This is a genomic window from Geodermatophilus obscurus, assembly GCF_900143215.1.
GTDB classification, from domain to species: domain Bacteria; phylum Actinomycetota; class Actinomycetes; order Mycobacteriales; family Geodermatophilaceae; genus Geodermatophilus; species Geodermatophilus obscurus_A.
Genome location: NZ_FRDM01000005.1, coordinates 1 through 56,769 on the forward strand (window position 1 = coordinate 1; position 56,769 = coordinate 56,769).

Genomic DNA, 56,769 nt, shown 5'->3' on the forward strand with positions numbered 1-56,769 from the left:
ATCCCGCCGTGGCGCAGCAGATCCAGGTCACTGATCGAGTCCGCGCCGGCGACCATCCCGGCGACCAGCGCCGGCACCTTGACCGCGGCGTTCGCTCCGGCCGAGCCCGGCACCGTGACGTGCTCGGCGACCAACTCCTGCAGTCCGGCCCGTTCGGCCAGCGCCATCACCGGCGCCAGACCGGCGACCGAGATCAGGTTCGGGTCATCGAAAACCGCGCTGAGCTTGTGGAAGACTCGCATTTACCGGATGCCCCTGCCTGCCAGCCGATGGAACCGTCGCAAGTCCCATCCTCCCTGGCGACAGGGGCATTCGTCTCTACTCGATGATCAATTGGCCAAGATCATCGGCGGATCGAGGCTGAGTCAGGGCCAGATCACTAACTGTATGGCGAGCCCTACGGACGCGGCAGGGCCTTGGTAGGGGCTGCCTGTAGGTCAACCCCGTTCAAGGGACTTCAGCAGTCGCTCATAAGCTCCAGGAAGGAAGAGATCTGCCCATTGTAGGCGTTTCAGCCGATCTGGTACCTCGCACGTCTCGAGACGGACTGGGATGAGGAAAATGGAGCCCTCGGGCTGTTCATCCGCAAGGTCAAGTGCTCGCTTCAGCTCCTTCTGTACGTAGCCGGCCTTGGTGAGGGAAGCGTTCGACAGGCAGGCGAGAACGTAACGGCAATCAGCGAGTGCCTTCGTGATCTCGCGTTCCCAATCTTGGCCCGGCAGAAGGTCCTCCTCGTCGAACCAGCATGGGACGCCATCTTGTGTCAGTCGATGATATAGGTCTCGGACCTGTTCCTTATCCCCGGACGAATGGCAGAGAAAGACTCTGTGGTGTCCTGGGCTTGTTGTGACTAGTTGCCGCTTGTCGCGTGAATCACGACTGCGACCCGCCAGTTCGAGTCTCCGCACGCTTGGCTTATAGGCTGGTTCGCCTCTCCCACTGGCGTCATTCAGCTCCCTAAAGAAGTGTTCCGTGCTGCCCCAGTACAGGGACACGTCGGCGTTGCGGAAGTAGCTCTCCAGGTACTGGCGTGCGCGTCCGGCGTCGATCGTGGCGTCGTCCTCCTCGGGGTCGTTCTGTACGGCGACGTGCGTGTACTCGATGTGCCGCCGCCCGCCCTCGGACCTCATCAGGTTGCGGTAGAGAGCGCGGAAGTCCCACTGGTCGAGGCGAAAACCCACGAACATGAGCGCCGAGTCCGACAGCCGCCGGCGCACCACCTTAGGGACGACGTCTTGGTTGCGGGTTACGCTGCTAAGGAAGTCGAAGTAGTCGTCCTCGGTCAGCACGAGGGACTGGGGCTCGTCGAAGGTTCCGTGCAAGTGGTAGATCAGCGGGCGCTCGGGCGTGGGCCGGTAGCCCGGCTCGCGGTCGAACACCGACTCGGGCCAGTCGGCGTCCTCGTGCCAGCGGCAGAGCTCCACCTCCGGCCTCCGCCCAGCATCGGTCAGGGCCCGAGCCAGCAGGCGGGTGTACACGGTCGTGATGTAGACCGGCGCCGACAGCTGGGCCAGCACCGAGAAGGGATCGACCTCCTCGCGCCGGTGCCGCGCTGACCACGCCCCCGCGATGAGGTCCTCGAGTGACGCGTCCTCGCGCGGTAGGTCCGCGGGCAGGTCGTCGCGGTAGCGCTCCATCAGGGTGCGGCGCAGGTCGCTGGCTAGCTGCAGGCGCGGGTAGCTCCGGTTCTGGTTGACCGACAGGTACTGCGCTACCTCGGGCAGGCTCTCCCGGTTGTGCGGCGCCATGGGGAACCGGTAGCTCTGCGCCCATTCCCTGGCCATCTCCTGGCGGGTGCCCAGCAGCGTGTCGGTGATGCCTGGCCCGATCACCGGGGTGCACATCCCGACCTTGAAGTCGGTGACCAACGACGGCCACTTGTCGAACCGCTCCCCGCCGGGAGTGGTTCCGGGTTGGTACCAGAGCCGTCCGCTCTTCAGCCGCATGAACAGCGCCGGCACCCACCAGTCCGGCCGGTCCCGCACGGCCGCCCGGGCGACCGCGGTCGCGCGGTCCACGAGCCCGTCCGCGTCGAGGCTGTCGAAGAAGGCCTTGGTGAAGGCGGCGGACGTGGCCATGGTGATGTTGCCCTGCATCGCCACGACCGCGGGGACGCCCGCCTCGGCCAGCCGGGGCCCGAGCGCGGCCAGCACGCCGGCGTCCTCGCTGCGCCGGTCGGCGCCCGCGCCCGCGCTCTGGCACGATGCCAGGAACACCAGCCGGGGCAGCCGGGGAAGGTCCCGCAGCTGGCTGATCAGCTCGCTGGCCAGCAGCGGTGCGGCGTGGCCGTCCTCGTCCACCAACAGGAGCACCGGCTCGTCGCGGGCGACGTAGCCGTGGCAGACCAGGTAGAGCACGTCGACCCCACGGTGCACCCGGTCGAGCAGGGTCGCCGCGGTCGGGGCGGCGGACCCGGGCAGCGTGGTCAGCAACAGGGAGCTCAGCCCCTCACGGGCACGGGCCAGCTCCTCGTCGACGCGCACGGGGGCCAGCGGGCGTCCGGCGTCGATCGAGTCGAGGTCCGAGGGCCCGGCCACCACCGCGAGCGCCCTCAGGTCCCCGCGGGGCCGGACCCCCACCGGGCGCCAGTCCTGGCTGCTCAGGTACCGGGAGAACAGCACGTTCTCGTTCGTCAGCAGCCTGGAGCGGTCCGTGGGGTTGCGCAGCGTCTCCCACCTCAGCCCGTGCAGCGCGGCGGCGCCGCTGCCCATCACCAGGCGCACGCGCAGCCGCACGCCCTGGCTCTGCGAGGTCGCGACCGCCGTCTGAAACGCGGCGCCCAGTCCATGGCCGAACAGGCCCGAGCCCAACGTCAGGCCGTACTCCTCCTCGTCGTCGATGGCGTCGAGCTCACGCGGATCGATGTGGGCCAGCAGCGGTCCGGAGACGTCCAGCTGCGTCTCGAAGTCGGTGCGGGGCAAGAAGAAGCGGAGCTCCACGGTCCAGGTGACGGCGTCGCGCCGGTGGAGGCCGATCTCGAGGTCGGCGTACTCGTCCACCGCGCTGCGCGGACCCGTGAGGACGGTCATGCACGCCTGGCGAGATGCCGTGGACACATCAGCGATCGTGTCGAGCATGCTCCTCGGACCACCGCCGCGGAACCGGCCGTGGTTGGTGACAGCGGACAGCAGCCGACCCGACGCGTCGGTGACCCGTGTCGGAGAGCGGGAACCGCGATCGCGCCAACTCCCTCGCCGAGTCGCACGAGTCCTTGCACGGCCGGCTGAACCCGAGCGACGGCCTGCTCGAAGCTCTCCCGTGCCTGCTCGACCACGCGCCGGTCCCGGTCGGCCCAGCCGCGAGTGACCTCAGCGTCCCCACCGTGCCCGTCCTCGACCTGGATGAGCACGCTGCCGCCAGCCTCCAGCGGATACTCCAAGAGTCGAACCATCCTCGTACCCCCACATCCAGCAGCCGAGGACGTCGCTGTCGCGACGCTACTGCGGAGTCCGCACGAAGTCAGCCAGATACGCGCAGGCTCCGAGGGTCTTGCCAGACATCGAGTCGAAGGGAGGCGGCGCCGACGGTCCAGTCACCTGAGAGGTGGCAACGGGTCGCTGGCGCGGCCACAGGGCTACGGTTGCAAGCGCCCCCAGGCGGCCGAAGACAGCTCGAACAGTGACCGCTCAACTTTGCCCCCGATGCTCAGCGCAGTGCAGCAAAGATGCAGGTCAGCACAGCGTTCGCGGGTTCCCTGCTTACAAGCGAGCGGTCGCCGGTTCGATCCCGGCCGCGCCCACTTCCCTCCGGGGGACCTGCGGGTCTGCTTGTGTCCCGGCACGGCGGCACTGCTCGCGGGTGGTACCCACTGCACGACTTCCGTCCCGTGCCGACCCGCTGGGAGCACCTCCGCCGCGACTACGCCACGGGTCCTCGGGCCGAGGGCAGGAGCGATAACCCGTCCGCCTGTGCCGGGGCGCGGTCGACAGGTTGCACGCCTGGTGCCTGGTCCCCGGCGGTCCGACCCGACCGAGATCGCCCGCGTCCTCTCGTCTGCGTCCATGGCGTCGCCGACGAAGCCCTGGCTCCAGGAGTCAGCTGGTCCGGCGCGGAGGCGCTTGGTCAGTCGGACGCCGACCTGCGCGACTGCACGTGGTCATCCCGGGATCACCAGCCAGCACACGGAAGAACTCGAAGGAGGTTCTCGAGGCGTTGCGGTGACGAGACGGTGACGGCGGTGTGACGGGGGCACACCTAGTGTCCGGGACAGCGCCCGCGATGTCCGGGCGATGATGCCGAGTGGTGACGGTCCATGGCGTTGATCCGCCCGCTGAAGCCGAGTGTGGCTTGGGTGGCCGCTGCCCTCTTCGGAGCGGTCGGCGTGTTCGCCACCTGGGTGGGCACGCTGGACTTCCTGTCCGCCGCCAATCTGCAGTACAAGTTGATCGGGCTCGCCTTCACGATGGCCGGGCTGGTGCTGCTCGCGGGCAGCGCGGTAATCGCGCGGGAGCCGTGGCGGCGGAAGCGCGGTCGGATCGCGGCGGTAGCCGCAGGCGTCGCCGGGGTGTTCGTCGGCGGCTACCTGCTCCTGCTGCAGTACCGCGCGCCTGACCTCTCCCCCCGTCGCCTGCCGCCGTTCCCGGCGTGGGTGCCGTGGGCCGCCATCGTGGTGGCCTCGCTGGCGGCGGCCGTCCTCGGCTGGCGGAGCACCAAGGACCACGCCGCCGAACAGATGACGTGGACCGCGTTGGGAAAACCGCTGTTCGCCGGCGGGCTGTCCGTCACCGTGCTCTTCGGCGGAGTGCAGTGGTGGTACACGCAGCAGTACCAGCCGAACGCGATCGCGGCGGCCCTGACCGTCACGACCGAGTTGCGGCCGGCCCCGCCGACGGCGGGGGAGAACGCCGACGAGATGTCGGACCCGCACATGTTCGAGGGCACGATCACCGTGAAGAACGTCAGTTCCACCAAGGTCCAGATCGTCGCCTCCCTCTACCAGGTCAGGACGGTCACCAATCGCCTACGAGACCAGGTGGAAGGCATCAACGAGGTCGACCGGGAACGGCAGCAGGTGGCGTGCTTCCTCGAGGAGCTCGCGCCCGTGACCGACCCGGAGTGCGACCAGCCCCACATCTACCGGTACGGCCAGCTGAGCGCCGGGGACCCGAGGGCCGAGGACGAGTACCCCATCTCCCGCACCAGCCAGCCGATCGCAGTCCAGACGCTCCAGCTGGGACACATCGTCCGGGACAATTCCTGGCTGGAGCCCGAGGAAGCGTTCGAGCACAACCTCGTGGTCCACGTCCCGGGGCAGGGGGAACCGAGCGGGTCTCCCAGCCTGGAGGAACTGCAACTGTCGGCTTGGCTCGCCGTCGCCCAGGGGTCGCGACTCGTTCTCGAACGGATCCCGAGTCACGGACCGGAGATGGTGCCCCAGGCCCTCATGAGCCACGAGGAGTACCGCGACTACGCGCAGGCGGAGCAGGACGTCCAGAGTTCCGACGGCGGAGCGGCTGACAGCGCCGACAGCACCGGGGACGGAACCCACGTCACCGTGGAAGTGGATGCCGAAGACCGAGAGGACCGCCTGCAGGAGCTCGCCATGTCGAGGCCGCTGGACCAGGCCTCTCTCGCGGTCTCGGAGCCGCAGACGACGCCGCGCTTCTACCCGCACCGTTACACCGTGGCCGAGTGGCCGATCGAGGACTTGAGCACCCTCCATCGACTCGTCTGGGGTTCTCACGTCATCAACACGGTGCAGGTGCTGAGCATGCGGACCTACGACCCGATCGCTCGGAGCGAAGCTCTGGAGGACCCGGACCTGTCAGCCCTGATGGAGTACGAGTACGGCGGCATGGTCACGTGCGTCGGTCCTGCCGGCACTCTGGGGGGCGCGGCCGACGGATCGGACATCAGGAGGGACCCGACCGCCGTGTGCCCCGGGGCGTGGTACTCCCTCGCCGACGAGGAGGGCCGCGTGGCGAACTCCTACGAGCGCCTGTACCAGGGGAAGACCAAGTACGGGGAGGACATGGCGGGCTTCTACGGGCTCGTCCAGACCGGGTCGCTGGACGTGGTGTCGCTGACGACCGAGGCCGAGGCAGCGGCCGCCGCGACCACGATGCCCCCCTCGACGGATTTCCACCCCCTTCCCAGCGATGTCTTCCAGCAGTGCGAACCAGCGCTCCAGGACGCGAAAACGCTCACGGACTTCTACGGGACCTACATCCAGAGCGCCTTCGACCGGCGTGTCGCCGAGCTGCGTGGGGCCTCTCCCGACGGGACGAGTGGAGCGCCGACGCTCCAGCAGGGTGCCGACTCGGCTGAGATCCTCGACGGGTACCTCGAGAGAGCGAAAGGTGCACTCCTGGCCTGCAGTGGTACCGAGGCACCGGAGGACACCCCTGCGGCCTCGTGCCCCCAGGCCGCGGCCGCCAAGATCGATGCCCTGCGGTACGCCCAGGACGTCGGTCGTGCGCTGCGGGAGGCCGAGCCGACAGATGCCTGGGTCCAGCGCGGGACGCAGGCCGTGCAGGCCTACCAACGCGCCGAGGGGGTGGTCGACGAGTGGCTCGTGACATGCCGTTGAGAGCGGGACACCGTTCGGGGGCGGACGGCACACTGCCCGGCCACCGGGCGAGGTCGCACGACATCCGGGCTCGATGCAGGTCGTACCGACACGCCGCGGGCGCGTGGTGCACGCACGTGCGGATCCGCTCGCGGCTCCGGTGCTCGCTAGGGCCCGGGATCCGCCTCCTCCGAACCTGCGGTCACCGGACGGGGTGGCCGCTCCGACGAAGCACGGACCCTTGGGGGTCAGCGATGTGGAGAGCGCTCATCCGCCGCCTCGGCTCCGCCGCCTTGGTTCTCCTTGCGTTCGTCGCCCTGATACCGACGGCTCAAGCTGCTCCGGCCGGCGGCCAGCCGGCCACGGTGGACCCCGAGCTGGTGGGCACGCAGGCCGCGCTCGTGCGCATCAATGTGATCGCGGACGTGACCATCGCCCACGTCAACCACTCCACCGGCGCCGTGGTCATCCACCAAGGGACCTACGAGGTGCCCCAAGCTGAGGCGTCCGGGGTGCTGGTGACCGGGGACGGCGTCGTCGCGACGTTGTACCGGCTGCTCCGGGAGGACCTGGACACGGTGACCGTCCCGGCCGCCAACCGCCTCTTCGTGGAGCAGATCGGCGCGCAGTTGGTGGACGGGAACGACACGACCGATCCCACCCACGCGACGGATCCCGCGATCGACGAGCATCTCCAGCACTGCTACCGACGGGTCGAGCACTGCATCGTCGTCCCCCACGAACGCTACGAGGTCGTGCTGCTCAGCGCGGGTGGGGAGGAGTCCGTGCCGGCCACGCTCGTCAACCAGCCCTCAGGCCCGACCGACGTGGCGCTCCTGCGCATCGGCGCCGGAGGCCTGCCGACCGCCAGCCTGTCCCCGACCCAGGAGCCCGTCGACGATGCGATGGTCGCCGGACTCGAGTGGGAGGTGTCGCAGTCAGCTCCGTCCACGCGCAGCCTGCAGCCCGCAGACGAACCCGTGCGGCTGGACGGCAGCAGGCTGACGGGGGGTCAGACACTGACGAGCTCGCTGGCCGGTGGACTCAACGGTGGACCCGTCATCGACCGGGCCACCGGCGGCGTTCTCGCCCTGGCCGACTGCGACCCGTCCTTCGTCGTCTCCGCGGTCGGGGCCGCCAGCATCCAGGCCGCGCTGGTCGGTGCCGGCATCACGCCCGCGCGATCCGGCTTCGACATCGCGTTCGCGGACGGGCTCGCACAGCTCAACCGGGGGGAGTACGCGGTAGCTGCCGAGCGGCTGCAGACGGCGACGACCTACTTCGACTCGGCTCTCGCCCGCGACTACCTCACGGTCGCCCAGGAGCGCGCCGCCGCCCCGGACGACCCCGTGGGCAATTCCACGTCCGACGATGCAAGCATCCCGTGGTGGATGTGGGGCGTGGTGGCGCTGCTCGTGCTCGGCGCACTGACGGCGGGGCTGCTCATCGGACGACGTCGCCGCCCTGCCAGCTCGGACGACAGGTCCGCGGCTTCCTCGGGGACCGGCCACCATGTCGTCGGGATGGCCGGCCCGGCGGACGGAGCAGCGCCCACGGCAGGGGACGCGTCCGCTGGCCAGCGAGATGCTGACCGGTGAGGCACCCGCCGTCCGGGGACGGGGCTCCCCGGTCTCGTGGCTGGACACGGACGTCGCTCCGCTGTCGATGACAGCAACCCGGCGACACCGCCCCGCATCGCCCGACGTGGTGTCGGTCCGCGGCAGGCCGGGGTCGGCGGACGAGTGGCGCGTCTCGTGCGGTGACCGGTCGTGCAGCCGGGCGCGGCCGTGAGCGCCGACGAGGGTTGGTCCGCGGAGGTGTATCCGTTCGCCAAGAGGAAGGCGCCCCGCCCGGAGGCCTCGACTCCACCTGGCGGGGACGCCGCTCCGGTCAGCACGCCGTCCGCCGCCTCATCGGAGTCCTCCGGAGAGCCGGTGGCACCCGCCGGACAGCGACGCCGGTGGCCGCTGTGGGTCGTCGGGGCGGTTGTGCTGGTGGCGGCCGCGGTGCTCCTCGTGCTCTGGCGACCGTGGGAGCGCGAGTCCGACCGGGTCACGCGCCAGCTGGGTGTCGGCGGGTACTCGGCGGACGTTCCGCGCGACTGGGAACCATGGCGCCGGCCGGGGATCGAGGGTCAGGCCGTGCTGGCCCCGGTCGACCGGTCCGGGATCTTCCTGGGCGAGCCGAGCGCACGGCAGGAGGCGGCCAGCGCGGCTCAGCGGGAGCCCGAGTCGGTGATCGGCCTGTACGTCGCCGAGAGACCGCTGCTGGACGCGAGAGACCCCGTGGAGCAGCGGGAGCAGATCCAGGCGTCCTTGCCCTCCAGCTCGATCTCTCCACCCGGTGACCAGACCCAGGTAGCCGGCCGTGACACCAGCACCTTCGACGGGAGCCTGCAACTGACCCCGGGCGAGGTGCTGCACCTGCACCTGTACCTGATGGAGGGACCTACTCCGGTCCTCCTCGTCTTCTTCGCTCCAGCCCATGTGGACCATGCATGGTTGCCGACGTTCCACGAGGTCGCCGTGTCGATACGGGAACAGGACTGACTGGCTGCACCGGCAGGGCCGGGCCGTCCTCCTCGCGCCGGGTGCCGGTTCAGGCGGCGGCGGCCGCGTCCGTCGGGGACGCGGGCAGGGCCGGGCGCGGGAAGGCCGGGCGCAGGAACACCGGGGGCTTGAACGGCCGCCAGGTGCCCTCCGGCTGGGCGAGCCGGTCGGCGATCGCCCAGAGCGCGGCCGGGTGGTGTCCCAGGCCCAGGTGGCTGGCCATCACGGCGATGTTCTCGCACCGCTCGCCAGGGGTCTCCAGACAGGTCCGCCAGTGCACGATGCCGTCGTAGTGCGAGTAGATCGACGTGGTGGGTACCGGCAGCGGCGAGCCGTCGGGCTCCAGCGGCAGCGAGCGGCGCTCGACGTGCAGGTGGGAGTAGCGGTCGAAGGCCGTCGACGCCCGGCTCTGGCTGTGCCGGTTGAGCCGGAACGGGCTGCCCAGGGTGACCACCTGCCGGACCGAGTCCGGCGTCCGCCGGGCCAGGTCGCGGGCGAAGATGCCGCCCAGGCTCCAGCCGACGAGGGACAGCGGCCGGCCGTAGCGGTCGCTGAGGTCGTCGATCCGGTCCCGCATGCCGGCCACGCAGGCGCCCGTCGGGCCGATGTTGCGGCCCAGGCGCCAGCCGTGGACGGAGTAGCCCAGCCGGCGCAGCGTCGCGCGGAGCACCCTCGTCGACGTGTCGTCGGCGAGGAACCCCGGGAGCACCAGCACCGGGTGCCCGTCGCCCTGCGGCAGTCGCGGCATGAGTGGTCGTGCCGCCAGGTACAGCCCGAAGTCGGCCACCGCCCGGCCGGGTTCGGTGAGGTACAGCGGCAGCGCCGGTCCATCGCCTCGCGTCACGTCGTCCTCCTCGTCAGCCGGCCTCCGTGGGCGGCCCGCCCCGCAGGTACCACCGGGTACTGCTCCTGACACTCCGGAGCGCTACCTGATACACCCATCGGCAGTCCGGCCGTGCCGTGTGACGCACCGCGTCCACCCGGGCCCGGCAGGAAGGGTGGCGACACGGGCGTGGCACGGTACGGACATGGACGTCGAGACCGAGGCCGGGGGCAGCCCCGGGCACAGCCGCACCGTGGACCTCGACGGCCCGGTGCACCACGTCGACTTCGGCGGCCGGGCCGACGGGCCGATCGTCGTCCTGGTGCACGGCCTGGGCGGGTCGCACCTCAACTGGGACCTGTTCGCTCCGCTGCTGACCCCGCACGCCCGGGTGCACGCCCTCGACCTGCCCGGCTTCGGCCGCAGCGAGCCGGGGCACCGGACGGCGAACGTGCGGGACAACGTGGGAGTGCTCGACCGCTTCGTGCGCGAGGTGACCGGCGGCCCGGTCGTGCTGGTCGGCAACTCGATGGGCGGGATGGTGTCGGTGCTGGAGGCGCAGCACTCGCCGGCGAAGGTCAGCGGGCTGGTGCTGGTCGACCCCGCCCTGCCCGGTCCGCGGGGCCGCCCCGACCCCCGGGTCGCGGCGGCGTTCGCCCTCTACGCGCTGCCCGTCGCCGGCGAGCGCTACCTGGCGGACCGGCGCCGCAAGCTCGGTGCGCAGGCCAGGGTCCGCGAGATGCTCGAGCTGTGCGGCGTCGACCCCGACGCCGTGCCGCCACGACTCATCGACCGCTCGGTGGCGCTGCTGGACGAGCGGCAGGACGTCGCGGGCATGGACCGTGCGTTCCTCGCCGCGGCGCGCTCGCTGCTCCTGCTGCTGACCGACCCGCGCCTGCTGCGCCGGGCGATGGCCGGCGTGCGCGTGCCGGTGCTGCTGGTGCACGGCGACCGCGACCGCCTGGTGCCGGTGTCCGTGGCGCGCGACGTCGCGCGCCGGCACCCGGACTGGCGCTATGTCGAGCTGCCCGGCGTCGGGCACGTGCCGCAGCTGCAGTGCCCGGAGCTGCTGGCCGAGCACATGCTGGCCTGGTTGCCGACGGTGGCACCGGCACCCTGAGGTTCAGGCCAGCGTCGCGCGCAGGGCCTCCTGCCCGGTGTAGCGGGGACGCCAGCCCAGCTGCTCCTTGGCCTTGGCGGTGTCCATGATCACCGGGCGGCTGGCCGCCTCCACCCACTCGACGGCCGGCGGCAGGAACGGCAGCCGGGCCACCGCGCGGGCGGCGAGCTGGGCCGGGGCGGCGGGCACCGGGATCGGCAGCGCGCCGAACTCGCGGGCGACGTCGGCCGCGGTCAGCACGCCGTCCCCGGCGACGTTGTAGGCGCCGGGCGGGCCGGCGGCGACGACGCACAGCTGCAGCGCCCGGCCGACGTCCTCCTCGTGCACGAACTGGAGCCGGAGCTCCGGCGTCACCACCGGGACGGTCACCGGGAGCCGCCTCGGGCGGCCGAACAGCCGGCGACCGATCGGCGCCAGCGGGCCGGGCAGGACGTCCTTGGCGCCGACGGCGTTCGGCCCGAGGACGATCGACGGGCGCAGCAGGTACAGCGCGAGACCCGGCGTGGTCGCCGACTCGGCGTCGAGCAGCTGCTCGAGCTCGGCCTTCTCCTGCGCGTAGAACAGCCGGGCGGCGGGACGCACCGGCCAGTCCTCGGCGATGCGCTCGGGGTTGTCCGGGTGCCAGCCGTAGGCGGCGACCGACGAGACGTAGACGAAGCGCCGGGCGCCGGCGGCCGCGGCGGCGCGGAAGACGTTGAGCGTGCCGTCGACGTTGATCGCCCGGGTGGTCCCGCGCGAGGCGTTGCCGGTGATGAGGAAGGCCAGGTGGACGACGACGTCGGCGCCGGCGAACGCCTCCTCCAGGACCGCGGGGTCGCGGACGTCGCCGCGCCGGTACTCCATCTTCGTCCAGCCCCGCTCGGCCGGGTCGAACGGCCGCCGCGCGATGCCGACGATGCGCCTGACGCGGTCGTCGGCCTGCAGGAGCGGGACGAGGCCGGCGCCGAAGGTGCCCGTCGGGCCGGTGACGGCGACGGTGAGGTCGGTCTCGGGGGCTGCCATCCGTTGGGTCTCCCAACTCGCTGGCCCCGTCCCGGGTCCCGCCCTGAGCCTGCGAAGGGTGGGGAGGACGGGGCCCTTCTTCAGGTCGCGGCGCCGGCGGGACTGGCCGCCGAGGCCGCCTCGAGCAGCTCGCTCACGCCCGTGCAGATGCCGCGGGAGAGGACGTCGACGTCCGGGAAGGCGTCGAAGTCGGCGTTGATCCCGAAGGTCATCGAGCTCAGGTAGGAGAAGATCCCGATCGAGACGCGGGTACCGCCGGCGATCGGCACGTAGGCGTGCGCCGAGGACATCCGGCGGCCGAGCACGTAGAGCGGCACCCGTGGACCGGGCACGTTGGTCGTGACCGCCTGGCACCACATCTGCCCGGCGGCCAGCGCGGCCCGCACGCCGAGGGCGAGCATCGTCGGCGCCATGAAGTCGCCCATCGCGATGATCGAGCGGGCGTCGACGGTCTGCATGCGCCTCTTGTGCTCGTCCATCTGCCGGCGGACCGAGGTCAGCCGCGCCACCGGGTCGGGCTCGCTGACGGGCAGGTCGACGAAGACCGCGGAGATCTGGTTGTCCAGCTGTCCGCGCTGGTCGGGCCGCCGGACCGACACGGGCACCATCGAGCGGACCACCAGCCCCTCGCGCAGCGACCCGCGCCGCTCCAGCAGGTCGCGGAAGCCGCGGGTGATGGCGGCGAGGACGACGTCGTTGACGGTGCCCCCGAACGCCGTCCGGACCCGTCGCAGGTCCTCGAACCCCGCGTCGGCCCAGGCCCACCGCCGGTGCGGGCCGATCGGACCGTTGAGCGAGCGGGCGGTCGGGGTGGCCAGCTGGCGGGCCGTCCTGGGCATGGTCGTGGCCAGCGAACGGCCGGCCTTCACGGCGGTGCGGCCGGCGCCACGGACCCCGCCCGCGCCGGGGAGCCGGATGAGCTCGCGCAGCGGGTGGGTGACGGCGTCCTGGACCGCGCCGGCGACCACCTCGAGGGACGACGGGCTGCGCTGCGGCGTCCAGTCCTGCGGCTCGCTGTGGGTGGCGTCGGGCGTGAGGTCGAACATGAGCTGCATGAGCTCGCTGCCCGCGACGCCGTCGACCATGCAGTGGTGCACCTTGGAGATCAGCGCCCAGCGGCCGTCATCCAGGCCCTCGACCAGCCACAGCTCCCACAGCGGCTTCGCCAGGTCCAGCCGCTGGCCGAGGACGCGGCCGGCCAGGTTGCGCAGCTGCTCCTCGCCGCCCGGGCTCGGGACCGCGGTGTGCCGGACGTGGTAGAGGATCTGGAAGTGCGGGTCGTCGACCCACAGCGGCCGGCCCAGGTCCATCGGCACCCGCCGGACCCGCTGCCGGTAGCGCGGCACCAGCGGGAGCTTGCTGAGCAGCAGTCGCACGAGGTCGCCGTAGGAGGGGGCCGGTCCCTCGAACACCGCCACGGAGCCCACGTGCAGCGGCGTGTTCTCGGTCTCCGCGTAGTAGAACCCGGCATCGGTCGGACTCATCCGGTCCACGGTCGGCTCCCTCCGCCCCGCCGGCCGGCGGCGGGCCATCGTCGCAGCTCCCCGGGGGGCTTCCGGAACGCCGTCGCCCCCTCTGGGTGGTCCCTACCCGACCACGTGGCGCCGGTTCCGTCCAGCGGAGACTCAGGCCGCCTGGGCGGCGTCCTCCGCGCGGTCCAGCAGCCGCAGGAACGCCGCGTCGACGACCGCGGTGCGGGTCAGGTTGACGCTGTGGCCGGCGCCCTCGACCACGACCAGCTCGGCCGACGCGCCGATCTCCTCGGCGAGCCGCCGTCCGTGGGGGAACGGGGTCAGCCGGTCGTGGGTGGCGGCGACGACGGTGACCGGCACGCGGCCGAGCGCCGGCAGGGCGGCGTGCTCGTCGTGGTCGATCAGCGTCGCGTAGAAGGCCATCGTGACCGGCAGCGGCGTCTCCTCCAGCAGGTCCTGCACCACCCGGACCTGCTCCGGGTCGGCGTCCTCCCGGCCGAACAGGTAGCGGCGGGTGTACCAGCGCCCGATCCGCGTGCCCCGGCGGCGGAAGCGCTCCAGCAGCGGCGCCCACAGCTGCAGCAGCCGGAGGTAGACCGGCAGCAGGCCGAGCGCGCGCAGCAGGCGCACCGTGAGACCGGCGACACCGGTGGTGACCAGCCCGCCGGCGGAGGTGGCCAGCAGGAAGGCGCCCACGACGCGGGTGCCGAACAGCTCGGGGCGCTGCCGGGCCAGGGCCATGACGCTCATCGCGCCCATCGAGTGGCCGGCCAGCACCACCGGTCCCCGCGGGACGACGGCGTCGAGCACCTGGCCGAGGTCCCGGCCACTGCGGTCGATGGTCGCCCGGGTCAGCGGCGTCCAGCCGGAGCGGCCGTGCCCGCGCTGGTCCCACAGCACCAGCCGGGCGCGGCTCCGCAGCGCCTCCCGCTGCAGGTCCCACTCACCCAGGCGGGCGGTGAAGCCGTGGCTGAGGACGACGGTCAGGGGGGCGTTCTCGATCCCGTCCACCTCGACGTGCAGGTCGACGCCGTCGTCGGTGCGGACGGTCAGCTCGCGGGGGGTCACCCGGCCATCCTCACCCGGGGACGGGCGATCTACTCGTCGGCGACGGCGGTGCCCGGACGACGGCCGGGGGCGGCGTCGCGGACCAGCCGGCGGGCGGCGTCCACCTCGCGGGCGACCGGCGCGAGCACGCCGTCGGCGTGGATCTCGGCGTCGTCCGGCGGCCGGTGCGCGCGGATGTCCTCCTCCAGCTCGCGGATCGCGCGGCGCAGGACGGCGACCTGCGCGAGGTCGGGCGCCGGCTCGCCGTGCCGGGTGGCGATCACGGCCTCGGTGACCGCGTCCGACGTCCGCTCCAGCTGCACGATGACCGGCCAGAACGCGGCCGCGCGGGTGCTGACCGGCGGCGGCTCGGCCAGCCGGCGCTGCAGCTGGGTGTGCAGCTCGGTGAGGGTGCGGTAGCTGCGCCGCCGCGCGCGGCGCCGCTCGGCGGGGCTGCCGGTGAAGGCCGCCTCGACGAACTCGTCGAGCGCGTGGGCGGCGTCGCGCAGCGCCTCGTCGAGCGGCGCCCGCCAGGTCTGCGGCCACAGCAGGTAACCGAACACCAGCACGATCGCGCAGCCGATCAGGGTGTCGAGCAGCCGCGCGCCGACCAGCCCCGGGCCGCCGGGGAGGGCGAGGTCGAGCAGCAGGATGATCACCGGCGTCTGGAAGACCGAGAACAGGCCGAAGTTGGCCGCCCGCCCCCACGGCAGCAGCGCCGCGGCGACGGCCATGGCCACCAGCACCCAGGCGTTCCGCGGCAACACCAGGAGCAGCAGCGAGCCGAGGAGGACGCCGACCAGCGTGCCGGCACCGCGCTGGATCGCACGGGTGAACACCGACCCGAAGTCGGGCTTGAGCACGATCGCGACGGTGAGCAGCACCCAGTAGGGCCGCTCGATGGGCAGGTACTGGCGGGCGATCTCGGCGATCGTCATGCACAGCGCCAGGCGGACGGCGAAGGCGCGGGTGTCGGCGCTGCCCAGCGTGCGGTCGCCGAGTTCGCGCAGCCGGGAGCGCCGGTCCGGCCGCAGCGGGGGCACCGCGGCGCCGGCCCGCTCCTGGGGGTCGCCGACCACGTTCCAGGCCAGCCGCAGCCCGTGGCGGACCGCCCGCCGGGTGGGGGCGCCCCGCTCCAGGTGCCCGGGGCGCTCCCCCGGGAGGGGCTGCGTGCCGGTGACCGCGGCGGCCAGCGCGTGGACGGCGCCGACGTCCTGCGGGTCGGCCGGCACCCCGGCGCGGGCCGCGGCGACCGTGCCCTCGACCAGCGGGGCGGCCGCGTTGAGGATCCCGGCCAGCTCGGACAGCTCGCGGCTGCGGCCGGCGGTGCGGCTGCGCGAGCGGATGACCCGGTCGTAGGCGTCGTTGAGGGCGGTGGTCAGCTCCCGCCGCGCGTCCTCGGCCTGGGGCGTCCCGGCCGCGGCGAGCAGCTCGGCGATGCGGGTGAAGACGGTCGAGACCGCCGTCCGGTCGGGGTCGTTGGGCTCGGTGGCGTACTGGACCAGCGTGGTGAGCGTGGCCCACGCCGCGCCGGCGACGAAGCAGCCGACCTCGGCCGCGGGTGAGAGCGGGGTGACCAGGCCCGAGGCGAGCGCGGTGTAGACGAGCAGCTGGAGGGACCCGAGGGACAGCGCGGCGTTGACCGCGCTGACGAACGCCGCGAGCGCGGCCGCGAGCGCGATGACCACCACCGCCAGCCAGCCGCCGCCGGCCGCGAACTGGCCGACGACCAGCCCGATCCCGCCGAAGAGGGTCGTCGCGGCGGTGCGCCGCAGCCGGTCGCGCAGCGGTCCGCCCTGCGGGGCGAGGCTGCCGGCCAGCGCGCCGGTCGTGGCGAACACGCCGGCACCGAGCACCGGGCCGGGCTCGATGCTCCCCTCGACGGCGGCCGCCACGGCCAGCGGCGCGGGCACGGTCACGGCGAAGCGGACGACGTCCCGCCAGGGCACCGGGGGAGGAGTCGTGCGCACCAGCTCCTCGAGCCAGGCCGGTGCACGCAACGCCCGCTCCGCCACGGTCCCCGAGCTTTCCATCCCCACCGGAGGGGGCCGGGCTGGGATGCTCCGCGCGTGGCGGGTGTCGTGGTCCGGGTCGCCTCCGCCGCGGACCTGCTGGAGCTCCCCGCGGTCGAGGAGGCCGCCGACGAGCTGTTCCGGGCGCGCGGCGTGCTGGACCTGCCGGCCGCGGCTCCGGCCGCCCTGCGGGCCCGGGCGTGGCGGGTGCTGGTGGCCGGGCGGCCGGTGCAGGGGTTCGCCGTCCTGGACCGGGTGGACGGCGACGTGCACCTGGAGCAGCTCTCGGTGCACCCGGCGTCGATGCGGCAGGGCATCGGCGGGGCGCTGCTCGCGGCCGCGGTGTCCGCGGCCTGGGTGGCCGGCGCGGAACGGGTCACGCTGCTGACCTACGCCGACGTGCCGTGGAACGCGCCCTGGTACGCCCGGCACGGGTGGCAGGTGACCGACGACCTCGGGCCCGAGCTGCAGGCGCTCGCCGCGCACGAGGAGGAGCTGGGCCTGACCCGGCACGGCCGCCGCGTCGCCATGGCCCGGCCGGTGCCCGCCGCCCGCTGATCCCGCCGGTCACGGGCGGCTGCCGGAGCGCCTCGCGTCGTCGGTCCTCTCGTCGTCGGCGGCCCTTTCGTCGTCGGCGGCCCTCTCGTGGTCGGCCCTCTCGTCGTCGGCCCTCTCGTCGTTGATCATGGGCTCGTTGTCGAGCGCGGCGGCGTGTCCTCGCGTGTCGCCTGCAACAACCCCATGATCGACTCGACGGCGGCGCAGCGGCTGCTCGACCTGCTGCCTCCGGCGCGGACGCCGCTGTCCTAGGGTCGGCGCGCGTGAGCGTGACACTGGGGAGGGTCGTCGCCGCACTCGAGGCGCGCTACGACCCGGCGCTGGCCGAGGACTGGGACGCCGTGGGGCTCGTCTGCGGCGATCCCGACGAGCCGGTCGACCGGGTGCTGTTCGCCGTCGACCCGGTGACCGCCGTCGTCGACGAGGTGGTCGCGACCGGCGCGCAGCTGCTCGTCACCCACCACCCGCTGTTCCTCACCGCCGTTCACGGCGTTCCCGCCGACGACCCCAAGGGCCGCCTGGTGCACCGGCTGGTCCGGGCCGGCGCCGGCTTGTTCGTCGCGCACACCAACGCCGACCGCGCGCCCGATTCCGGCGTGAACGACGCCCTCGCCGGCGCCCTCGGCCTCACCGGCGCCGTTCCGCTCCAGCCGGTCGCCGGGGACCCCCGCGCCGGGCTGGGTCGCGTCGGCCGGCTCCCCGAGGCGGTGACCCTCGAGCGGTTCGCCGAGCTCGTCGCGGCGGCCCTGCCGGAGACCGTCGGCGGCGTCCGCGCTGCCGGGGACCCGGGACGGCGCATCGGGACGGTCGCCGTCTGCGGCGGCAGCGGTGGCTCGCTGCTCCCGGCGGCGGCCGCGGCGGGTGCCGACGTCCTGCTCACCAGCGACCTGCGACACCACCCGGTGTCCGAAGCGCAGGAGTCGCGAGGCCCGGCGGTGTGCGACGTGGCGCACTTCGCCTCCGAGTGGCCCTGGCTGCCCGTCGCGGCCGACGTCCTCGCCCGTGACCTGTCGGGCCGGGTGGAGGTCGCCGTGTCCCGGCGGCGCACCGACCCGTGGACCTCGCACGCCGGCACCGCCGGGAGCGGCGGGGAGCGTCCGGCCCGCAGGTAGGTTGAGCGGGTGAAGGCCGACCACTTCGACCAGCAGAAACTGCTGGACCTCGCCGCCGAGGACGTCGCCCTGGGCCAGCTGGGCCACCGCCGGCGCACCCTCCCCGAGAACGCCGCGGTGGAGACCGCGGCCGAGTCGGAGCGGGAGCTGGCCGCCGCCGTGGTGCGCGCCGAGACCGAGGTCCGCGACCTGCAGCGGGAGGTCAAGCGGCTCGAGGGCGACGTCGAGACGGTGCGCGCGCGGGTCACCCGCGACCAGGGGCTGCTGGACTCCGGCAGCGTCTCGGCCAAGCAGATGACCGACCTGCAGCACGAGATGCAGTCGCTGGCGCGGCGGAAATCGGACCTGGAGGACCAGGAGCTCGAGCTCATGGAGCAGCTCGAGACCGCCGAGGCCACGCTCGCCGAGGCGCAGCAGGGCCACGAGACGGCGAGGGCCGACCTGGAGCGCGCCGAGCAGCTGCGCGACGGCGCCCTGGCCGACATCGCCGACGGAACGGCACAGCACGAGGCCGCCCGCGCCGAGGCCGCCGCCCGCATCCCGGCCGACCTGCTGGCCCTCTACGAGCGGATCCGCAGCCAGACGGGTGGCACGGGCGCCGCCGTGCTGAGGTCCCGCCAGTGCCAGGGCTGCCGCATCGAACTGTTCGGCCGCGAGCTGGCCGCTGTCCGCAACGCCGACCCGCACGAGGTCGTGCGGTGCGACAACTGCGGTCGGATCCTGGTGCGCACGGCGGAGAGCGGGCTGTGAGCCCGCGCCCGCCGGGAGAGGAGGGCTGCCGGTGACCCGCCGGTTCGTCGTGGAGGCCGACGGCGGCTCGCGGGGCAACCCCGGCCCGGCCGGCTACGGCGCCCTCGTGCGGGACGCGACGACCGGGAAGGTGCTGGCGGAGCGGGCCGAGTCCGTCGGGCGGGCCACCAACAACGTCGCCGAGTATGGCGGCCTGGTCGCCGGGCTGCAGGCGGCCCTGGACCTCGACCCGACCGCCGACGTCGAGGTGCGGATGGACTCCAAGCTCGTCGTCGAGCAGATGTCGGGCCGCTGGAAGGTCAAGCACCCCGACATGCAGAAGCTGGCGCGGCAGGCCCAGCAGATCGCCCGGCAGCTGGGCAGCGTCCGCTACACCTGGGTGCCCCGGGCGCAGAACAGCGCCGCCGACGCGCTGGCCAACAGCGCGATGGACGGCCGGCCGGTCCACCGCGACCTCGCCGCCGAGCCCACCACGGCCGGCGACGACGTCCAGCCGGTGACGCCGCGCGCCCCCGCCGTCACCACGGTCACGCACCTGCTGCGGCACGGCCGCACCGAGCACACGCCGGAACGTCGCTACAGCGGCCGCAACGACCTGTCGTTGTCGGCCACCGGTCGCGCCGAGGCCGAGGCGGCGGCGAAACGGGCCGCGGAACTGGGCATCGACGTTCTCGTGGCCTCGCCGCTGCGCCGCACCCGGGAGACCGCCGAGGTGGTCGGCGCGGTGCTCGGGCTGCCGGTGCAGTACGACGACGACCTGGTCGAGCTGGACTTCGGCGACCTCGAGGGCCTCACCGCGGAGGAGGCGAAGCAGCGGCACCCGCTGGCCGCGCGCCGGTTCGCCGAGGACGTCACCGTGGCCGCGCCGGGCGGGGAGTCGGTCGCCGACGTCAGCGACCGGGTGGCCCGCGCCCGGGCCCGCATCCTGCGCGGGCACGCCGGGAAGACGGTGCTGGTCGTCTCCCACGTCACGCCGATCAAGCTGCTGCTCACCGCCGGCCTCGACGTGCCCGATGACGTCGTCCACCGGGTGTTCCTCGAGGCGGCGTCGTTCTGCACCGTCGCGTGGCGCTCCGACGGGCGCGCCGCCGTCCGCCTGGTCAACGACACCGGCCACCTGAGGTAGCCCGGCCGGGGAGGGGCGCGGTCCGGCCGGTGGTGACCGGGGTGCCCCGCGCCACAACCGTCCCCGATGCGGGGGATCATGGTGCCGCACCCCATCCAGCCGAGGAGCTCCGTGACCGCGACCACCGCGCCCGCCACCCCCGCCGCCTCCGGCGACGAGCGCACCCTCTCGCCGGCCGAGTACGAGACGTGGGCCGCGGAGGTCCGCCGGCTGGCCGAGGAGCGCGGCGCGGTGATCCTGGCGCACAACTACCAGGTGCCCGAGATCCAGGACGTCGCCCACGTCACCGGCGACTCGCTGTACCTGTCCCGGGTCGCGGCGCAGACCGACGCCCGCGAGATCGTCTTCTGCGGCGTCCACTTCATGGCCGAGACGGCGAAGATCCTCTCGCCGGACAAGACCGTGCTGCTGCCCGACCACGCCGCCGGCTGCTCGCTGGCCGACTCGATCACCGCCGCGCAGCTGCGCGAGTGGAAGGCCGAGCACCCCGGCGCGGTCGTCGTCAGCTACGTGAACACCACCGCGGCGGTCAAGGCCGAGACCGACATCTGCTGCACGTCGTCCAACGCCGCCGACGTCGTCCGGTCGATCCCGGCCGACCGCGAGATCCTGTTCTGCCCCGACCAGTTCCTCGGCGCGCACGTCAAGCGGGTCACCGGGCGGAACGACATCCACGTGTGGGCGGGGGAGTGCCACGTGCACGCCGGGATCAGCCCGTCCGACGTCCGCGCGCAGGTGGCCGCCCACCCGGACGCCGAGATCCTGGTGCACCCCGAGTGCGGGTGCACCACCTCGGTGCTGGACCTGGTCAGCCACGGCGACCTGCCGGCCGAGCGCACCCGGGTGCTCTCCACCGGCGGCATGGTGGAGCAGGCCGCGACCACCCGGGCGCCCCAGGTGCTGGTGGCCACCGAGGTCGGCATCCTGCACCAGCTGCGGGCACTCAACGCCGGGACGCAGTTCATCCCGATGAACGACCGCGCCGCCTGCCGCTACATGAAGATGATCACGCCGGCCAAGCTGCTGCAGACGCTGCGCACCGGGACGGGTGCGGTCGACGTCGATCCGGAGACCGCCGCCCGGGCCCGGCGGGCCGTGGAGGCGATGATCGCGATCGGTGAGCCCGGCCGCGGCGGCGAGTAAGAGGACCACGTCCCGGGACTTGATGGCCCCCTGCAGGGTCCCGCGGCGAGCTCGCGAGGGGCGGGGGGCAGGGAGGCCTCTCAGCGCAGGACGTCGTCGGAGATGTCGGCGACGATCGCTCGGAAGGTGCGGGTGTCGACCTCGTCGTCGACCGTGACGCGGACGATGTCGGAGACCTGCTGCTCCGAGGTGGGCCGCACGGCCGCGGCCCGCGCCGCGGCGATCAGGTGCAACTGCTGGACCCGGGCGGTGCCGTTCGCGTTCCGGACCGGGGAGAGTCGGTTCTCGCGCATGACCCGACGCTAGGCAGCGCTCCGGGCTGCGCGGGGAGGTCCGGGGTGTGTCCTCGACAGGGTGGACCCCTCCGTCACAGCGGCCCCAGGAGTGACCCGGGCCACCGCGCACGGGCGGACGGTGGGGGCTAGGACCCCAGCAGCTCGGGCGTCCGGACGAGTCCCGGTGCCGTCCCGACGCGGTCCAGCCAGTCCGCCAGCCGGTCGGCCGGCAGCGGTGCGGAGTGCAGGTAGCCCTGGCTCTCGTCGCAGCCCAGGCGTGCCAGGCGGGCCAGCGTCGCGTCGTGCTCCACACCCTCGGCGACCACCCGCAGGCCCAGCCGGTGGGCGAGGTCGATGGTGGAGGCGACGATCGCCTCGGTCCGGGGCTCCTCGAGCAGGTCGGCGGTGAAGGACCGGTCGAGCTTGAGCTCGGCGACCGGCAGGTCGCGCAGGTAGGAGAGGGACGAGTAGCCGGTCCCGAAGTCGTCGATGCTGACCGTGAGGCCGAGCGCGGTGAGGGCCGTGACGACGGCGAGGCTGCGCTCGGCGTCGCCCATCAGCACCGTCTCGGTCACCTCCAGCACCAGGCTCTCCGCGGGCAGCCCGGCGTCGGCCAGCAGCCCGGCCACGCGGTGCGGCAGGTCGGTGTCGAGCAGGTTGCTCGCCGACAGGTTGACCGAGATGCGCAGGTCCAGCCCGCGGCGACGCCAGTCGGCGGCCTGGGCGACGGCCTGGCGGAGGACCTCGTCGGTGAGCGCGCCCATGAGTCCGTGCGCCTCGGCCAGCGGGAGGAACTGCGCGGGGCCGAGCAGGCCCCGGACCGGGTGGGCCCAGCGGACCAGCGCCTCGGCCCCGAGGGTCCGGCCGGTGCGGACGTCGACCTGCGGCTGGTGGTGCAGCACCAGCTGGCCGGTGGTGAGAGCGGCGCGGAGCTCCTCGACCAGTGCCAGGTGGCCGCTGCTGTCCGCGTGCCGGGACGGGTCGTACACCGCGAGCCCCGTGCCCGCGCGCTTGGCGGCGTACATGGCGGCATCGGCCTGGCGGAGCAGCTGGGAGCGGCCGCCGCTGCCGGAGCAGGTCAGACCGATGCTGGCCGCGACGTGGACCGACATCCCCCGGATCAGGAAGGGACGCTGCAGCCTGTCGAGCACCCGGTGGCCGAGGTCCTCGGCATGCACGGTGCCCGCCCGGTCGGCGACGGCGACCACGGCGAACTCGTCCCCGCCGAGCCGGCCCAGCACGTCCCCGGTGTGCAGCGCCGGGGTCAGCCGGTCGGCCACCAGTCGGAGCAGGTCGTCACCGGCGGCGTGGCCCAGGCCGTCGTTGACCTCCTTGAACCTGTCGAGGTCGAGGAGGGCCAGGGTGAACGGCACCCCCTCGGCACACAGCTGCTCGACCCGGTGCAGGACGGCACGGCGGTTGGCCAGCCCGGTGAGCTCGTCGGTCAGCGCCTCCTTGCGGGTGACCGCCAGCTGGGCGAGCTCGCGCACGTTGACCAGCAGCCGCACGCTCGCGCCGAGCGCGGCCAGCGCAGCGCACCAGGTGGCCGGACCGACCGTCCCGGACACCGCGGCGGCGACCAGGACGCCCGTGGAGGCGGTGATGACGACGAACGAGCCGACCGTCGGTGCCGTCGGATCGGTGGGCTGGGGAGTGGTCCGTGCCGGGCGCAGGATCGCGGCCAGGCACAGCAGCGCCGCGCTCACCGGCTCCGCGGTCGCCGCCCATGCGACGGGCACCCCCTCGGCCAGCAGCCTCGCGACGTCCCCGACCGCGGAGACCGCGAACGCCGCGACGACGAGCCAGCTGCGGGGGTCGCGGCCCATCGCGCCGAGACCGACGACGGACAGCGCCGTCCCCACCAGGACCACGTCGACCGCCACCTGCGCCAGCAGCGCCTGGACCTCCCACCACGGGCCCGCGGTCAGCGCGCTGTCGGAGAGGAGGACGTTGAGCACCGCGACGGCCGCCACGGTCCCGGACGCGCCGTTGACCACGTCGCTGGGATCGGCCAGGCCGGTGGTGTACCGGTTCCAGCGGACCAGGCCGCTGTGGATGAACGGGAACGCCACCACCGGCGCCCACGCCATCGGCACGGCGGTGAGGGACTGCGTCGCGGGGATCACGGCGAGCACGCCGGCGGCGAGCGCGGCTGCGGCGAACACCAGACCGGCCAGGGCGATCCGCGTCCAGACGACCCGCTCCTGCGGCAGCGTGCGGGCCCGCCACACCAGCAGCCCGACGAGGGTCGCGTGCAGGGCGAGCACGATCGCGAACCGGCCGGGCGCGGCGCCGTCGGAACCGGCGGCCACTGCGGGGCCCAGGAGGGCCGTGGCCACGGTGGCGGCGGCGCAGAGCAGCAGCCCGAGTTGCAGCACCCGGCGAGGGGTGCCCGGCAGGAGCCGGAGGGGGGAACGGGGCGGCATGCACCGGTGATCGGATCCCCGGGGTGGCCGGTTGACCCCGGCTCACCCCTTCGGGCAGGTGCCGGGCCTCAGATGCGGGTGAAGAGGTAGACCGAGACCGCGACGCCGAACACGACGATGAAGACCCGCAGCGGCGTGGTCGGGATGCGGGTGGCGATCCGGGCGCCGAGGAAGCCGCCGAGCAGGCTGGCCGGGGCGGCGACGGCGACGACCTGCCAGTCGACCGGGCCGAACAGGCCGAAGACGACGACCGTGACGGTGGCGGTGACCGCCGAGAGCGCCGACTTCAGCGCGTTGGCCAGCTTGAGCCGGTGCAGGCCCACCCCGAGGACGCCGACCAGGATGACGCCGAGCGCGCCGCCGAAGTAGCCGCCGTAGACGGTGGCCAGGAACAGCGCTCCGTACAGCCAGACCGGGTCGCGCCGCGGGCCGCCGTCCTCGGCCTGCTTCAGCCGCCGGGTGAGCAGCGGCTGCACGGCCAGCAGCAGGCTGGCCAGCAGGACCAGCACGGGGACGACGACGTCGAAGGCCGCGGAGGGCGTGGTGAGCAGCAGGACGCTGCCGGCGACGCCACCGAGCAGCGCGACGACGCCGAAGCGGAGCAGCCGGCCGCGCTGGCCGGCGTACTCGGCGCGGAAGCCGAGGACGCCGCCGAGGTAACCCGGCCACTGGGCGATCGAGTTGGTGACGTTGGCGGCCACCGTGCCCAGCCCGAGCGCCACGAGCGTCGGGAAGAGGATCAGCGAACCGCCGCCGGCGATCGAGTTGACGGCGCCGGCGACGAGGGCGACGCCTGCCGCGATGGCCAGGTCGAGGGCGGACACGACCGGCGAGCCTACGGTGACCGGGTGGAGCTCACGCGGACGGCGACGGTCCTGGTGGCGGCGCTCGGCGGGTCGGGGGTGCTGCACCTGATCCGGCCGCGGACCTTCGAGTGGCTGGTGCCACCGGAGCTGGGCGACGCCCGCGCCTGGGTGCACGCCAGCGGGGTCGCCGAGATCGCGACCGCCGGGCTGATGGCGGTGCCGGCGACGCGGCGGGCCGGGGGCTGGGCCGCGGCGGCGCTGCTGGTCGCCTTCGTGCCCGCGCACCTGCACACCTTCCGGGTGGTGCCGCGGCGGGCGCTGCCGATGACGGTGGCCGCCGTCCGGCTGCCGCTGCAGGCACCGCTCATCCGCGCGGCGCTGCGCGTGGCGCGGGGCCGATGACCGCCGTCGTCCTCGTGGCGGGGGCCTGGCACGGCGCCTGGTGCTGGGAGCGGGTGCTGCCGGCGCTGGAGCGGGCCGGGCACGCCGTCGTCCCCGTGCCGCTGACCGGGGTGGGGAGCGGGCGCACCAGCTCTCACCGGAGGTCACCCTCGCCACGCACGTCGAGGACGTCGTGACCGCCGTGCGGGCCGAGGAGTGCCGCGGCGCCGTGCTCGTCGGGCACAGCTACGGCGGGCTCGTGGTCACCGGCGCGGCGGACCGGCTGGGCGAGGAGATCGGCCGGCTGGTGTACGTCGACGCCGTCGTCCCGACGCCGGGGCAGAGCTGGGCCGACGGCAACCCGCCGGAGGTGCGGGCCGCCCGCCGGGCGGTCATCGCCGAGCACGGGCACCTCCCGCCGCCGCCGGTGTCGGCCTACGGGCTCACCGGGGGCGACGCGGCGTGGGTCGAGCGGCGGCAGACCCCGCAGCCGGGCGGGGTGTACGACGAGCCGCTGCACTTCGACGCCGACCGGTGGGCCGCCCGGCCGCGGACCTTCGTCGACTGCACCGCTCCCGCGCTGCCCACGATCGACCCCTCGCGGCGGCTGGTCCGGTCGCAGCCGGGGTGGGAGGTGGTCGAGCTGGTCACCGGCCACGACCCGATGGTCAGCGCGCCGGGCGAGCTGGCCGCCGTCCTGCTGGCGGTCGCGGGAGAGGGAGCATGAGCCGCCTCGTCGCCGTCGCGAAGCTCTTCCGCGGCGGCGGGCTGGCGTGGCTGCGCGCCTCCCGTGACGGCCTGGCCGCCGTCCGGGTCGCGGTGGGCGCGGCGGGCCTGTCCACCGGCGTGCTGGAGTGCCTGCGGGACGGGCCGGCCGACACCGCCTCGGTGCGCGCGCGGCTCGGTCTCGACGACGGGAACCTGCTCGAGCCGTGGCTGCGGGTGCTGCAGGGCCACGGACTCGTCCGCGCCTCGGCGGGCGGGTGGTCCCTGTCCCGGCGCGGACGTCGGTTGCTGGACGACGAGGTGGTGCGCGCGGCGTACGAGGGGTTCGCCGGCTACCACACCGGGCTCTACCGGGAGCTCCCTTCCCAGCTGCACGGCGGGCCGGCCCGCCGCGACATCGCGCAGCAGGGGGAGACGATCGCCCAGCTCACCCGCGCGATGGAGCCGGTCCTGCACGAGGCGCTGGTAGCCGCGGTGCGCGAGGTGCGGCCCACGCGGATCCTGGACGTCGGGTGCGGAGCGGGGCAGAACCTGGCCGCGATGCTGGTCGCGGGCCCGGCGGCCGAGGGCACGGGGATCGAGGTCGACGAGGCCGTCGCCGACATCGCCGAGCGGCTGCTCGCGCAGCGCGGGCTGGCCCGGCGGGCTCGCGTCCTGCGCGGCGACGTGCTGGCCCTGGCGGCCGGGGGCGAGGCCGGCGGCCCCTACGACCTCGCGCTCCTCGCCAACGTCGTCTACTACCTGCCGCCGGCCGAGCGGGTCCCGCTGTTCCGGGCCCTGGCGGGACTGCTGTCCGAGGGCGGCGCGCTGCTCGTCACGACGACCGCCGCAACGCCGGACCCGTTCAGCCGGCACTTCGACCTGCTGCTCCGCGCCCAGGGGGAGGGCATGGAGCTGCCCGAGGTCGAGCCGCTGCGCCGACAGCTCGCCGACGCGGGGCTGCGGCCCGAGCCGGCCCGGCGGCTCGTGCCGGGGCAGCCCCTGGTCGCCGTGCTGGCCCGCCGCTGAGCGGCCGAGCCCTCGACGGCCCGCCGCTACCCGTGCAGCCGTCGGTGCAGCTCGTGGACCTCCTCGTCGAGGCCGGGCACCGGGCCCTCGACCGGCACGCCCGGGGCGATCTCGTTGACGGGAAGGGCCGTCACCGGTGGCGGCGGGACGTCGAGCTCGGCCAGCCAGGACACGAGCTGGGCCGACGAGCTGGCGTAGACGATGCGGCCCAGCCCGACCCAGCCGTGCGCGGCGGCGCACATGGGGCAGTGCTCCCCGGAGGTGTAGACGGTCGCGGCGGCCCGCTCCTCGGGGCTCATGTGCTCGGCGGCCCAGCGGGCGATGGCGAACTCCGGGTGCTGGGTGGCGTCGCCACCGGCCACGTGGTTGGTGTCCTCGAAGCGGACCCGGCCCCCGGCGTCGACCAGCACCGACCCGAAGGGCTCGTCGTCGGCCTCGAGCGCGGCGCGAGCGAGCGCCACGCAGCGGCGCAGGTGGGCGAGGTCCGCGTCGTCGACCATGCGCCCATCCTGGCCCACGCGACCCTCGCCGACTGCCCGGCCGAGCTGGACCGGTGGCTCCGGCTGGACGCGTCGATCCCGGACGGGATCGACGCGCTCGGCGGCCTGCTGCCGGAGGAGGACGTCGAGCAGGCACGCGCCGAGTGGACGCTGCTGCGGCCGCCGGCCGAGGACCCGGCCGCCTTCGCCGTGGCGTTCCCCGGCGCGCACGTGCGGCCGGTGCACGGGGACGCCCTGTTCCACAACCTCCTCCCGACAGCCGCCGGGCCCGTGGTCTCCGACCTCGAGCACGTCCACCGCGGGCTGCGGGAGTGGAACCTGGCAGGCGCACCACCGGACGTACGAGCCGGCTACGCCGCCGGGCCGCGCGCCGGGGTCTCCCGCCGCTGGACGACCAGTTGGCCGCGGTGGCCGAGCGCGGGCGCGACCTCCAGCTGCTCGCCGTCCTCCCGCTGGGTGTCGAGCTGCCCGCACTGTTCGACGGGCTGGCGCCGCTGGTGCAGGCCTGGCGGGAGAAGCCGCCGCTGGCCCACCTGCTGAGCTGAGCGCCCGGGCCTCGTGATCCGTCGTCCCCGGGGGGCACACTGCCCGCCATGCCACCTCTCCCGATGCCCGACGACTGGCAGCGCGCGCTGGTCGTGGCCGCGCACCCCGACGACATCGAGTACGGACTGGCCGCTGCCGTGGCCGTGTGGACCGCGGCCGGCAAGGAGGTGCACTACCTGCTGGCCACGCGTGGCGAGGCGGGGATGGCCGGGGTGCCACCGCACGAGGCCGGGCCGCTGCGCGAGGAGGAGGAGCGGCGTTCGGCAGCCGTCGTCGGCGTCAGCGAGGTGGAGTTCCTCGACCACCGGGACGGCACGCTGGTGGCCGGACCGGACCTGCGGCGCGACCTCGCCGGGGCGATCCGGCGGCACCGTCCCGAGCTCGTCGTGACCGGCTACTTCGGCGCGACCTGGACCCCGCCCGGTGTGTCACCGGCGTACGTGAACTCCGCGGACCACCGGGCGCTCGGGCAGTGCGTCATCGACGCGGTCGCCGACGCCGCGAACGAGTGGATCTTCCCGGACCTGACCGAGGAGCGCTGGAGCGGCGTGCAGTACATCGCCGTCGGGGAGCTGACCGACCCGCCGCACGAGATCGATGTCAGCGACACGGTGGAACTGGCCGTCGCCTCGCTCACCGAGCACCGCCGCTACCTGGAGCTGCTCTCGGACGACCCGGTCGACGTGCAGGCACGTCAGGTCGTCGACATGTCGACCCTGACCGAGGACGGTGGCCGCCGGGTCGGCTTCCGGCTGTTCTGGGGATGACCACCGCCTAGACTGCTCAGCACGACGGACGAGTCGGCTGGGCGGTCGCGTCGGCGGGGGAGACCCCGTCGCCGAGGAACGTCCGGGCTCCACAGGGCAGGGTGGTCGCTAACGGCGACCCGGGGTGACCCGCGGGACAGTGCCACAGAGAACAGACCACCGGCGGCTCGCCGCCGGTGACGGTGAAACGGTGGTGTAAGAGACCACCAGCGCGCCGGGTGACCGGTGCGGCTCGGTAAACCCCACCCGGAGCAAGGTCGAGAGGGACGGCGGTCCGCCGCCGTCCTGCGCAGGCGTTCGAGGGCTGCCCGCCCGATGCCTGCGGGTGGACCGCTGGAGCCTGCCGGCAACGGCAGGCCTAGATGGATGACCGCCCATCGGGATGCCGTGAGGCACCCGTGGACAGAACCCGGCGTACAGGCCGACTCGTCCGTCGCCCGCCGCTGAGCTGCAGGAGTGCAGTCGAAGGTGGGCGGCAGTCCGCACCGGGTCCGCACCTCGGCCGAGGACGGCGTCCACCGCGGCACGTGTCCGGTCGTCCGAGCCGGGCCACAGGCGCATCCCCGACCGGCCGTGCCGAGCGAACCGGCGGGACCGATGAGATCGTCCGCATCCGCCGGTCCGAGCTCCCGGACCGGATCGTGGACCAGGAGGACGCATGCGGAAGATCGTCGTGCACATGATGCTGTCGCTGGACGGCTACTTCGAGGGGCCGGACCACGACCTGAGCTGGCACCTCGTTGACGAGGAGCTGCACGCGCACTTCAACGAGCAGCTCGCGACCAACAGCGCCTTCATGGAGGGTCGGGTCAGCTACGAGCTCATGGAGGAGTTCTGGCCGACCGCCGACCAGAACCCGGACTCCTCGCCGATCATGCGCGAGTTCGCCGGCATCTGGCGGGCGGTGCCGAAGATCGTGTTCTCCCGCACGCTGCGGGAGGTCGGCCCCAACGCCTCGCTGCGGGCAGAGGTGGACCCCGACGAGATCCGCGCACTGAAGCAGCAGCCCGGCGGGGACATGACGCTCGGCGGGGTCGACCTGGTCGAGACCTTCCGCCGGCTGGACCTGGTCGACGAGTACCGGCTCTACGTCAACCCGGTCGTCATCGGCCGCGGTCGACGGCTGTTCGAGACCGCCGACGACCCCACCGACCTGGAGCTGGTGGAGAACCAGCGGTTCGGCAACGGCGTCGTCCTGCTGCGCTACGCCGTCCGACGGCCCTGAGCGCCGACGTCGAGCGGTCCCGGCGAGCCGGAGGCCGCGCTCGAGTCCGCACGGTGTCCGCAACACGGCCAGGAACAGCCGTCCGCGGCCAACCGGCGTCAACCGCACACGGCTGGTCAGGCCCGCGATCGACGTCGGTCGACCATGGCAGAGGACCCCACCACGTGCCCCGGCGTAACGGCCGACTCATCCGTCGACCGCCGGTGACCTGTGGATGCGGCCCGCGGTCAGCTGCCGTCGACCAGGCCATCCCGGACGGCGATCGACAGGACCTCGAGCTTGGAGTGCGCCCCGAGCTTGGCCGAGAGGTTCGCCACGTGGTTCCGGACGGTGTGCACGCTGATCGTCAACCGCTGGGCGATGTCGGCGTTGGACAGCCCCCGTGCCAGCAGGTCGAGGATCTCGCGCTCGCGCTCGGTCAGCGTGGCCCCGCTGCCACCGCCCTGTCTGCGCAGGCGTGGCAGGAGCCGGGTCAGCAGCCTGGCGTTGACCACGGACTCGCCCTGGGCCGCAGCCCGCACGCCCTCCATGAGGTCGTCCAGCTGCTGCGTCTTGGCGATGAACCCCGCGGCACCGGCCTCCATGGCGGCGACGAGGACGCGATCGGAGGTCGTGGCGGTCAGCACCACGATCCTCGCGGAGGGCTGGACGGCGTGCAGCCCGACGATGGCCGCCACGCCGTCGCCGTCGGGCAGGCGGTGATCCAGGAGGACGACGTCGGGAGCGGTCGACGCCATCAGGTCCCGCGCCTCGGCGATCGACGTCCCCTGCCCGACGACGACCAGGTCCGGCTCGGACTGCAGTGCCTGGGCGAGGCTGGCGGCGAACATCCGGTGGTCGTCGACGACCAGGACCCGCACCGGAGCGGGCGGGGGCCCGTCAGGAGTTCCGGGCCCGATCACCCTCGGAGTCTGGCACGCACCGGGCGGGGTGGTCGCCTGCTGTGCGGGCGACCACAGGGGCGGTGCGCACCCACCACGACGAGCGGGCCGGGCTGCGCCGGCACGCTCCTGGTGTCCCCGGTCCGCGGCGAGATCACTGCCGGGATCGCTGACGACCCCCGGATCGGATCCGCCGTGGCCGGGCTGGTGGAACGGGAGACGGACCTCCGCCCACCTGCTCACGGGGGCCCTCGCCGGCGACCTCCCCCTGTTGCTGCGCCGGTGCGTGGAGGGCCACCTCGTCGTGGGTGTGCCCGGGGCGGCCGACCTCGTCCGCCGCCTGCTCACCTGCTGCCCGCGGACCCGACCGCGGCGCGCCGGCGAGTTCCGCGCCCGGCACGGGGAGGAAGAACGACACGGCGGTGCCGACCCCGCCGGGCCCGGGCCGGGACCGCCACCAGCCGCCCGACGCCAGCGCCCGGTCGCGCATCGCCACCACACCGGAGTGCCGGCGCCCCGAGCGCGCCATCGCCGCAGGATCCACCCCGCGGCCGTCGTCCACGACCTGCACCTCCACGCCACGACCGGTCGCGTCGACGGTCACGGTGACCGAGCGTGCCCGTGCGTGCTTGCGGGCGTTGACCATCGCCTCGCGGGCGATCCGGTACGCGGACACCCGCACCTGCTGCGGGAGCAGCGCCTGCCCCCGCTCCTCGACCGACCACGCGACGTCGCCGTCCTCGAACACCTGGGCCGCCGCGTCGCGCAGCCCGTCGGTCAGCGACGCGTCGAGGACCGGCGTCTCCAGCTCGAACAACAGCGAGCGCAGCCGCACGCCGGCGCCGTGGACGGCGTCCATCACGGTCTCGACGCCGGCTACTTCCTCCGGTGCACGTGCGCGCAACCGGTTCCGCAGGGCGCCCAGGCGCAGGTCCACGGCCGCCAGCGCCTGGATGGAGTCGTCGTGGACGTCGGCGGCGATGCGGGCGCGCTCGTCGTCCTGGGCCTCGACGAGGCGTTCGCCCAGCGCGCGCTGGCGGGCCTCGGTGAGCACCCGCAGCTCCCGGAACGTCAGGGCCGTCCGCCCGACCATGAGCACGCCGGCGGCCAGTGCGAGGACCGCGGCGACCGGGCTGGTCCCGGACACGCTGCCGTGGAACAGCAGCCCGAGGACGGCGAGGCCGCAGACGCCGGGCAGGACCAGGACGGTGACCCCCTCCAGGTCCACGGTCCGCGACTCCGTCGAGCGCAGGGACGCCAGCGCCGCGCCGGCCAGCAGCAGCCGGGCCAGCAGCCACCCCAGGTCCACCGGCTCGCCCCCCACGTAGGCGTCGCTCGCCACCAGGCCGGCGTAGACCGCGTCGGTCACGAAGAAGGTCCCGAACGACGCGCACAGCAACCACCAGGACCAGCCGGCGCCCCTCCCGAGCATGGCGAGTGCGGCGACCGCCAGGGCCAGCAGGAGCAGGTCGGCGATCGGGTAGGCCGTGGTCAGCGTCGCGACGCCGTCTCCTCCGAGGGGCACGGTTGCTCCCTCGACGTAGTTCTCGGCCAGCGCGGCGGCGGTCAGGCCGGCGATCAGCCCGTCGAGCGAGAGGCTGAACGGCATGCTGCGGGCCCGGGTACGCAATCCCAGGACCAGCCCGGCGGCGAGCAGGGCGTAGAAGAGCAACCACCCCGCGTCGGCCCACGACGGGCTCGGGATCGGGTCGAGGTGCTGGTAGTACGCGAAGTAGGCGGTGCTGCCGGCGAAGGCGGCTCCGAGACCCGCGGTCATGAGCAGCCAGGCCGCCCGGTCCCGGCGGTCGACGAGGACGCGGAGCGCGAGCACGAGGATGACGAGGCCGTCGACGGCCATGTTGAGCCACCAGTCGAGAGCCGCCCGGTAGCCGGGCGTGAGGCGCACGCCCGGCACGAGGGTGACCGCGTAGACCGCGCCGAGCGCCAGCGTCAGCCAGGTCGTCGTCCGCACCAGCGAGGTGGTCGAGTGCGGCACGTCGCCTCCCGCATCCCGCCGCCGGCCGTGCTGCACGAGCGGGTGTCCCCGATGTCATCCGTCGGAGCCGGCGGCCAGGACTATAGGCGGTGCGACTGGGGAGGAGCCGGGTCCGGCGAGGGTCGGCGAGGACCTACCGGCAGCGGAGGACGCCGGTGTCGACGAGGTGCTCGGCCAGGCGGCGCACCGTGCTGTGGGTGTGCATCGACGCCCGGGCCAGGATGCGGAACGCCCCGTCGGGGGTCACCCCGTGGCGCTCCATGAGCATGCCCCTGGCCTGCTCGATGACCGCCCGCGACGCGAACGTCACCTCCAGGCGGTCCGCCCGCTCCACGGCGCGTCGGTAGCGGGACAGGGTCCCGGCGGCCAGCGCGGCGTAGAGCCCGAACCGCGTGGCGGTCGACCGGCTTCCCTCGTCGAAGCCGTTCGGTCGCTGCGCGTAGAGGTTGAGCGATCCCGACACCTGCGGAGCGTCGATGACCAGGGGCACCGACAGGGAACTCAGCGCGCCGCTCCCGGCGGCTCGCCGCGCGTAGTCCGGCCAGCGGGTCTCGCTGCGGGTGTCGGGGACATCGGCGATCTGCCGCGTTACGGCGGCGTGCAGACAGGGGCCGGAACCGCACTCGTACTGGCCCTCGTCCAGGTCCACGGCGAGCAGGCCGGTGGCCACGACGGTGGACGGGTGCTCCCGGACCACCAGCGTGACCGAGGCCTCGGGGTTGCCGGGCAGCACCGTGCTGGCCAGGTCGGTGACGCGCTGCAGCGCCCCCTCCATCGGCTGCTCGCGTCCCGACGGCCGGCTCAGGTACTCCAGGACCTCAGCGACGGCGGATGGGTGTGGTTGTCGTTCCGGGGACATCGGCGTCCCTCTCCGACTCGCCGGACTCCGGGTCGAGCTCAGCCCCGGAGCCCGCACCCGGATTCCGCGTGTGACGAGTGCTCGCCGTCCGCGCGCCGGGGTAGCGGGGGCGCCCAGCGCGAGCACCACGCTACTCGGGTGGCGCGACATTGTTGTGCGCGGGGGAACCCCGGTGCGGACGGTCCACGGGAACACCAGCGGTACCGGGGGTGCTGTCCACCCTGTGAGCGTCGCCCCCGCACCGACCGTGTCGTTCGACGACCGCTTCGCCCGCGAGCTGCCGGAGATGGCGGTCCCGTGGCAGGCCGACGAGGCGCCGGACCCGCGGCTGCTCGTGCTGAACGACGCGCTGGCCATCGAGCTCGGCCTCGACCCGGGTGCGCTGCGCAGCCCGGAGGGCGTGCGCCTGCTGGTCGGCACGGCCGTGCCCGACGGCGCCAAGCCGGTCGCACAGGCCTACGCCGGCCACCAGTTCGGCGGGTTCGTCCCGCGCCTGGGTGACGGCCGCGCGCTGCTGCTCGGCGAGCTGACCGACGTCGAGGGCCGGCTGCGCGACCTGCACCTCAAGGGCTCGGGCCGCACGCCGTTCTCCCGCGGCGCCGACGGGCTGGCCGCGGTCGGGCCGATGCTGCGCGAGTACGTGATCAGCGAGGCGATGCACGCCCTCGGCATCCCCACGACCCGATCGCTCGCCGTGGTGGCGACCGGCCGCCCGGTGCGCCGCGAGACCCTGCTGCCGGGCGCCGTCCTGGCCCGCGTCGCGGGCAGCCACCTGCGGGTGGGCAGCTTCCAGTACGCCCGCGCCACGGGGGACGTCGACCTGCTGCGCCGGCTCGCCGACCACGCCATCGCCCGCCACGGGGTCGGGTCGGGTGACGGTGGAGCGGCGGATGCGCAGAACCCGTACCTCGCGCTCTTCGAGGCCGTGGTCGCCGCCCAGGCGTCGCTCGTCGCGCAGTGGATGCTGGTCGGCTTCGTGCACGGCGTCATGAACACCGACAACACGACGATCTCCGGCGAGACCATCGACTACGGGCCCTGCGCCTTCCTCGACGCCTTCGACCCGGCCACCGTGTTCAGCTCGATCGACGCCGGCGGGCGGTACGCCTACGGCAACCAGCCGATCGTGGCCGAGTGGAACCTCGCCCGGTTCGCCGAGGCGCTGCTGCCGCTGCTCGCCGACGACCAGGAGCAGGCGGTCGCCCTCGCGATCGAGGCGCTCGAGCGGTTCCGCCCGCAGTACAACGCCGCCTGGACGGCGGGCATGCGGGGCAAGCTCGGCGTGCCCGAGGGGCTGGACGACGAGATCGCCACGGCGCTCGTCGAGGAGCTGCTCGGCCTGATGCAGGAGAGCCGCGTCGACCTGACGTCGTTCTTCCGCGCGCTGGGCACCGCGGCCCGCGGCGACGCCGAGCCCGCGCGCCTGCTCGTCCTGGACCTCGCGCGGTTCGACTCCTGGCTCGAGCGGTGGCGCGCCCTCGGCCCGGACGCCGAGACCATGGACCGGGCCAACCCCGTCTACATCCCGCGCAACCACCTCGTCGAGGAGGCCCTGACGGCCGCGACCGAGGGAGACCTGGCCCCGCTGCAGCGGCTGCTCGAGGTGCTGGCCGCCCCCTACGAGGAGCGGCCGGGTCTCGAGCGCTACGCGGCCCCGGCGCCCGGCGGCACCGGCCCCTACCGGACCTTCTGCGGCACCTGAGGCTTTGCCGGACCGGCAACGATCCTTGCCGTCGGAGCAGCGTTCGCCGCACCGTTGCCGTGGAGGTGGTCACGGTGACCGACGAGCTGAGGAACGAGTACGACGTCGTGGTGGTCGGCGGGGGCGCGGCGGGGCTGAACGGAGCCCTCGTGCTGGCCCGGTCGCGGCGGTCGGTGGGAGTGGTCGACGCAGGCGCGCCGCGCAACGCACCCGCGACGGGCGTGCACGGGCTGCTGGCCCGCGAGGGCATGCCGCCCGGCGAGCTGCTCGAGCGGGGACGGGCCGAGGTCCGCTCCTACGGCGGTTCGGTGGTCGACGGCGAGGTCGTCACGGCGGCCCGGGACGGCGACGGCCTCACCGTCGGGCTGGCGGACGGGCGCACCACCCGCGCGCGCCGGCTGCTGGTCACCACCGGGCTGGTCGACGAGCTGCCCGACGTACCCGGGCTGCGCGAGCGGTGGGGACGGGACGTGCTGCACTGCCCGTACTGCCACGGCTGGGAGGTGCGCGACCAGCCCATCGGCGTGCTGGCCTGCGGGCCGATGGCGGTGCACCAGGCGCTGCTGTTCCGGCAGCTCAGCGCCGACGTCACCCTGTTCGCGCACACCCAGCCGGCCCCGATCGGTGAGCAGGCCGAGCAGCTGGCCGCCCTGGGCATCCCCGTGGTGACCGGCGAGGTGGCCGGGCTGGAGCTGGCCGACGACCGGCTCGTCGGCGTGCGGCTGGCCGACGGCTCGGTGGTCGAGCGCCGGGCGGTCGCGGTCCAGTCGCGGATGGTGGCCCGCGCCGGCTTCCTCGCCGGGCTCGGGCTCACCCCGGTGCCGCACCCCTCGGGGATGGGGGAGCACCTCGCCGCCGACGCCGCCGGGCGCAGCGACGTCCCCGGGATCTGGGTCGCCGGCAACGTCACCGACCTGGCCGCCCAGGTCGGCGCGGCCGCGGCAGCAGGGGCGTTCGCCGCGGCGCAGGTGAACGCCGACCTCGTCGCCGAGGACACCCGCCGGGCGGTCGCCGCGTCCCACGAGCCGCTGGTGGTGTGACCAGCGTCCGGTGTCGTCCAGGAATGGCGGGCGCCGGTCCCGCCTTGGCCCTTCCGTCTGGCCAGCGTGGGCCGCCCCTGACACCGCTCGACGAATGGACGACCGTGACCGACCTGCAGGACCGCGCTGACGCTGCGCCGCTCGCACCGACGACTGCGGCCGCCCCGCCCAACCGGGCGCTGCTCGCGCTCCTCCTCGGCGCCTTCGTCGCCATCGGGCCGCTGACCATCGACATGTACCTGCCCGCGCTGCCGACCATCACGGCGGAGCTGGGGACGACGTCGGCGATGGTCCAGCTGACCCTCACCGGCACGCTCATCGGCCTGGCCCTGGGGCAGCTGGTGCTCGGTCCGCTGTCCGACGCGTTCGGGCGGCGGGGTCCGCTGCTGGCCGGGACGGCGCTGTACGTGGTGGCCTCCGCGCTGGTCCTGGTCGCCCCGAGCATCGAGGTGCTCGGCGCGCTGCGGGTGCTGCAGGGCGTGGGCACCGCGGCCGGCGCGGTGGTCGCCATGGCGATCGTCCGCGACCTGTTCACCGGGCGGGCGGCGGCCACGATGCTGTCCCGCCTCTTCCTGGTGCTCGGGGCCGCGCCGGTGCTCGCGCCGACCCTCGGCGGGGAGCTGCTGCGGTTCACCAGCTGGCGCGGCATCTTCGCCGTCCTCGCGGTCTACGGACTGCTGCTGCTCGCCGTCGGCGCGCTCGGCCTGCGCGAGACGCTGCCGCCGTCCCGGCGGAGCACCCGCGGGGTCGCCGGCACGCTGCGCACCTACCGGGGGCTGCTCCGCGACCGCACGCTGGTCGGCCTGGTGCTCGTCGCGGGCCTCACGATGGCCGGGCTGTTCAGCTACGTCTCGGGGTCGTCCTTCGTCTTCCAGCGGCAGTACGGCCTCGACGAGCAGCAGTTCGGGCTGCTGTTCGGCGCCGGGGCCGTCTGGCTGATCGCGGCCACCCAGCTCAACCCGGTGGTGCTGAAGCGCTGGGCGCCGGCCCAGGTGCTCGTGGCGGGCGTCGTCGCCGGCGCCCTCTCCGGCGCGGTGCTGCTCGCCCTGGCGCTCACCGGCACCGGTGGGCTGCCCGGCGTCGTCGTCCCGCTGTGGGCGATGCTCTTCGCCTCCGGCCTGGCGCTGCCCAACGCCCCGGCCCTCGCGCTGTCCCGGCACGGGGAGGCGGCCGGCTCGGCCGCGGCGCTGCTGGGTGCGGTGCAGTTCGGTGTCGGCGCCGCGGTGTCCCCGCTCGTCGGCCTGCTGGGCAACGACGCCGCGGCGATGGGCGCGGTCATCCTCGGCGCGCTGCTGCTGGCGATCGTCGTCCTCGCCACCGTCGTGCGGCCCTGGCAGCTGACCGACGCGCCGGAGGAGCACGCACCCGCCGCCGTCCACCGACCCTCGGCCGGTTGACGACCGGGTAGCCGCGCGTCCACGGTTCCCTGGTGCGGAACGAGCACCGGGGCGGCCGGCCGACCCCGGACGGGGGTGTGGTCGACCGTCGCGGGCTGGGCCTGCTGACCGCCAGCCACGTCGTGGACGACCTGTACCAGGGGGCGGTGCCCGCACTGCTGCCGTTCCTGGTGCTCGAACGGGGCTACTCCTACGCCGCCGCCACCGGGATCACGCTGGCCGCCACCGTGCTGTCGTCGGTGGTGCAGCCGGCCTTCGGCGTCCTGGCCGACCGCCGCCCGCTGCCCTGGCTGCCCGCGGTGGGCCTGCTGGTCGCCGGGGTGGGCATCGGGCTGGCCGGCCTCGGCGACGCCTACTGGTGGACGTGGGCGGCGGTGGCGCTCTCCGGCCTCGGCGTGGCCGCCTACCACCCCGCCGCGGCCCGGGCGGCCCGCGCGGCTGCCGGCGCCTCCGCGCAGGGGATGAGCTGGTTCGCCGTCGGCGGCAACGCCGGCCTCGCCCTCGGCCCGGTCGTGGTCACGCCCGTGCTGCTGGCGTACGGCGTGGCGGGGACGCCGCTGCTGGCGCTGCCGGCCCTGGTCACGGCCGTCGTCCTGCTGGCGCTGGCCCGCCGGGCCGGCGCCCGTCCGCGGCCCGCCGCCGCAGCCGGCCGGGTGCCGGAGCGGGACGACGACTGGCGGTCCTTCGGCTGGCTGACCGGGATGGTGGTGATCCGCTCGGTCCTCTACTTCGGGGTGTCGTCCCTGATCGCGCTGCACGTCATCGACCGCTTCGGCGTCTCGACCTCGGCCGGCTCGGCGGCACTGGCCACCTTCCTCGGTGTCGGGGCGGTCGGCACCCTCGCCGGCGGCTGGCTCGCCGACCGGTGGGGTCGGCTGCCGGCCATCCGGCTGGGCTATGCGCTCACCGTCCCGGGGCTGGTCCTGCTGGTCGTCGCGCCGTCCTGGCCGGTCGCGCTCGCCGCCGCCGTCCTGCTGGGCGTCGGGCTCTACCTGCCCTTCTCCGTGCAGACCACCGTCGGGCAGGAGCTGCTCCCCAACCGGGTCGGCACGGCCTCGGGCGTCACCATCGGCCTGGCCGTCTCGGCCGGCGGCGCCGTGACACCCCTCTTCGGACTGCTGGCCGACGCGCACGGCCTGGCCTGGTCGCTGGCCGCCCTGCTGCCCCTGCCGCTGCTCGCGCTGCTGGTCAGCCTGCGGCTGCCCGGGCCTCCCGCCTCGGCGCGCGCGGCGGATCCCGCCGTGGGAGGCCGCCGGGGCTCCCCACCCGAGCGGGCCGCCCCGCACCGCTGACGCCTCGACCAGCAGGGGCGCGACCCGGCCGCGACGGCGCGGTCGGGTCCTGCCGATACTGACCCCCGTGGCGGGGGGAGGTGCGGGCCGGCGGATCCCCTTCTGGCCCCGCACCCGGGTCCGCCGTCCCGCGGACGCCGTCCGGCTGGCGCTCGCGGCCGGTGCGCTGCTCGTCCTGGTCCTGCTCGCCGTACGGGTACCCGGCGTGCCCACTCCCGGGATCGCCCTCGCGGACGCCGTCCTGGGCGGACTGCCGCGCACCCTGCTGTCGGTCGCCAACGGCGTCGCCTCGCTCGGCGTGCTGGCCGTGCTCGGCGCCGTCCTGCTGGACGCGCTCCGGCACCGCCGCTTCACCGCCGTCTCCGCCGTCCTGGCCTGCGCGCTGGCAGTCGGGCTCGGCGAGGCCGCGGAGTGGCTGCTGGGCGGGGAGGACCTGCTGGGCCCGGCCGAGGACGCGGCGGTGACCCCGATCGCCGCCGCGGTCGGCCTGCTGGTCGGCGGCGACCTGCAGCGACGCCCGCGCTGGTCGGCGCCCGCCCGTGTGGCGCTCGGGGCGGCGCTGCTCTGCGCGCTGGCGCTGGGCAGCCTCACCCTGCTCAGCGGAGCCGTCGCCGTCCTCGCCGGAGCCGCGGCGGGTCTGACCGTGCGGGTCCTGCTGGGCGTCGTCCCCGCCCGCCCCGACGAGGAGCGGATCCGCGCCGTCCTCGCCGCGGCCGGCCTCCCGGTGACCGGGCTGCGGCCGCTGCCGCACCCGCCGGAGAGCCTCCGCTACGCCGCCGCCTCACCCGGCGGCGACCTCGAGGTCACCGTCGTCGACCCCGACCGGGGCGGTGTCTCGCTGGCCCGTCGCGCGGTGTCGCTGCTGCGGCTGCGGTCCTCGGTCGTCGGCCGGCCCGCGCTGACGCTGCGCGGGCAGCTGGAGCGGGAGGCGCTGTGCGCGGGGATCGCCCGCGCGGCCGACGTCCCCGCGCCGGCGGTGCTGACGATGCTGTCCGCGGGCCCGGCGCTGCTGTCGGTGGCCCGACCCCTGCCGGGCACCCCGCTGTCGGCCGCGGACGGCGACCCGACCGCCCGGCTCCGCGCCGCCTTCGCCGCGCTGCGGCGCGTGCACCGGGCCGGCCTGTCCCACGGCGCGCTGAACCCGGACTCCGTCGTCCTGCTGCCGGACGGCGGGGTCGGTTTCACCGGGTGGCAGTCCGCGCAGCCCGCGGCCGCCGAGCTGCAGCGCGAGCTGGACGTCGTGGCACTGCTGGTCAGCGCGGCCGTGCACGCCGGCGTGCCCGGGGCGGTGGCCGCCCTGCGGGCGGGCTACGGGTCCGAGCCGGCGGCGGAGGTGCGACTCGCGGCCCTGGCCCAGCCCCTGGTGCTGCCGCCGCCCCTGCGCGACGCGGTGCGCCGGACCGGCGTCGTCGGCGACCTGCGGACCGAGCTGGCCGGGTCGACCGGAGCGGACCACGCGACGGCGCCGCGGCTCGAGCGCGTCCCGCTGCGGACGATCGTCACCGTGGCGGCGGCGACGATCGCCGCCTACGTGCTGGCCTCCCAGCTCTCCGAGGTCAGCCTCGCCAGCGCGCTGAGCGCGGCCCGCTGGGAGTGGCTCGCCGTCGCGGTCCTCGGCTCGGCGGTGACCTACGTCGGCGCGGCGCTGATCTTCCAGGCCTTCGTGCCCATCGACCTGCCGCTGGCCCGCACCACGCTGGTGCAGGTCGCGACCGCCTTCGTCACGTTGGTGACCCCGCCGACCGTGGGGCACGTCGGGCTCGGCATCCGCTACCTGCACCGCGCCGGCGTCCCGCTGGCGACCGCCGCGGCCAGCGTGGCGGTGAGCCAGCTCGTCACCGTCGTCGTCACCGTGGCGGTGCTGCTGGCGTGCAGCTGGGTCAGCGGAGTCTCGGGGACCCGCCCGGCGCTGCTGCCCAGCGGCGAGGTCCTCGTCGTCCTGCTCGCGGCGACGGCGGTGCTCGTCGTCGTGGCCCTGCTGCCCCCGACCCGGCGGCTGCTGCACCGGCGCGTCGAGCCGCTGCTGCGCCAGACGCTGCCCCAGCTGCTCGCCGCGCTGACCCAGCCGCGCCGCCTCGGGACGGCGGTGCTCGGCATCCTGCTGCTCAACGGCGGCTACGTGCTGGCCCTCGACGCCTCGCTGCGCGCCTTCTCCGCGTCGCTGTCCCTGCCGACGCTCGTCGTCGTCTACCTCGCGGCGTCCACGATCGGGTCGGCGGCGCCCACGCCCGGCGGGCTCGGCGCCGTCGAGGCCGCCCTCGTCGGCGCCCTGACGGCCACCGGTGTCCCGGTGACCGCCGCGCTCACCGCCGTGCTCGCGTTCCGGACGGCGACGTTCTGGTTGCCGGCGCCGTTCGGTTGGCTCGCCTTCCTCGTGCTGCAGCGCAGGCAGCACATCTGATCCCATGGGCCGCCGAGCAGCGTCCTGCACGAGCCCGGTGGTCCGGGCCCGGACCACCGGGCTCATCGGGTTCGCGGCTGTGGCCGCTGGTGCCCGGCCCGAACCGAGCCTGACGTCCCGGCCGGCCGGTCCGGTCAGAGCGCCAGGAGCCCGCCCACCGCGCCCGCCACGACGCCGACCAGCAGCAGCACGGCGGCGGCGGCACGGTCGAACCGATTGCCCAGCAGGGAGTCCAGCAGGCTGCTGAGCTCAGCGAGCCGGACGGGAGCCTCCGGCTCACGTCCCGCCATGCCGCCGTCGCGCCAGCGACGCAGGGTGGAGCCGGTCCGACGGGCGTCTGCCACCAGCATCGCCAGGCCGGTCACCTGAGCGAGCAGCGCCACGGAGAAGCAGACGACGGCCAGGGCGACCTGCGCGGTCTCGCTCATGCCGCCGAGAGTGCCGGAAACACCGATCCGGTGGGACGACGGACCCGTGCCACCGACCGGGTCGGCGCCGTGCGCCGCTCACCAGCCGCGGCCGAGCACGCGGCGGCTCGCGCCGTCCCCGAACCGGTGGCGTTGCCGCACCCGCGGGCCGGACCGTGCCATCGTCGCCCCGTGCTCGCCGCCCTCGCCGTCGTCGCCCTGCTCCTCGGGGCGAGCGCGGGCCTGCTGGTCAACCGTGCCGCCGGCCGTTTCCCCTGGCCCCCGGGAGCAGGTGCCCGGGAGCTGCTGGGGCCCGGCCCGGTCGCCGTCCGCCCGCCGGTGGTCGAGGTCGCGACCGCGCTGCTGACGGCGCTCACCGTGCTGCGCACCGGGCCCACCTGGGAGCTGCCGGCGTTCCTGCTGCTCGCCGTCGTCGGGGTGCTGCTCGCCGTGGTGGACCTGCAGCACCGGCTGCTGCCCAACCGCGTGGTGCTACCGGCGCTGGCGGCGGGGACGGCGCTGCTGCTGCTCCCTGTCCTCGCCGACGGCGCGTGGAACGCACTGCTGCGGGCGGTGCTGGGCGCCGCGGCCCTGTTCGCGGTCTACCTCGTGCTCGCCCTCCTCTCGCCCGGCGGCCTGGGCATGGGCGACGTGAAGCTCGCCGCGCTCCTCGGCCTGTACCTGGGGTGGCTCGGCTGGGCGGCGGTCGTGCTGGGGGCGCTCGCCGGCTTCGTCGTCCAGGCCGTCGTCGCACTGGGCCTGCTGGCGACCCGGCGGATCGGGCTGCGCGGCGAGCTGCCCTTCGGCCCCGCGATGCTCGCCGGCGCCGCCCTCGTCATCGGCGGGACCGCGCTGCTGCCCTGAGCGTCCCGGCCACCTCCGCGGGGATGGCCGGGACCGGGCCGTCACGGGGGGTGACCAGCGGGATCGCGGTCACCCGGGCAGGTGGACGGCGTCGGCCGATCGAGCGAACGGGCCTCAAGCCGGCAGGCCGACGGCTCGACACCCCTTGGCAAGTGCCACGACGTGCGGGTCGCCCGACCCGCACCGGCCGGCACCGTCCCCAGGGAGTCCCCGTGCTCAACCTCATCAGCAACCCGCTGGCCACCATCGTCACGCTCTACTCGTTCGCCGAGGAGCGCCTCAAGCGCGAGGAGAAGGGCGCGACCGCCGTCGAGTACGGCCTCATGGTCGGCCTGATCGCCGTCGGCATCATCACCGCGGTCCTCCTGCTCCGCACCCAGCTGAGCGCGCTGTTCACCAGCATCGCCGGCTCCCTCGGCACCGCCGCCGCCGGCGGCGGCGCTCCGGCTGCCGGCTGACCCTCGCACCTGCCACGGCGCAGCGGCCCCGTCCCCCCGGGGCCGCTGCGCCGCGCCGCACCCAGGCCATGACAGCGGGAGGAGGTGGGGGACCGGTGCGCACCCGACTGCGCGACGAGCACGGCGCCGGTGCCGTGGAGTTCGCGATGATCGTGCCGCTGCTGCTCGTGCTGGTGCTGGGCATCGCCGAGTTCGGGCACGCGTTCCAGGTGCAGGGCACCCTGTCCGCCGCCGCCCGCGAGGGCGCCCGCGTCATGGCGCTGCAGAACGACCCGGCCGCGGCGCGCGCCGCCGTCCGGGGCGCCAGCCCCACGCTCGACCCGGCGGTCACCAACGCGCAGATCACCGTCACGCCCCAGACCGGCTGCCCCCTGACGAGCACGACCCAGAACGTGCGGGTGACCGTCGACTACCCGATGCCGTTCCTCACCGACTTCTTCGGCGCGCGCATCGGCCTGACCGGAACGGGGGTCATGCGGTGCAACGGCTGAAGCAGGACCCCGTCCTCCCCACCCTTCGCTCCGCTCAGGGCGGTGCCCGGGACGGGGCCGGAGAACGAGGCCGCCCTGCCCTCCGGCGGCGGCTGGCCGGCGAGCACGGCGCCTCGGCGGTGCTCCTCGCCCTGCTGCTGGTCCCGATCCTCGGGTTCACCGCGATCGCCGTCGACGTCGGCGCGCTCTACGCGGAGCGCGCCCGGCTGCAGACGGCGGCCGATGCCGCTGCCCTCGCCGTGGCCCGGAACTGCGCCCGCGGCGCCTGCGGCGACATGCGGGCCACCGCGCAGGACCTGGTCGACGCCAACCTCGGCGACGCCACCGCCGCCCCGCCGGTGCTCGCCAGTGACCCGTTCCGCGTCACGGTCACCGGCAGCACGCCCACCGAGCACTGGTTCGCGCCGGTCATCGGCCACGAGTCGACGCAGGTGACCGCCACCGCGACCGTCGCCTGGGGTGCGCCCGACGCCGGGACGGCGATGCTGCCGCTGGTCTTCTCCTGGTGCGAGTTCACGGCCCAGACCGGCGGGGGCATGCCCTCGACCACCACCGAGCGCACCATCGAGCTGCCGAAGAAGTCCGACACCGGCTGCACCGGGCCCTCCGAGATGTTCGTCCCCGGCGGCTTCGGCTGGCTGACCACCGACGGCGGGAACACCTGCCGGGCCACCAGCCGGGTGGGCGGCCGGTTCACCTCCGAGCCGGGCAACAGCCCGTCCAAGGGCTGCGATCCCGGCGACGTGGCCGCGCTCGTGGGCCGCACCGTGCTGCTGCCGATCTTCGACGAGGCCGGCGGCACCGGCAGCAGCGCCTGGTACCACGTCCACGGCTACGCGGCGTTCACGATCACCGCCTACCACTTCGGCGGCCAGTACGACTCCGGCAAGCCGTGCAAGGGCGAGGACCGCTGCATCCGCGGCTACTTCACCCGCTTCGTCGACGCCGGCGACTCCTTCTCCTACGGCCCCGGTGCGCCCTCCCTCGGCGCCTGGGTCCTCCGACTCGTCCGATAGGGGCCCTCGTGAGACGCCGACTGATCGCCGCCCTCGCGGCGCTCGTCCTCGCCGCCACCGGCGCCGTGGTCCTGCTGGCCTACGTGCGCGGTGCCGATGCCCGTGCCCTGGCCGGGGTGCAGACCGTGGACGTGCTCGTGGTCGACCGGCCGGTCGCGGAGGGGACGCCGGGGGAGGACCTGGCCGCGCTGGTCCGCACCGAGCGGCTGCCGGCCAAGGCCGCGGTCCCGGGCGGTGTCACCGACCTCGACGCGCTCACCGGTCGGGTCGCCACCGTCGACCTGCAGCCGGGGGAGCAGCTGCTGGCCACCCGCTTCGCCGCGCCCGAGGACCTCACCGTGCCCGGCACGGTGGCCGCCCCGGCGGGGACGTCGGAGGTCAGCATCCTGCTCGAGCCGCAGCGCGCCGTCGGCGGCCGGCTGGCGGCCGGCGACACGGTCGGCGTGCACGTGTCCCTGGAGGGCAGGACGCACGTCGTCCTCAACCGGGTGCTGGTCACCCAGGTGCAGGGTGCGCCGGCCCCCGCTCCGGACGGCGAGGCGACCGACACCGCCTCCACCGGCGGCGCCGCGCCCTCGGCCAGCCTGATGATCACCCTCGGGCTGCGCCCCGAGCAGGCCGAGGCGGTCGTCTTCGGCATGGAGCACGGCACCGTCTGGCTCTCCCTCGAGCCCGCGGGCGTCGACACGTCCGGCACCGAGGTCGTCACCCCCCAGAACGTCTACGAGAAGGACTGGTCATGAGTCGCGTGGTGCTCGGCGCAGCCGACGAGGAACTCGTGCTGCGCGTCAAGGAGGCGACCGACGGCGACGTGCACGTGCTGCCGGCCGGCCGGCTGCCCGCCGACCCGGCGCGGCTGTTCGAGCAGCTGGTCGACGGTGAGCTGCCCGACGTCCTGCTGATCGGCCCGCTCGCGCCGCTGCCGGAGGTGTTCGGCCTGGCCGCCCGCCTCGACGTGCAGTGCCCCGGCATCAGCGTCGTCCTGCTCGCCTCCCCGACCGCGGAGACGTGGCAGGCGGCCATGCGCGCCGGGGTCCGCGACCTGCTGCCGCCCACCGCGGACGCCGGCGAGCTGCGGGCCGCCGTCGAGCGCGCCGGCTCCAGCGCGGCCGGGCGGCGGCGGGTGCTGCGCCCGGCCGAGGAGACCGCCCGCTACACCGGCCGGGTGATCACCGTGGCCTCCCCGAAGGGCGGTGTCGGCAAGACCACCGTCTCGGCCAACCTCGCGATCGGCCTGACCGCGGCGGCGCCCCAGTCGACGGTGCTGGTCGACCTCGACGTCCAGTTCGGCGACGTCGCCTCCGCGCTGGGCCTGGCACCGGAGTACGCGCTGCCCGACGTCGCGCACGGCCCGGCGGCCGAGGACACCATGGTGCTCAAGACCTTCCTCACCCAGCACCCCAGCGGCCTGTACGCGGTGTGCGGAGCGGAGTCCCCGGCCGCCGGCGACACCGTGACCGCTGCCGACGTCAGCCGGCTGCTGACGTCGCTGGCCCGCGAGTTCCGCTACGTCGTCGTCGACACCGCGCCGGGGCTGTCGGAGCAGACGCTCGCCGCCCTCGACCGCGCCACCGACGTCGTCATGCTCAGCAGCATGGACGTCCCCGGCGTCCGCGGGCTGCGCAAGGAGCTCGACGTGCTCCGCGAGCTGTGCATGATCCCGGCCGGGCGGCACGTGGTCATGAACTTCGCCGACGCCCGGGGCGGGCTTTCGGTGCGCGACGTGGAGACCGCCATCGGCACCGGGGTGGACGTCGTCGTCCCGCGCTCGGCCGCGGTACCGGTGTCGACCAACCAGGGGGTGCCGATCGTCGCCGGCGGCCGCAAGGACCCGGCGGCCAAGGAACTGCGCCGCCTGGTGTCCCGGTTCGCCGCCACCCCGATCGTGCGGCCCGGCCGGTACCGCGCCAAGCACCGGGCGGCGTCGTGACCTCCGCCTCCGTGCACCGGGCGGCGTCGTGAACCTCTCCACGCGCCTCGCCGCGGTCCAGGGGCGGCACGCCGTCCCGGAGGCCGATGCGCCCACTCCGCTGCCGGCCCCCCGGGCCGCCGCCCCGGTGGCCGTGCCGCCGCCGACCGACGCCCTCGCCAAGCTCAAGGACCGCGTCGCCAAGGCGCTGTTCGAGCGCATGGGCAACCGGATGAACGACCCGTCGCTGTCCGAGGAGCAGCTGCGCACGATCGTCCTCGGTGAGCTCGACGAGGTCGTCGAGGAGGAGCGCGTCCCCCTGTCGGCCGAGGAGCGCGGGCGGCTCACCGCCGAGCTGGCCGACGACGTCCTCGGCTACGGCCCGCTGCAGCGGCTGCTCGACGACCCGAGCGTCACCGAGATCATGTGCAACGGCCCGGACGCGGTCTACGTCGAGCAGGAGGGCCGGCTGGTCCGCACCGCCGCGCGGTTCACCTCCGAGGAGCACCTGCGCCGCGTGATCGACCGGATAGTCTCCCGGGTGGGACGGCGGATCGACGAGTCCTCGCCGCTGGTCGACGCGCGGCTGGCCGACGGCTCCCGGGTCAACGCGATCATCCCGCCGCTGGCGTTCAGCGGGTCGACGCTGACCATCCGCAAGTTCGCCAAGGACCCGTTCACCGTCGACGACCTGATCGGCTTCGGCACCCTGTCGCCGGAGATGGCCGAGCTGCTGCGCGCCTGCGTGGCGGCCCGGCTCAACGTCATCGTCTCCGGGGGCACCGGCACCGGGAAGACGACGCTGCTCAACGTGCTCTCCTCGTTCATCCCGGACGGCGAGCGGATCGTCACCATCGAGGACGCGGTCGAGCTGCAGCTGCAGCAGGACCACGTCGTCCGGCTGGAGTCCCGGCCGCCCAACATCGAGGGCCGCGGGGCGATCACCATCCGCGACCTGGTGCGCAACTCGCTGCGGATGCGCCCCGACCGGATCGTGGTCGGGGAGTGCCGCGGCGGGGAGTCGCTGGACATGCTGCAGGCGATGAACACCGGCCACGACGGGTCGCTGTCGACGGTGCACGCCAACTCCCCGCGCGACGCGATCGCCCGGCTGGAGACCCTGGTGCTGATGGCCGGCATGGACCTGCCGCTGCGCGCCATCCGCGAGCAGATCGCCTCGGCCGTCGACGTCGTCGTCCAGCTGACCCGGCTGCGCGACGGCACCCGGCGGGTGACCCACGTGACCGAGGTGCAGGGCATGGAGGGGGAGACGGTCACCCTGCAGGACGCCTTCCTCTTCGACTACTCCGCCGGCGTCGACGCCGCGGGCCGGTTCCTCGGCAAGCCGGTGCCCACCGGGGTCCGGCCGCGGTTCACCGACCGCTTCGACGAGCTCGGCATCCGGGTCTCGCCGCGGGTCTTCGGCACGCCTCCGCCGCGGCGGGGGTGGGCCTGATGCTGCCCGTCGCGGGGCTGCTCGCGGTCACCGGCGCGCTGCTGCTGCTCGCCCTCGTCGTCCTCCCGGCCGGGCCGCGGCGGGTGCCGCTGTCCCGGCTCGACCCCGCGGTGGCGCCGCCGGCGTCCGCGCTGGCCGGCGTCTCGGCCGCGGCCGGCGCCGCGGTGGAGCGGGTGCTCGCCCGGCGCGGGCTGGTGGCCCGCGGCACGGCGGCGCTGGAGCGGGCGGGGGTGGCGATGCCGCTGCCGGACGTCGTCCTGCTGGTGGGCATGGCCACCCTCGTCCTCGGAGCCCTGGGCCTGCTGCTCGGCGGGGTGCCGCTGGCGGTCGTGTTCGCGGCGCCGGTCCCGCTGGGCACCAGGGTGCTGCTCGGGCTGAAGCGCGGACGGCGGCAGGCGGCGTTCGCCGACCAGCTCGACGACTCGCTGCAGCTCATGGCGTCGAGCCTGCGCGCCGGGCACAGCCTGCTGCGGGCGGTGGATGCCGTCTCCACCGAGGCGGCCTCCCCGACGGCGGAGGAGTTCGCCCGGATCGTCAACGAGACCCGGGTGGGCCGCGACCTCGGCGACGCCCTCGACGACGTGGCCGAGCGGATGGCCAGCGACGACTTCCGCTGGGTCGCCCAGGCGATCGGCATCCACCGGGAGGTCGGCGGCAACCTGGCCGAGGTCCTCGACACGGTCGGGCACACCATCCGCGAGCGCAACGCCATCCGCCGGCAGGTCAAGGCGCTGTCGGCCGAGGGCAAGCTCTCGGCGGTCGTGCTGATGGCCCTGCCCTTCGGCATCGTCGGCTTCCTGTCGGTGACCAACCCCGCCTACCTGGCCGGCTTCACCGAGGGCCTGGCCGGCTACCTGATGATCGCCGCCGTCGTCGTGCTGCTCACCGTCGGCGGGTTGTGGCTCAAGAAGACCGTGGCGATCCGGTTCTGATGCTGCCGATCCCCGTGCTCCCTGGTGCCGTGCTGGTTGCCGCGCTGGCCGTCGCCCTCGCCGTCCCGCTGCTGGGCTGGGCGCTGCTGGCCCGCCCGCAGGACGCCGCCGCCCGTGCCCGCGCCAACCTGACGCGCGGTCTCGAGCTGCCCGGCGCGGCGCCCGGCCGGCCGCGCGTCCGGCTGCTGCCGCGGCTCGCCCGCGCGCTCACCCCGGCCGGCACGGTCGCCCGGCTCAACCGGCTGGCCGGCGCCGCGGGGCGCCCGGCGGAGTGGCCGGTGCCCCGGCTGGTGGCGGCCAAGCTGGTGCTCGCGGTCGTCGCCGCGGCGCTCGGCGGGCTGGTGGTGGCGGCTCGGCCCGGTCCGCTGACGGTGCTCGTGTCCGTCGTCGTCACCGGCGTGGCCTACGTCGTCCCCGAGCTGCTGCTCTACAGCCGGGGGCAGGAGCGGCAGCAGGCGATCGCGCTGGAGCTGGCCGACACCCTCGACCAGATGACCATCGCGGTGGAGGCCGGGCTCGGCTTCGAGGCGGCGATGGCGCGGGCCGGGCGCAACGGCCGCGGCCCGCTGGCCGAGGAGCTGGTGCGCACGCTGCAGGACATCGCCGTCGGCCAGCCCCGCCGCGAGGCCTACCTCGCGCTGGCCGAGCGGACGGCGGTGCCCGACCTGCGCCGCTTCATCCGAGCCGTGGTGCAGGCCGACGCGTACGGCGTCTCGATCGCCGACGTGCTGCGCACCCAGGCGGCGGAGATGCGGCTCAAGCGCCGGCAGCGGGCCGAGGAGAAGGCGATGCAGATCCCGGTGAAGGTGATCTTCCCGCTGATCCTCTGCATCCTGCCGACGCTGTTCATCGTGCTGCTGGGCCCCGCCGTCCTGGACATCGCCGCGGCCTTCGGCGGTTGGTGACCGCCGCGCGAGATCTGCACACCGGTCGCCATCAGGGTTCCCATGGCGACCGGTGTGCAGATCTCGCGGAGGGGGTCAGCCGGTGGAGCGGGGCTGGGCGGGGTTGGTCGGGTCGCCGTGGGACGGCGGGTTCATCGCCGGGCCGGTGGTGGCCTCGGAGACCCTCGACCCGCCCGCGGCGTGCACCGGGTCGTCGGCGGCCGCGGCGGCCGGGTCGCCACCGGAGGGCTGGGCGCCCTCGCGCAGCGCGGCCAGCCGGTTCTCCATGATCGTCACCACCTGCAACCGGTCGGCGTGCGCCCGCTCGTACTCCAGCAGGGTCTCCAGGCCGGTCGCGTCCAGCGTGCGGATCCGGGAGGTGAGCCCGTCCACGGGGAGGTGGTCGTAGTCGGGCAGCGGCAGTTGGTCGTGCTCGGTCATGCCGACCGCCTACCCGTGCTCCGGCCGATCGACACCGGGGTGTGAGGGCACGGCCGGTGGGTAGGCGGCGGAGGCGGTCAGCCCCGGGTCGCAGCCACCGCGACCCGAACCCCGACCCGACCCACAGTGATCGAGGAGTGGTCCCACCCCCATGGACGTGTCCTTCCTGGAACCGGTCTTCACCGCCTCCGGGCCCTACGCCACGGTGTGCGCCGACGTCACGCACACCACCGAGAACGCCGACCGAGAGCTGGACCTCCGCATCCGCGCGGTGGCCGAGCAGTTGCAGGAGCAGGGCGCGCCGGAGGCGGTCGTCGAGGCGGTGCGCAGCCGGCTCCTCGAGGGCAACGAGGGCGGGGACGCCGGGACGCTGCGCGGCCGCGCAGTCGTCGTCGCCGCCGACGGCACCGTCGTCCTCGACGAGGTCCTCGCCGACGTCCCCCGCGACCCGGTGGCCACCTGGGCGCCGCAGCCGCAGCTCCTCCCGGTGCTCCGCCAGCTCGCCGGGCGCGTCCCGCACGCCGTGGTCATCGCCGACCGGACGGGCGCCGACGTCTCCGTGGCCAGCTTCGCGGGTCGTCCGGAGGAGGAGCAGGAGATCGAGGGCGACACCTTCCACATGCGGAAGGTCAAGGTCGGCGGCTGGGCCCACAACACGTACATGCACACCGCCGAGAACCAGTGGGAGGAGAACGCCGGCCTGGTCGCCGACGAGCTCTCCTCGCTGGCCCGGCGGCTGCCGCTGCGCTTCATCCTGGTGGCCGGTGACGTCCGCGCCCGCCAGATCCTCAGCGACAAGGCCGAGAAGGCGTGGGCCGACCTCGTCGTGACGATGGAGGAGGGTGGCCGGGCCGCCGGCGCGGACCGCGAGCCGGTGACCCGCCGAGCGGCCGAGCTGGTCGCCGAGCACGAGGCCCACGACGAGGCCGACGCGGTGGAGAAGCTCTCGTCCGCCGGTGCCCACGGCCTGGCCGTGACCGGCAAGGCGGCGGTCGTCGAGGCGCTGCGCAAGGGTCAGGTCGAGACCCTCGTCCTCGCCGACCGGCAGGACGAGGGCGACACGCTCCTGGTGGGGAACTCGCCGCTGGAGCTCGGTGTGGACCAGCACGACATGGACGCCCTCGGCACGCACGGCACCGCCGTCCCCGCCGAGGCGGCGCTGGTCGGCGCCACCGTGGCCAGCGCTGGCGGAGTCGTCGTCGTCCCGCGCTCGGCGATGCCCGGTGACATCCCGGTCGCCGCGATCCTCCGCTACACCGACGACTCCACGCCCACGGCTCAGTGACCAGGGGGACCGAGATGACCGACCCGCACCAGCCCGCCACCTCTCCCGGCACCTCCACCGGCGACGTCGAGCGCCGCGCAGCGCTCGCCGAGGCCCTCGGCAAGGAGGTGTGGCCGGCCGACAGGGACGCGCTCGTGGCCAAGGCCCAGGAGGGCAACGCCCCCGACCGCGTGCTGTCCGACCTGCGCCGGCTGCCGTCCGGCCAGCAGTTCGACAACGTGCAGGACGTCGCCCGCGCCCTGGGCATCGGCACCGAGCAGCAGCGGTTCTGAGGTGACCACCAACAAGGAGCCCAGCCCCGAGGCCCGGGCCAACGTTCCCGAGCACAACGTCCACACGCGGGCTGACCTGCTGCCCGAGGAGGAGGCGCTCCACGGCAGCGGCATGGAGGAGGTCGCCGCCGAGGTGATCCTGGCCGAGTCCGAGGAGCGGACGGTGCACCCCGACCCGGACGACGCCCAGGGCGCGCACCGCCGGTCCGCCGAGACCGCGGACCTGCCCTGAGCGCCCCGCACGAGCACGCCGTCCAGCTGCGCTGGTCGGACCCGGACTCCCTCGGCCACGTCAACCACGCCCGCGCGCTGAGCCTGATCGAGGACGCGCGGCTGGCGATGGCCGAGGGAGCGCCGGGGGACCGCGGGCTGATCCTCGCCCGGCTGGAGGTCGACTACCTGCGCCAGCTGTACTACCGGGTGGGCGAGCGGCTGTGCGTGCGCAGCACGGTGACCCGGCTGGGCACCAAGTCGCTCACCCTGCGGCAGGAGCTGGTGCAGGACGACGAGGTCGCCATCCGCGCCTCGGTGGTGATGGTGCTGTTCGACTTCGCCACCGACGCGAGCCGGGTGATGACCGACGACGAGCGCGCCCACTGGTTCCGCTTCCAGGTGTGCTGAGGTGGCGTTCTTCCCCGGGTTCGCGGAGACGTGGCAGGAGGGGGCGGACGGCGTCCGGCTGCGGGTGCGGGTCGGTGGCGAGGGCCCACCCGTCGTCCTGCTGCACGGGCACCCGCGCACGCACACCACCTGGCACCGGGTCGCACCGTTGCTGGCCGCGGCCGGGCACACCGTCGTCTGCCCGGATCTGCGCGGCTACGGGCAGTCGTCCAAGCCGCCGACCACCGAGGACCACGAGCCCTGCTCCAAGCGCGCGATGGCCCGCGACGTGGTCGCGATGATGCAGGGTCTGGGACACGAGCGCTTCGCCGTCGTCGGGCACGACCGCGGCAGCTACGTCGCGCTGCGCACGGCCCTCGACCACCCCGGCGCCGTCACGCACCTCGCCGTCCTCGACTGCATCCCGATCATCGAGCACCTCGACCGGGCCGACGCCCGTTTCGCCGCCGCCTGGTGGCACTGGTTCTTCTACGCCCAGCCGGAGAAGCCCGAACTGGCGATCCTGGCCGACCCCGGCGCCTGGTACGGGGGCGACCCGGCGGTCATGGGGGAGGAGAACCACGCGGACTTCCGCCGGGCGATCGCCGACCCCGCCACGGTGCACGCCATGCTCGAGGACTACCGGGCCGGCCTGGGCGTGGACCGGGTCGCCGACGAGGCCGACCGGGCCGCCGGGCGGCGGGTCGGCTGCCCGACCCTGGTGCTCTGGTCGGCCCGCGACGACCTCGAAGAACTGCACGGCGATCCGCTGCGGATCTGGGCGGACTGGACCGGCGACCTGCGCGGCGGCGGCCGGATCGACAGCGGGCACCACATGGCCGAGGAGGCCCCGGAGGAGCTCGCGGCGGCGCTGGTCACGTTCCTCGCGACCGCGCGGCGGGGCGGTGACGGGTCCCAGGGCCCGGCGTAGCGTCCCGGCATGGCCGCTCCCTTCGCCCGGGACCACGACAGCGGCGAGCGCCTGGAGTTCTGGGGGACGACGATCGTCATCCGCGCGTCGGCGGACACCACCGGCGGTGCCTTCACCCTCTTCGAGGAGGAGACGCCGATCCTGGACACCTCGCGGCACGTGCACCGGGAGACCGACGAGCTCTACTACGTCGTCGAGGGCGAGCACGTCTTCGTGTGCGGGGACCAGGAGTTCACGGTGGGTCCGGGCGGGACGCTGTTCCTGCCGCACGGCGTGCCGCACTCGCACCGGCGGGTGGTCCCGCGGACCGGCCGGCTGCTGTGCATGACCTCCCCGGCCGGGTTCGAGGGCTTCTTCCGCGTCCTCGCCGAGGCGAGCCGCACGGGGGCGTCGTTCGACGAGGCCTACGAACGGGCCTCCCGGGAGCACGACGTCACCTGGCTGGGGGACGGCGACTGACGCCTCCGGGCGGCGGGTAACCGCCCGGCATGCCCAAGACGACGAAGAGCGGGGACGCGAAGCAGGACGAGATCCCCAGCACCCTGGAGCGCTCGGACGAGAAGGCGCAGCGCACCTTCGCCAAGGCCCACGACTCGGCGATGGACTCCTACGACGACGAGCGGCGCGCCAACCAGGTGGCCTGGGCCGCGGTGAAGCACACGCACGAGAAGGTCGGCGACCACTGGGAGCCGAAGGACCACAAGGGCCCGAGCGACGCGCAGGCCGAGGGCGGCCGGGACACCCACCGTGAGACCAAGGGCGGCGTCGACGCCAACGCCACCAAGGAGCACCTGATGGACGTCGCCAAGCGGCTGGACGTCAGCGGCCGGTCGAGGATGACCAAGGACGAGCTGGTCGACGCCATCCAGAAGGCGAACAACAAGGCGACGGCGGACGCCCGCCGCACGTGATGCGACGCCGGGTGCCCCAGCCGTCACGAGCCGGACCTACGGTCCGGCCATGAGACGACCCCTCGTGGTGGCGGGAACCGTCCTCGTCCTGGCCTGCCCGCTGCTGGTGACCACACCCGCCCTCGCCGACCACTACGACCCCGGGAGCCCGTCGGGAGGTGACCCCTACTTCCCGGCCGCGGGCAACGGCGGCTACGACGTCGGCCACTACGACCTGACGCTGGCCTACGACCCCACGAGCGGGCGGCTGGACGGTGCCGCGGTCGTCACCCTCACCACGACCGCCGACCTCGACCGGTTCAACCTGGACCTGCGTGGGCTCACCGCGACCTCGGTGACCGTCGACGGGCGGCCTGCGGGCTTCGAGCAGCAGCCGCCGGGTGAGCTCGTCGTCCGACCGCGGCCGAAGCTCGAGGCGGACACCACGCACCGGGTGACCGTCGTCTACGGCGGCGTCCCGGGCCAGCCGGTCGACTCGACGGGCGCGCTCTACGGGTTCGTCAGCTTCCCGGACGGCGCCTTCGTCGCCAACGAGCCCGACGGCGCCCCGACGTGGTACCCGGTCAACGACGTCCCGACCGACAAGGCGACCTACGACTTCCGCATCACGGTGCCCGAGGGCAAGACGGCGGTCGCCAACGGCGAGCCGGTCGGCGCCCCGGTGACGGCGGAGGGTCGGACCACCTTCGTGTGGCGGGCGACGGACCCGATGGCCAGCTACCTGTCGACGGCGTCCATCGGCGACTACGTCGCGACGACGCGGACGGGACCTGGCGGCCTGCCGATCCTCGAATTCGTGGAGCGCGACCTCACCGCGGCGAACCGCGCGACGACCCAGGCCAGCCTGGCGCTGCAGCCGCAGATGATCGACTTCTTCGTCGACCTGTACGGCCCGTACCCGTTCAGCTCGTTCGGCGCGATCGTCGACGACGACTCCGTCGAGTACGCGCTGGAGACGCAGACGCGGCCGGTCTACTCAGGGGTCGCCAGTGAGTCGACCGTCGCCCACGAGCTCGCCCACCAGTGGGTTGGCAACAGCGTCTCGCCGGAGACCTGGCGCGACATCTGGCTCAACGAGGGCTTCGCGACCTACTCGGGGTGGATGTGGGCCGAGTCCCGCGGCGGCCCGACCGCGCAGCAACGGTTCGAGGAGGTCCGCGCGACGCCGGCCGAGGACCCGTTCTGGGCCGTCCCGCCCGGCGACCCCGGCCCGGCCGACCTGTTCGCTCCCGCGGTCTACGACCGCAGCGCGGCGGCCCTGCACGCGTTGCGGGGGGAGATCGGGGAGGAGCCGTTCCGCACCCTCCTGCGCCGGTGGGCGACGGAGAACGCCGGCGGCAACGTCAGCAGCGCCGACCTGGTCGCGCTGGCCGAGGAGGTCAGCGGCCAGGACCTCGGCGCCTTCTTCACCACCTGGATCGACACCCCGGGCAAGCCGGTCACCTGGTGAACCGGGGCAGCGCGTCCACCCGGCCGCCGGCCGGACGCGCCGCACCGGTGGCGTTCCGGATCCGGGCCCGGCGGGTAGTCCGACGGCATGGCCGACACCCGACCCGTCCGCGACCAGGTGGTCGTCGTCCTCGGTGCCTCCAGCGGCATCGGGCGGGCGACGGCGCTGGAGTTCGCGCGACAGGGCTGCACCCGGATTGTCGTCGCCTCCCGCGGTGAGGAGGCCCTCGGCACGCTGGTCGAGGAGCTCACGCGGAAGGGCGCGGAGGCGGTCGCCGTCCCCACCGACATCACCGACCAGGCCGCCGTCCGGGCGCTGGTCGACGCCGCCGAAGCACGCTTCGGCCGGATCGACACCTTCGTGACCGTGCCCGGCGTGGGCATCTGGGGGTCGGTGAAGCAGATCGACCTCGACGAGTTCCGCCGGGTCACCGAGGTCAACTACCTCGGTCACGTGGCCACCGCGCAGGCCGCCGTCCCGGCGCTCGAGCGGGCCGGCGGCGGCGTGCTGATCGGCATCGGCTCGGTGGAGGGCTACCGGTCCATCCCGCTGCACGCGCCGTACTCGGCGAGCAAGTTCGCGCTGCGCGCCTTCTACGACGCGCTGCGGATGGAGCTCGCGGAGGAGGGCTCGCCGGTCGAGGTCAGCCAGATCCTGCCCGCCGGGATCGCCACGCCGTTCTTCGAGCACGCCCGCACCAAGCTCGGCTCGATGCCCAAGCCACCGCCGCCGGTGTACGCGCCCGAACTGGTCGCCGAGGCGGTCGTCCGGGCGTCGGTGCACCCGCGCCGGGAGATCCCGGTGGGCGACGCCGCGCTGGGCTTCATCGCCGGGCAGCGGTTCAGCCCGGCGCTCACCGACGCGGTGCTGTCGCTGACCGGCCGGCAGCTGCAGACCACCGACCGCCCCGACGACGGCACCGACATCCTCGACAGCCCGACGCCGGGCCCGGGCCGGGTGCGCGGCGCCTTCGCCGACCAGGTGCTCACCACGAGCCCGGTCACCCGGGTCG

At 74.5% G+C, this 56,769-nt stretch carries 54 protein-coding genes, 1 other RNA gene and 1 pseudogene (1 of these 56 only partly in view); 40 read left to right on the forward strand and 16 right to left on the reverse strand.

The features are described 5' to 3' along the window. Both BUB17_RS06670 and BUB17_RS25430 read right to left on the reverse strand, forming a co-directional pair. Positions 1–242: pseudogene (locus BUB17_RS06670) on the reverse strand (IS1380 family transposase); the annotation flags it as partial. A gap of 195 nt (positions 243–437) precedes the next feature. After that, positions 438–3,077, reverse strand: coding sequence for a TIR domain-containing protein (locus BUB17_RS25430; protein ID WP_083606106.1), 2,640 nt, complete (start codon positions 3,075–3,077; stop codon positions 438–440). 1,175 nt (positions 3,078–4,252) lie between these two features. Between BUB17_RS25430 and BUB17_RS06690 the strand changes: the two genes are divergently transcribed. The 3 genes from BUB17_RS06690 (at position 4,253) to BUB17_RS06700 (ending at position 9,057) form a co-directional block, all read left to right on the forward strand. Then, positions 4,253–6,529: a hypothetical protein gene (locus BUB17_RS06690; protein WP_072915378.1), complete on the forward strand. Its 2,277-nt coding sequence runs from the start codon at positions 4,253–4,255 to the stop codon at positions 6,527–6,529. A 344-nt stretch (positions 6,530–6,873) separates the two neighbouring features. Then, entirely contained in the window at positions 6,874–8,106 is a 1,233-nt protein-coding gene (locus tag BUB17_RS06695) for a hypothetical protein (protein ID WP_141242930.1), read from the forward strand. 336 nt (positions 8,107–8,442) lie between these two features. Next, the gene (locus tag BUB17_RS06700; protein ID WP_141242931.1) at positions 8,443–9,057 is read left to right on the forward strand and encodes a hypothetical protein; all 615 of its coding nucleotides are present in this window, start codon (positions 8,443–8,445) and stop codon (positions 9,055–9,057) included. A gap of 49 nt (positions 9,058–9,106) precedes the next feature. Here BUB17_RS06700 and BUB17_RS06705 read toward each other — a convergent pair whose 3' ends face one another. Then, positions 9,107–9,901, reverse strand: coding sequence for an esterase/lipase family protein (locus BUB17_RS06705; protein WP_141242932.1), 795 nt, complete (start codon positions 9,899–9,901; stop codon positions 9,107–9,109). A gap of 184 nt (positions 9,902–10,085) precedes the next feature. Between BUB17_RS06705 and BUB17_RS06710 the strand changes: the two genes are divergently transcribed. Beyond that, a complete protein-coding gene (locus tag BUB17_RS06710; RefSeq protein WP_072915387.1) occupies positions 10,086–11,000 on the forward strand; it encodes an alpha/beta fold hydrolase in 915 nt (304 codons plus the stop codon). Between the two features lie 3 nt (positions 11,001–11,003). Here the strand turns inward: BUB17_RS06710 and BUB17_RS06715 are convergent, their stop codons facing one another. The 4 genes from BUB17_RS06715 to BUB17_RS06730 all read right to left on the reverse strand — a co-directional run bounded on the left by BUB17_RS06715 (position 11,004) and on the right by BUB17_RS06730 (position 16,521). Beyond that, positions 11,004–12,002, reverse strand: a complete 999-nt coding sequence (locus BUB17_RS06715) for an NAD-dependent epimerase/dehydratase family protein (RefSeq protein WP_072915390.1) — start codon at positions 12,000–12,002, stop codon at positions 11,004–11,006. A gap of 80 nt (positions 12,003–12,082) precedes the next feature. Then, entirely contained in the window at positions 12,083–13,486 is a 1,404-nt protein-coding gene (locus BUB17_RS06720) for a WS/DGAT/MGAT family O-acyltransferase (RefSeq protein WP_244276988.1), read from the reverse strand. A gap of 141 nt (positions 13,487–13,627) precedes the next feature. Then, positions 13,628–14,542, reverse strand: coding sequence for an alpha/beta fold hydrolase (locus BUB17_RS06725; protein ID WP_072915395.1), 915 nt, complete (start codon positions 14,540–14,542; stop codon positions 13,628–13,630). 29 nt (positions 14,543–14,571) lie between these two features. Further along, positions 14,572–16,521, reverse strand: a complete 1,950-nt coding sequence (locus tag BUB17_RS06730; RefSeq protein WP_244276990.1) for an FUSC family protein — start codon at positions 16,519–16,521, stop codon at positions 14,572–14,574. Positions 16,522–16,590: 69 nt separating this feature from the next. On the opposite strand from BUB17_RS06730, the gene BUB17_RS06735 reads away from it, so the two are divergent. From BUB17_RS06735 to nadA, 5 genes are all read left to right on the forward strand, one after another. Further along, positions 16,591–17,091, forward strand: a complete 501-nt coding sequence (locus BUB17_RS06735; protein ID WP_072915399.1) for a GNAT family N-acetyltransferase — start codon at positions 16,591–16,593, stop codon at positions 17,089–17,091. A gap of 263 nt (positions 17,092–17,354) precedes the next feature. Beyond that, the gene (locus tag BUB17_RS06740; RefSeq protein ID WP_072915408.1) at positions 17,355–18,203 is read left to right on the forward strand and encodes a Nif3-like dinuclear metal center hexameric protein; all 849 of its coding nucleotides are present in this window, start codon (positions 17,355–17,357) and stop codon (positions 18,201–18,203) included. 9 nt (positions 18,204–18,212) lie between these two features. Next, a complete protein-coding gene (locus BUB17_RS06745; RefSeq protein ID WP_072915411.1) occupies positions 18,213–18,953 on the forward strand; it encodes a zinc ribbon domain-containing protein in 741 nt (246 codons plus the stop codon). A 31-nt stretch (positions 18,954–18,984) separates the two neighbouring features. Next, positions 18,985–20,079, forward strand: a complete 1,095-nt coding sequence (locus BUB17_RS06750) for a bifunctional RNase H/acid phosphatase (RefSeq protein WP_072915415.1) — start codon at positions 18,985–18,987, stop codon at positions 20,077–20,079. A gap of 111 nt (positions 20,080–20,190) precedes the next feature. Next, positions 20,191–21,222 carry a quinolinate synthase NadA gene (nadA, locus tag BUB17_RS06755; protein ID WP_141242933.1) on the forward strand — a complete coding sequence of 344 codons (1,032 nt, stop codon included), beginning with the start codon at positions 20,191–20,193 and terminating at the stop codon, positions 21,220–21,222. Between the two features lie 80 nt (positions 21,223–21,302). Here nadA and BUB17_RS06760 read toward each other — a convergent pair whose 3' ends face one another. The 3 genes from BUB17_RS06760 to BUB17_RS06770 all read right to left on the reverse strand — a co-directional run bounded on the left by BUB17_RS06760 (position 21,303) and on the right by BUB17_RS06770 (position 24,747). Then, the gene (locus BUB17_RS06760; RefSeq protein WP_072915418.1) at positions 21,303–21,515 is read right to left on the reverse strand and encodes a hypothetical protein; all 213 of its coding nucleotides are present in this window, start codon (positions 21,513–21,515) and stop codon (positions 21,303–21,305) included. 128 nt (positions 21,516–21,643) lie between these two features. Continuing rightward, positions 21,644–23,875 carry a putative bifunctional diguanylate cyclase/phosphodiesterase gene (locus BUB17_RS06765; protein WP_141242934.1) on the reverse strand — a complete coding sequence of 744 codons (2,232 nt, stop codon included), beginning with the start codon at positions 23,873–23,875 and terminating at the stop codon, positions 21,644–21,646. A gap of 116 nt (positions 23,876–23,991) precedes the next feature. Beyond that, positions 23,992–24,747: a sulfite exporter TauE/SafE family protein gene (locus BUB17_RS06770; protein ID WP_072915423.1), complete on the reverse strand. Its 756-nt coding sequence runs from the start codon at positions 24,745–24,747 to the stop codon at positions 23,992–23,994. Positions 24,748–24,771: 24 nt separating this feature from the next. Between BUB17_RS06770 and BUB17_RS06775 the strand changes: the two genes are divergently transcribed. Genes BUB17_RS06775 through BUB17_RS06785 form a run of 4 tightly spaced genes read left to right on the forward strand, consistent with a single transcriptional unit; the run spans position 24,772 to position 26,844 of the window. Then, positions 24,772–25,131 carry a DoxX family protein gene (locus tag BUB17_RS06775; RefSeq protein ID WP_175561306.1) on the forward strand — a complete coding sequence of 120 codons (360 nt, stop codon included), beginning with the start codon at positions 24,772–24,774 and terminating at the stop codon, positions 25,129–25,131. Next, positions 25,128–25,307 (forward strand): alpha/beta hydrolase family protein, encoded by a 180-nt coding sequence (locus BUB17_RS27715; protein ID WP_244276992.1) that lies wholly within the window; start codon positions 25,128–25,130, stop codon positions 25,305–25,307. The genes BUB17_RS06775 and BUB17_RS27715 overlap by 4 nt, the downstream gene beginning before the upstream one ends. Then, positions 25,304–25,837 carry an alpha/beta fold hydrolase gene (locus tag BUB17_RS06780; RefSeq protein ID WP_244276994.1) on the forward strand — a complete coding sequence of 178 codons (534 nt, stop codon included), beginning with the start codon at positions 25,304–25,306 and terminating at the stop codon, positions 25,835–25,837. The genes BUB17_RS27715 and BUB17_RS06780 overlap by 4 nt, the downstream gene beginning before the upstream one ends. Beyond that, positions 25,834–26,844 (forward strand): class I SAM-dependent methyltransferase, encoded by a 1,011-nt coding sequence (locus tag BUB17_RS06785; protein WP_072915425.1) that lies wholly within the window; start codon positions 25,834–25,836, stop codon positions 26,842–26,844. Before BUB17_RS06780 ends, BUB17_RS06785 begins: the two co-directional genes overlap by 4 nt. 26 nt (positions 26,845–26,870) lie before the next feature. On the opposite strand, the gene BUB17_RS06790 is transcribed toward BUB17_RS06785, so the two are convergent. Then, on the reverse strand, positions 26,871–27,344 hold the full coding sequence (locus BUB17_RS06790) for a nucleoside deaminase (protein ID WP_072915427.1): 474 nt from the start codon (positions 27,342–27,344) through the stop codon (positions 26,871–26,873). Between BUB17_RS06790 and BUB17_RS06795 the strand changes: the two genes are divergently transcribed. The 4 genes from BUB17_RS06795 to BUB17_RS06810 all read left to right on the forward strand — a co-directional run bounded on the left by BUB17_RS06795 (position 27,318) and on the right by BUB17_RS06810 (position 29,882). After that, entirely contained in the window at positions 27,318–27,884 is a 567-nt protein-coding gene (locus BUB17_RS06795) for a hypothetical protein (protein WP_072915429.1), read from the forward strand. The genes BUB17_RS06790 and BUB17_RS06795 overlap by 27 nt on opposite strands. A 53-nt stretch (positions 27,885–27,937) precedes the next feature. Next, on the forward strand, positions 27,938–28,657 hold the full coding sequence (locus BUB17_RS06800; RefSeq protein ID WP_072915431.1) for a PIG-L deacetylase family protein: 720 nt from the start codon (positions 27,938–27,940) through the stop codon (positions 28,655–28,657). A gap of 29 nt (positions 28,658–28,686) precedes the next feature. Then, positions 28,687–29,090, forward strand: an RNA gene (rnpB, locus tag BUB17_RS06805) — RNase P RNA component class A. 225 nt (positions 29,091–29,315) lie between these two features. Further along, positions 29,316–29,882, forward strand: a complete 567-nt coding sequence (locus tag BUB17_RS06810) for a dihydrofolate reductase family protein (RefSeq protein ID WP_072915433.1) — start codon at positions 29,316–29,318, stop codon at positions 29,880–29,882. Positions 29,883–30,109: 227 nt separating this feature from the next. Here the strand turns inward: BUB17_RS06810 and BUB17_RS26695 are convergent, their stop codons facing one another. From BUB17_RS26695 to BUB17_RS06825, 3 genes are all read right to left on the reverse strand, one after another. Continuing rightward, the gene (locus BUB17_RS26695; protein WP_072915435.1) at positions 30,110–30,784 is read right to left on the reverse strand and encodes a response regulator; all 675 of its coding nucleotides are present in this window, start codon (positions 30,782–30,784) and stop codon (positions 30,110–30,112) included. Positions 30,785–30,917: 133 nt separating this feature from the next. Beyond that, complete coding sequence (locus BUB17_RS06820) at positions 30,918–32,759, reverse strand: sensor histidine kinase (protein WP_072915454.1); 1,842 nt, start codon at positions 32,757–32,759, stop codon at positions 30,918–30,920. A 133-nt stretch (positions 32,760–32,892) separates the two neighbouring features. Next, a complete protein-coding gene (locus BUB17_RS06825; protein WP_244276996.1) occupies positions 32,893–33,534 on the reverse strand; it encodes a GAF and ANTAR domain-containing protein in 642 nt (213 codons plus the stop codon). A 307-nt stretch (positions 33,535–33,841) separates the two neighbouring features. Here BUB17_RS06825 and BUB17_RS06830 point away from each other — a divergent pair, with 307 nt between their 5' ends. From BUB17_RS06830 to BUB17_RS06850, 5 genes are all read left to right on the forward strand, one after another. Beyond that, positions 33,842–35,320, forward strand: a complete 1,479-nt coding sequence (locus BUB17_RS06830) for a protein adenylyltransferase SelO (protein WP_072915459.1) — start codon at positions 33,842–33,844, stop codon at positions 35,318–35,320. A gap of 74 nt (positions 35,321–35,394) precedes the next feature. Next, positions 35,395–36,360, forward strand: a complete 966-nt coding sequence (locus BUB17_RS06835; RefSeq protein ID WP_072915941.1) for an NAD(P)/FAD-dependent oxidoreductase — start codon at positions 35,395–35,397, stop codon at positions 36,358–36,360. Between the two features lie 104 nt (positions 36,361–36,464). Continuing rightward, positions 36,465–37,757, forward strand: a complete 1,293-nt coding sequence (locus BUB17_RS06840; RefSeq protein ID WP_175561307.1) for a multidrug effflux MFS transporter — start codon at positions 36,465–36,467, stop codon at positions 37,755–37,757. A 32-nt stretch (positions 37,758–37,789) separates the two neighbouring features. Continuing rightward, positions 37,790–39,049, forward strand: coding sequence for an MFS transporter (locus BUB17_RS06845; protein ID WP_244276998.1), 1,260 nt, complete (start codon positions 37,790–37,792; stop codon positions 39,047–39,049). 67 nt (positions 39,050–39,116) lie between these two features. After that, the gene (locus BUB17_RS06850; protein ID WP_072915462.1) at positions 39,117–41,450 is read left to right on the forward strand and encodes a lysylphosphatidylglycerol synthase transmembrane domain-containing protein; all 2,334 of its coding nucleotides are present in this window, start codon (positions 39,117–39,119) and stop codon (positions 41,448–41,450) included. Between the two features lie 134 nt (positions 41,451–41,584). On the opposite strand, the gene BUB17_RS06855 is transcribed toward BUB17_RS06850, so the two are convergent. Then, complete coding sequence (locus BUB17_RS06855) at positions 41,585–41,878, reverse strand: hypothetical protein (RefSeq protein WP_072915465.1); 294 nt, start codon at positions 41,876–41,878, stop codon at positions 41,585–41,587. Between the two features lie 171 nt (positions 41,879–42,049). Here BUB17_RS06855 and BUB17_RS06860 point away from each other — a divergent pair, with 171 nt between their 5' ends. The 9 genes from BUB17_RS06860 to BUB17_RS06900 all read left to right on the forward strand — a co-directional run bounded on the left by BUB17_RS06860 (position 42,050) and on the right by BUB17_RS06900 (position 49,888). Further along, positions 42,050–42,721 carry a prepilin peptidase gene (locus BUB17_RS06860; RefSeq protein WP_072915468.1) on the forward strand — a complete coding sequence of 224 codons (672 nt, stop codon included), beginning with the start codon at positions 42,050–42,052 and terminating at the stop codon, positions 42,719–42,721. 212 nt (positions 42,722–42,933) lie between these two features. Beyond that, the gene (locus BUB17_RS06865) at positions 42,934–43,179 is read left to right on the forward strand and encodes a Flp family type IVb pilin (protein WP_072915470.1); all 246 of its coding nucleotides are present in this window, start codon (positions 42,934–42,936) and stop codon (positions 43,177–43,179) included. Between the two features lie 95 nt (positions 43,180–43,274). Further along, positions 43,275–43,670, forward strand: a complete 396-nt coding sequence (locus tag BUB17_RS06870) for a TadE/TadG family type IV pilus assembly protein (protein WP_083606110.1) — start codon at positions 43,275–43,277, stop codon at positions 43,668–43,670. Continuing rightward, entirely contained in the window at positions 43,658–44,686 is a 1,029-nt protein-coding gene (locus BUB17_RS06875) for a pilus assembly protein TadG-related protein (protein ID WP_244277000.1), read from the forward strand. The genes BUB17_RS06870 and BUB17_RS06875 overlap by 13 nt, the downstream gene beginning before the upstream one ends. 8 nt (positions 44,687–44,694) lie before the next feature. Beyond that, a complete protein-coding gene (cpaB, locus tag BUB17_RS06880) occupies positions 44,695–45,429 on the forward strand; it encodes a Flp pilus assembly protein CpaB (protein ID WP_072915478.1) in 735 nt (244 codons plus the stop codon). Beyond that, positions 45,426–46,616, forward strand: a complete 1,191-nt coding sequence (locus tag BUB17_RS06885) for a CpaE/TadZ family protein (RefSeq protein WP_072915481.1) — start codon at positions 45,426–45,428, stop codon at positions 46,614–46,616. Before cpaB ends, BUB17_RS06885 begins: the two co-directional genes overlap by 4 nt. Positions 46,617–46,644: 28 nt before the next feature. After that, on the forward strand, positions 46,645–48,051 hold the full coding sequence (locus BUB17_RS06890) for a TadA family conjugal transfer-associated ATPase (protein ID WP_072915484.1): 1,407 nt from the start codon (positions 46,645–46,647) through the stop codon (positions 48,049–48,051). Beyond that, a complete protein-coding gene (locus BUB17_RS28185) occupies positions 48,051–48,983 on the forward strand; it encodes a type II secretion system F family protein (protein WP_072915949.1) in 933 nt (310 codons plus the stop codon). Before BUB17_RS06890 ends, BUB17_RS28185 begins: the two co-directional genes overlap by 1 nt. After that, the gene (locus BUB17_RS06900) at positions 48,983–49,888 is read left to right on the forward strand and encodes a type II secretion system F family protein (protein WP_175561308.1); all 906 of its coding nucleotides are present in this window, start codon (positions 48,983–48,985) and stop codon (positions 49,886–49,888) included. Before BUB17_RS28185 ends, BUB17_RS06900 begins: the two co-directional genes overlap by 1 nt. 75 nt (positions 49,889–49,963) lie before the next feature. Here BUB17_RS06900 and BUB17_RS06905 read toward each other — a convergent pair whose 3' ends face one another. Continuing rightward, positions 49,964–50,308 carry a DUF8129 domain-containing protein gene (locus BUB17_RS06905; RefSeq protein WP_072915487.1) on the reverse strand — a complete coding sequence of 115 codons (345 nt, stop codon included), beginning with the start codon at positions 50,306–50,308 and terminating at the stop codon, positions 49,964–49,966. A gap of 151 nt (positions 50,309–50,459) precedes the next feature. Here BUB17_RS06905 and BUB17_RS06910 point away from each other — a divergent pair, with 151 nt between their 5' ends. From BUB17_RS06910 to BUB17_RS06950, 9 genes are all read left to right on the forward strand, one after another. Continuing rightward, complete coding sequence (locus BUB17_RS06910; protein WP_072915490.1) at positions 50,460–51,593, forward strand: baeRF2 domain-containing protein; 1,134 nt, start codon at positions 50,460–50,462, stop codon at positions 51,591–51,593. A gap of 14 nt (positions 51,594–51,607) precedes the next feature. After that, positions 51,608–51,865: a DUF2795 domain-containing protein gene (locus BUB17_RS06915; protein WP_072915955.1), complete on the forward strand. Its 258-nt coding sequence runs from the start codon at positions 51,608–51,610 to the stop codon at positions 51,863–51,865. A 1-nt stretch (position 51,866) separates the two neighbouring features. Further along, on the forward strand, positions 51,867–52,097 hold the full coding sequence (locus BUB17_RS06920) for a hypothetical protein (protein WP_072915492.1): 231 nt from the start codon (positions 51,867–51,869) through the stop codon (positions 52,095–52,097). Between the two features lie 26 nt (positions 52,098–52,123). Then, on the forward strand, positions 52,124–52,486 hold the full coding sequence (locus BUB17_RS06925) for an acyl-CoA thioesterase (protein WP_280173860.1): 363 nt from the start codon (positions 52,124–52,126) through the stop codon (positions 52,484–52,486). Between the two features lies 1 nt (position 52,487). After that, the gene (locus BUB17_RS06930) at positions 52,488–53,396 is read left to right on the forward strand and encodes an alpha/beta hydrolase (protein ID WP_072915497.1); all 909 of its coding nucleotides are present in this window, start codon (positions 52,488–52,490) and stop codon (positions 53,394–53,396) included. Positions 53,397–53,405: 9 nt separating this feature from the next. Further along, a complete protein-coding gene (locus BUB17_RS06935) occupies positions 53,406–53,855 on the forward strand; it encodes a cupin domain-containing protein (protein ID WP_072915500.1) in 450 nt (149 codons plus the stop codon). A 29-nt stretch (positions 53,856–53,884) separates the two neighbouring features. Continuing rightward, positions 53,885–54,307: a ChaB family protein gene (locus tag BUB17_RS06940; RefSeq protein WP_072915503.1), complete on the forward strand. Its 423-nt coding sequence runs from the start codon at positions 53,885–53,887 to the stop codon at positions 54,305–54,307. A gap of 49 nt (positions 54,308–54,356) precedes the next feature. After that, positions 54,357–55,757: a M1 family metallopeptidase gene (locus BUB17_RS06945; protein ID WP_072915505.1), complete on the forward strand. Its 1,401-nt coding sequence runs from the start codon at positions 54,357–54,359 to the stop codon at positions 55,755–55,757. Between the two features lie 87 nt (positions 55,758–55,844). Further along, positions 55,845–56,769 carry the 5' portion of an SDR family oxidoreductase gene (locus BUB17_RS06950; protein ID WP_072915508.1) on the forward strand. It continues 56 nt past the right edge of the window, so only the first 925 of its 981 coding nucleotides appear in the window; it begins with the start codon at positions 55,845–55,847; the stop codon falls past the right edge of the window.

Excerpts from the sequence above, each read along its gene's own strand:
- BUB17_RS25430 (WP_083606106.1), bottom strand. The coding sequence starts at position 3,077 with ATGCTCGACACGATCGCTGATGTGTCCACGGCATCTCGCCAGGCGTGC.
- BUB17_RS06690 (WP_072915378.1), top strand. The coding sequence starts at position 4,253 with ATGGCGTTGATCCGCCCGCTGAAGCCGAGTGTGGCTTGGGTGGCCGCT.
- BUB17_RS06710 (WP_072915387.1), top strand. The coding sequence starts at position 10,086 with ATGGACGTCGAGACCGAGGCCGGGGGCAGCCCCGGGCACAGCCGCACC.
- BUB17_RS06715 (WP_072915390.1), bottom strand. The coding sequence starts at position 12,002 with ATGGCAGCCCCCGAGACCGACCTCACCGTCGCCGTCACCGGCCCGACG.
- BUB17_RS06720 (WP_244276988.1), bottom strand. The coding sequence starts at position 13,486 with ATGAGTCCGACCGATGCCGGGTTCTACTACGCGGAGACCGAGAACACG.
- BUB17_RS06760 (WP_072915418.1), bottom strand. The coding sequence starts at position 21,515 with ATGCGCGAGAACCGACTCTCCCCGGTCCGGAACGCGAACGGCACCGCC.
- BUB17_RS27715 (WP_244276992.1), top strand. The coding sequence starts at position 25,128 with ATGACCGCCGTCGTCCTCGTGGCGGGGGCCTGGCACGGCGCCTGGTGC.
- BUB17_RS06785 (WP_072915425.1), top strand. The coding sequence starts at position 25,834 with ATGAGCCGCCTCGTCGCCGTCGCGAAGCTCTTCCGCGGCGGCGGGCTG.
- BUB17_RS06790 (WP_072915427.1), bottom strand. The coding sequence starts at position 27,344 with ATGGTCGACGACGCGGACCTCGCCCACCTGCGCCGCTGCGTGGCGCTC.
- BUB17_RS06800 (WP_072915431.1), top strand. The coding sequence starts at position 27,938 with ATGCCACCTCTCCCGATGCCCGACGACTGGCAGCGCGCGCTGGTCGTG.
- BUB17_RS06810 (WP_072915433.1), top strand. The coding sequence starts at position 29,316 with ATGCGGAAGATCGTCGTGCACATGATGCTGTCGCTGGACGGCTACTTC.
- BUB17_RS06825 (WP_244276996.1), bottom strand. The coding sequence starts at position 33,534 with ATGGAGGGGGCGCTGCAGCGCGTCACCGACCTGGCCAGCACGGTGCTG.
- BUB17_RS06855 (WP_072915465.1), bottom strand. The coding sequence starts at position 41,878 with ATGAGCGAGACCGCGCAGGTCGCCCTGGCCGTCGTCTGCTTCTCCGTG.
- BUB17_RS06885 (WP_072915481.1), top strand. The coding sequence starts at position 45,426 with ATGAGTCGCGTGGTGCTCGGCGCAGCCGACGAGGAACTCGTGCTGCGC.
- BUB17_RS28185 (WP_072915949.1), top strand. The coding sequence starts at position 48,051 with ATGCTGCCCGTCGCGGGGCTGCTCGCGGTCACCGGCGCGCTGCTGCTG.
- BUB17_RS06900 (WP_175561308.1), top strand. The coding sequence starts at position 48,983 with ATGCTGCCGATCCCCGTGCTCCCTGGTGCCGTGCTGGTTGCCGCGCTG.
- BUB17_RS06905 (WP_072915487.1), bottom strand. The coding sequence starts at position 50,308 with ATGACCGAGCACGACCAACTGCCGCTGCCCGACTACGACCACCTCCCC.
- BUB17_RS06910 (WP_072915490.1), top strand. The coding sequence starts at position 50,460 with ATGGACGTGTCCTTCCTGGAACCGGTCTTCACCGCCTCCGGGCCCTAC.
- BUB17_RS06915 (WP_072915955.1), top strand. The coding sequence starts at position 51,608 with ATGACCGACCCGCACCAGCCCGCCACCTCTCCCGGCACCTCCACCGGC.
- BUB17_RS06935 (WP_072915500.1), top strand. The coding sequence starts at position 53,406 with ATGGCCGCTCCCTTCGCCCGGGACCACGACAGCGGCGAGCGCCTGGAG.
- BUB17_RS06940 (WP_072915503.1), top strand. The coding sequence starts at position 53,885 with ATGCCCAAGACGACGAAGAGCGGGGACGCGAAGCAGGACGAGATCCCC.
- BUB17_RS06945 (WP_072915505.1), top strand. The coding sequence starts at position 54,357 with ATGAGACGACCCCTCGTGGTGGCGGGAACCGTCCTCGTCCTGGCCTGC.